The sequence below is a fragment of the Butyrivibrio sp. INlla16 genome (genome assembly GCF_900104155.1).
GTDB lineage: Bacteria > Bacillota > Clostridia > Lachnospirales > Lachnospiraceae > Butyrivibrio.
The window spans coordinates 57,672-115,342 of sequence record NZ_FMYB01000007.1 but is presented as its reverse complement, the minus strand read 5'-3'; the positions used below and the strand labels follow the sequence as shown (position 1 = coordinate 115,342).

The window sequence follows — 57,671 nt, the reverse complement described above, 5'->3', positions numbered from 1 at the left end:
GCGGAACTATTTTCAAGTTCAATGATCAGAATAAATGGTGCATGCTACTTGATGACTATGGTCACGGCGGATATTATCCGAGCGTAACTGACGATATTGGAAGCGGCGAGTTTACAAAGCTTACAGAGGCCGAGTATTCCTTCCCTTCAACCATGAGACATGGAACAGTTATCGGCATTACTGATGCAGAATACAGAGCCGCTGTTGAAAAATGGGGAATCGATACAGTAGAGGAAGAGGATACCTTTGATACAACGCTTTCAGATGCTGCTATTGCACACTTCACCTTTGATGATGAAGAAAAAGGCTTTGCAGGAAAAGGTGCTGTAGCCACAGTGAATAATGGCTATGATGTGGTAGAGCACGGTGATGGAAAGGCTGTTAAGCTTAACAAGGCAGATAAACAGTATCTTACTCTTACAAAAGAGGATGGATCATCACTTCTTTCAGGCCTTAAGTCCTTTAGCGTAAACTATTGGAGTAATTCTGAGGTTAAGAAAGAGACACAATGGCTCTTCTATGCGGCAGAAACAGCGGATGAACCAAAGAATAATTATGAGAAATACATAGGTGTTATAGACCCGCTGTCGAATGATAGTAAGCTTCATGTTGAGAGATATAAAAACAGAGGTGTAAGAAGTGAGGCAAATATTGCTGATATCAGTGCATTTAACAACGAATGGAAGATGGTAACCATAGTATTCTACAAAAAATACACGGAACTCTATGTCAACGGTGAACTCGTAAGTACAGTAGCTGCAACGGCAAGAGCTGATCAGATTCTCGGAAAGAACGCTGTAACACAGATTGGTAAGGCCAACTGGGGAGGCGGAGAATACACAACTGCCATGGTTGATGATTTCAGCCTGTTTAACAGACCTGTTTCCGCAGAGGAAGTAAAGGCTTTATATGAAGGAACAGCAAACCTGGAAGGTTCAAATGAAAACGAGAATCCTTCAGGAGAAGAGGATCCTTCAGGCGAAGAAAAGCCTTCTGAAGAGAAGCCTTCCGAAGAAAAGCCTTCAGAGGGAACACCTGCTGATAGGCCGGAGACAAAAACTGAGTCAGAGCCTGAAACCAAGCCTGCAACCAAGCCCGAAACATCTGAGAGCGGACAGACAACTCAGACTGAAACAACAACTCCTAAGGTTGAGGGGACAGAAGATACTGCAATAGCAGATAATTCCTCAGAGGAGACAATCCCTTCAGTATCAGGAAAAATCAAAAAGATCAAGAAGGGCAAGAATAAGGGTAAGTACCAGCTTGTTCTTAAGGAAGGCGGTGTAGCAAAGGGACTTGTAACCTTCAAGGGCAAGAAATACTTCTTTGATAAGAAGGGACTTGCAAATAAAGGCTTCCACAAGGTTGATGGTAAGAAGTACTACACTGATGCAAAGGGTAAGGTTTATACCGGTTTTAAGAAGATTGGCGGTGCAAAGTACTACTTTGACAAGGATGGAGTGATGCAGACCGGAAAAGTCAAAATAGGAAAGAAAACCTATCATTTTGCCAAGAACGGTAAACTACAGAAGATTACTAAAGAAAAGAAATAATGTTTTAAGCACAAAGTGCCGGTTTCTCGTGAACCGGCACTTTCTTTGTTTATGAAATTTTATAAAATTTTATCAACTATACAAAAATGTCATGCTTATAGAAACGTGGGTTACTATATAATTTTATTATGGAGTAAGTATATGACCAAGACCTGAAAGTAGTATGAGATGATTTTTGGGCGGAGGGATATAAATGAGCAAGATGGAAAAGAGTGTTGTTTTTCTGATGGAAAAATCCAGCATTGTTATAAGCGGGCTGGAAAAGAAAATCAAAGCGGAACGTTTCGAAACAATTTCTATAGTTGAAGATTTTGATAAAATAGATAACTGCGTCAGGGATGCAGCTGTTTTTGTTGTGTATAATCCGCAGGATATTCTTGATGCCAAAAATGGTAAGAAAAACATGATTCTTGTTAAGGATCAGGTCAAGGATCACGATTGCAATATGATCTTTATAGCAGAAGCCGGCGATAAGGAGAAAATGCTTCGTGAGTTTCCTGATCTTATTTCATACAGATGGATGATTCGTCCTGTAGAACCGGAAGCTTTTGTTCTTGCAGTTGAAGAAGAGATGGCATCCTTTATGAAAAGGCTTGAAAAAAGAGTCGAGGAACAGCAGGCTGCCGAGGAAAGAGCGAAAAACGGTGAAGAGGAAGAGGCTGTACTGGGGGATGACAGAGACTCCGTTATGATGCTAAATGAGGCAGAACAGGATGCCAGAAAGAAAATCCTTATAGTTGATGATGACCCTTCCTATGCGGGGATGGTAAAGTCCTGGATTAAGGATAAATATAAAACAGATGTAGTGACTGCCGGAATGCAGGCAATCACATTCCTTTTGAAGAAACCCGTTGATCTTATTCTTCTGGATTATGAAATGCCGGTTGTGGATGGACCGCAGGTGCTTCAGATGCTGAGGCAGGTCTGACTGTAGTAGGTACTGATGATGCAACTTTGGTTGCACATGCTTTTAACCAGGTACTTGGTCGCCCCGGAGAAATATTTGTGGTTATTATAATAACGTTATTTGCATTTACAACTGTTATGGGATGGTCATATTACGGAGCGAAAGTTGTGGAATATCTGATCGGTGTTACGTGGGCGAAAATATACCGATTTATATTTATTATTCTTATGGTCTTTGGAGCTGTAATGGAATCATCTCTTGTCTGGGATATTTCCGATACCTTCAATGGACTTATGATGATACCTAATCTTATAGGCGTTCTTGTTTTATCACCGCTTGTCGTAAAGCTTACACGCAATTATGCGGACAGGAGAGTAAGGGGAAAAGATGTTGCACCTATGCTATCATATAATCGTGATATTCAGTCGGAAGCAATTCGTGCGATAAATAAGGGGGCGTATTAGTGATGATGTCGGTGGTACGATTATAAATATTTCAAAGTGACGAGTCGCCGGAATCCGCATATTTTCTGGTATGCGGATTATTTTTAAAAAATAATTAGCACTCACTTGACAAGAGTGCTAACAAGTGTTATAACAGTTATAGAACAAGGGAACAGAAATAAAGGGAGCAATAATAATTGTAATGACTCCGGTTCCGCTGCTCAAAGTTTATAATTTCATTCATATATAAGGAGGTAATTATTATGTTGATGCCTAGTATTTTTGAGGAGAATTTGTTTGATAACTGGTTCGATTTCCCGATGTTTAATGAGTTTGACAACACCGAGAGGAAGCTCTTTGGCAGGCATGCCGACAGGCTTATGAAGACAGATGTCCATGACAATGAGGATCATTATGAAGTAGATATTGATCTGCCCGGCTTTAAGAAGGAAGATATCAGCCTTGAACTCGACAATGGTTACCTTACCATAAGTGCCACCAAGGGACTTGATAAGGATGAGAAGAACCATAAGGGTAAGATCATCAGACAGGAGCGCTATCAGGGCTCAATGCAGAGAAGCTTCTATGTAGGAGATAACCTTACTGAGGAAGATATCAAGGCAACCTTCAGACATGGCGTACTTAGTCTCAATGTACCTAAGAAAGAACAGGCGAAGGTTCCTGAGAAGAAGACAATAATGATCGAAGGATAAGAGATTGTTATTGATTTATAAATTGTTTATGTATTCTTTAACAATATTTAAACATACATAAGGCTTAGTTAATAATGCACCGGCCCCTAAAGTGGTAGAATTATCTATATCACTAAGGGTCGGTGTTTTTATGACGAAACAGTCGGTACTGCAAAAAATACGTACGGTATTTATATTGCTTAGCGTCATTTGTCTGCTGGTTGCCATCATGTTCCTTCGGCAGTTTGTGACGACTGATGATAATACCTCGATGGATGGTCCTGTTTACAAAGGAGAGGTCCAGCATCGAGTTCTTTTGCTGTCTTCTTATACTTCCCAGTATTACACATTTGAGCCGCAGATAGAGGGACTTAAACAGAGCCTCGATCCTAACGGTATAGAATTTGATGTTATGTTCATGGATGCCAAGAAGCATGCATCCAATGAGGATGTCGAGACTTTTCACAATTACTTTATTCAAAGAGTTAATTTAAAAAATGATTATGATGGCGTTATTCTGGCAGACGATGAGGCTGTTAAATTTGCCATGAAATATAAGGAAGAACTCTTTACGGATATTCCGGTTGTGTTCTTTGGTGTCAACAACATGACACTGGCACAGATGGCTGTTGAGCGCTATGAAATGTATGGCTTTTATGAAAATGATTACCTTACAAATACAATAGAGCTTTCAATGAAGATGATGCCTGATAGAAAAGTATACTATGGCATACATGATAATTCACCTGCCGGCCTTGCAGACATGGTTCTTTATAACCGTGAGAAAAGTAAGCATCCAGACTATACCTTTAATGAGATAAACATAGCTAAAATTCCTTTTGAGAAATTGCATGAAGAATTAAAGGCAATTCCCAATGATGCTGTGCTCATTTATATGACCTGCTTTAAGGATTCATACGGAGTGGTTCATTCCACAAATGAGATGACCAATATTATAACTGCAACTACCAAGGTTCCGATTATGCGCAATTATTCAAGCGGCATGAGTGATGGTGTTCTTGGTAGTGTCGGCATGGATTTTACTGCCCAGGCAAGTTATGTGGGAGCATTGATGGCTGACCTTCTTGCTAACAGACATGCTGATGAGCAGTTCCTTTCAATTGAAACACCCTATACCTCAGAGTTCGACTATCAGCTCATGAAGAAATTCGGTATAGATGAAAAGCTTCTTCCCAAGGATGCTGAAGTATTCAACAGACCTCTGACCTTCTTCGATATGTATGGAAAGATATTCCCGGCTGTTGGAATGATTTTCCTGTCTATGGCATTCCTTCTCATGTCGGCATATGTTACTGTTCTTGTCGGCAGAGCCACCAATCTTGAACTCAGAGAGTCTAAGGAGGAACTTGAAAAAACACAGGAGAAGATCAAGTATCAGGCTGAGCACGATGATTTTCTTGATATTCTTAACAGAAGAAGTGCGGTTGACTATCTTAGAGAACATCTGACAATTAAGCATGTCTATTCGATTCTTATGATAGATATCGACAATTTTAAGGATGTCAATGAAACCTACGGTCACCAGCTCGCCGATGAGATACTTAAGTACCTATCGCTTTCTCTTGAGAAGATTGCTGAGGAGAGAAGTTGGATGATCTCCAGATACGGCGGCGATGAGTTCCTTATCATGGTACCCAAGGAACAGCTTGATGAGAATTCAGATGCAATAAATGAGATTCTTGAACTGTTCAGAACACCGATTCCTGTAGGAGATGAGACAATTATTCTATCCTGCAGTATCGGTATATCTGTTTCCGATGGTTCCACGCTTCCGGATCAGCATATTATAAATGCCGAGATAGCTATGTATGAAGCTAAGCAGCGCGGAAGAAACAAGGCCTTCAGATATTCCGAGGAGATGAAGAAAAAGATCCGTGAGGAAAACAAGATCAAGGCAAAGATCCTGGATGCCTTTGATAACGACGGATTTTACATGGTTTATCAGCCCCAGGTTAATTCCATGACTAAGGAAGTTACAGGATTTGAAGCCCTGGTAAGAATGAAGGAACCCGGCCTTTATCCCAATGTGTTTATACCGATAGTAGAGTCAAGCGGCTGGGTAGGAAGACTCGGAAGAGTAACTACGGAACTTGTTATCAAGCAGCTTGCAGCCTGGAAAGAGGATGGCTATAAACTTCATCCCGTCTCCATAAACTTTTCCAGTAATCAGATTGGCGATACCGGATATGTGGACTTTATCAGAGACCTCCTTTCGCGGTATAATATACCCGGAAAGTACGTTGAGATTGAAATAACTGAGGGGCTTTTCCTTGAGAGAACAGAACAGGCTGATAAATTGTTCCAGCAGTTTAGAGAACTGGGGATAAAACTTCTGATGGATGATTTTGGAACAGGCTATTCTTCTCTTGGATACCTTACATATATTCCGGTAGACTACGTAAAACTGGATAAATCACTTGTGGACAGTTATCTTGTAGAAGGTAAGGAAGCCTTCATAAAGGATGTCATTCAGCTTGTACATGATATCGATAAGCAGGTAATAGTTGAAGGTGTTGAGGAAAAGTGGCAGTTTGAGAAGCTTCGTCTTTTCAGCGCTGACATAATTCAGGGATATTATTTCTGCAGACCTGTTATGCCTGATGAAGCGATTCTGTATGAATTTAAAGAAGATTAAATAAACGGGAGATTGTTGTGGAAAAGGAAAAGTGGGAGGAGCTTAGGGAAAAGCTCTTTAAGATGGTATCCGTCGGATACCTTGGGGATACCATAAGTATTGCATATGATGTTATTGGGACGGTTGCACTGGTATTGAATCTTGGTGCAGCCTTCCTTTCTACGTTCGATAACATAAATGGTCCTCTCGGTGGTGTGTTTAACAGTATTGAAAAATGGACTGTTTTATTCTTTGCGATTGATTATATCTTACGCGCTATTTGTTCAAAGTGCATGTATCCGGACAGATCGGACTTCATGGCACTTATTCTGTATTTCTTCTCATTTTCCGGAATTATTGATCTTTTGAGTTTTCTTCCGTATTATATGCCCTTCTTCTTTCCTGCAGGAGCGGCAGCTTTCAGAATGTTCAGAGTTGCAAGGATATTCAGACTCTTCAGAATCAATGCTTATTATGATTCACTGAATGTAATTACAGAAGTTATAAAGAATAAGTCGCAGCAGCTTTTGTCCTCGGTTTTCATCATCGCTGTTATGATGCTGGCATCCAGTCTCTGCATGTATTCTCTGGAGCATGAAGCTCAGCCTGATGTTTTTGAGAATGCTTTTTCAGGTATCTGGTGGGCTGCATCTACTCTACTGACAGTCGGATACGGTGATATTTATCCTAAGACAATTCTGGGAAAAGTTTTCGGAATTCTGCTTGCATTCCTTGGTGTAGGTATTGTTGCCATTCCAACAGGTATTATTTCCGCAGGTTTCGTTGAACAGTACACAAAGTTAAAGCACATGGGAGACTATGCAAAGTCTATTGATATGCATTTTATTAAAGTGCAGCTTGGAATGAAGGATAAGTGGGTTGATAAGAAGATAAGAGATATTGACCTTCCTCACGGCGCGCTTATTGCCATGATACAGAGACATGGTAATACCATAATTCCAAACGGAAATGTAATACTGGAAGCAGGAGATAAAGTGGTAATCGGGGCAGAGGCTATAAAAAACGATGTACCGATGCATCTTAAAGAAGTCACACTGGGAGAAACTCACCCCTGGTGCGATCATTTTATCAGGGATCTTGATTTCCCCAGACAGACTATTCTTTTATCCATTAAACGCGGCTTCAGAACCGTCATTCCCAAGGGCGGCGTAAAACTTCAAAAGGGCGATACAATAATTGTAATTTCAAGAGTGCACCTCCCTGAAGAGGATGAAGTGGAAGTCTAAAAACCTTCCCCCTCTGGGGGAAGGTGTCAGCGAAGCTGACGGATGAGGGGGAATCTTAAAGCCCTCTCAATATTACATTTTTTATATATCTCTCCGCCGCCTGCCGATATGCCTCCATATCTTCCGCACTCGGCGAACTGAGCCTCTTATCCGGAACAGTATCACGCTCTGTAAACTGCTGTAAATAATACGCCTTTGCACCACAAATCCATTCGCCGATTTTGGCAAAATCTTCTGTAGTATGAAACTCTTTAATAGCTGTAGTTCTGAATTCATAATCTACACCGGAGTTCATAATAAGATTGATGCTCTCAGTGATCACTTCTGTATCGATTTTTACCCCACAGGTATCACTGTATTTTTCCGGTGAATTCTTAACATCCATAGCGATGTAATCAACCAGGTTTTCACTAAGTAAATCTTTAAGAACATCGGGATGATTCCCGTTAGTATCAAGTTTAACGAGATATCCCATATCTTTTATTCTTATAATCAGATCTTTTAATGATGAATTGAGGCAGGGTTCACCGCCTGTTATTACGACTCCGTCAAGGAGTCCTTTTCTTTTATCAAGAAAAGAAAACAATTCAGCATCATCCATTATCGGAGCGGCCGTTCCATCCACCAGTTCAAAATTATGACAAAAAGGACAGCGAAAATCGCAACTGCCTAAAAAGACGGTTGCGGCAACTTTTGACGGATAATCAAGTAATGTCATTTTTTGTAAGCCATGTATTTTCATAATGCTTAATTATACTAGCTTTTTAGCTGTTTTGGAATCTTGATTGACGTATGAAGAAGGGATGATATATCATCAAACTGATAGCATAAAAATAATCGAAACACAATATTTTAATATAACCAGATTCGCAACCGGAGAATATGAAAATGGATAAGCAAAAGAGGTATTTAAAGGTATACGAAGACGTTCGTGAAGACATAATAGGAGGCAGGTATGAGACAGGAAGTAAGCTCCCATCCAAGCGTGTTATGGCAGAGGCAATGGGAGTCAGTGTCATAACAATTGAGCATGCCTACGAACTCCTTGCGGAGGAGGGATATATCATTCCCAAAGAAAAGAGCGGATATTTTGTGTCCTTTGATGACAGTGAGATTTATATAGGAAAGGGCTCGGCAGAGAAAAAAACAGTAATGCGGGGTAATAAGATTAGTGTTGCAAAAAATATTGGAGAGGCTGCTTTTTCTTATTCGATCTATGCAAAGACCGTCAGGAGAGTTCTTAGCGAATATGACAGCCGTGTGATGGAAAAGTCACCCAAAACCGGTATGAACGAACTGAGAAGCGCAATTGCAAATTATCTCGGTCGCTCAAGAAGGCTGGAGGTGTCCCCGGAACAGATAATAATTGGCGCAGGCGCAGAGTATTTGTACGGACTTATAGTGCAGACCTTCGGACGAGACATTATATATGGCGTCGAGAGTCCGTCATATCAAAAAATCGCAAAGGTCTATGAGGCGGGAGGTGCGGAGCTTCTTATGCTAAAGCTCGGGAGCGACGGCGTTGAAAGTGATGAACTATGGAACGGAAAAATGAAGCTTCTTCATATAACTCCATACAGAAGCTTCCCGAGTGGCGTTACTGCTTCGGCGGCCAAGAAGAGAGAGTACCTCAAGTGGAGCAGAAAGAAGGACGGATATATCATCGAGGATGATTTTGAATCCGAGTTTACACCCAGCAGAAAACCTGAAGAGACGATTTTCTCTCTTGATGAAGAGGGGAGAGTTATATATGTAAATACGTTTACGAGAACAATCGGAAGCTATGCAAGATGCGCATATATGGTTCTTCCGATGAACCTCATAAGTGCGTTTTCAGAGAAAATCGGATTTTACGAATGCCCGGTTCCAACACTGGATCAGCTGGTAATCGCTGAGCTTATAGAAAGCGGCGATTTTGAGAGGCATATTAACAAAGTCAGAAGATATAACCGCAAAGGCGCTCAGTCCCAAAAGTGATTATTGCAATACAGCAAGAATTGCAATGTAAAGAACAAATGCAACAATGTGAAAAGTACATGGGAAAATCTAGTATTGTGTATGAGTTTTAATGACATACACAAGGAGCACTTAAAATGTACGAAGAATTAAAAGCAAAATTTGAAAAGATTGGAATCATTCCTGTCGTTGTTTTAGAAGATGCGAAGGATGCACATGCACTCGGAGAGGCGCTGATGAATGGCGGACTTCCGGCTGCGGAGGTGACATTCAGAACTGCTGCGGCAGAGGAAGTAATTAAAATTCTTTCAAAAGATTTCCCTGATATGCTTGTCGGAGCAGGCACAGTACTTACTCCCGAGCAGGCAGACAGAGCAATGGCTGCAGGCGCAAAATTTATTGTGGCACCGGGATTCAATCCCACTGTAGTTAAGCATTGCCTTGAAAAGGGATATCCTATAACGCCCGGAACTCAGACACCTTCCGAGATGGAACAGGCTATGGAACTTGGCCTTGATTTTGTTAAGTTTTTCCCGGCAGAACCGGCAGGTGGTCTTCCGATGATCAAGGCAGTTGCTGCACCCTATACTAATCTGACCTTTATGCCCACAGGCGGTATCAACAAGGATAACGTAAGAGATTATCTGGCATTTAAGAAGATAGTAGCCTGCGGTGGCACCTGGATGGTGAAAAATGATTTGATTAAAGCAGGAGACTTTGCAAAAGTTGAAGAGCTTACAAGGCAGGCCGCTGAGATTGTAAAAGAGGTTAGAGGCTAATAAATCGGAAGGAATGAATACGATGAAGAAATTCATGGATGAGAATTTTTTGCTGGGAAATGAGACTGCGGTAACCCTTTTTCATGAAGCGGCAAAAGATGAACCCATAATAGATTATCACAACCATTTAAGTCCCAAGGAGATATACGGGGATAAGTGTTTTGACAACATAGGCGAGGCCTGGCTTGCAGGAGATCACTATAAGTGGCGCGCTATGAGAGCAAATGGCATACCGGAGAAGCTTATAACCGGGAACGGCGATTACTATGATAAATTTGTTGCCTGGGCTGACACAGTGCAGAGACTTATAGGTAATCCTTTATATCAATGGACACATATGGAACTTCAGAGATATTTCGGAATTGCAAAGACGCTCTCGGCAGATACTGCCAAAGAGATTTGGGATGCCTGCAATGAGAAGCTTCGCACTAAGGAGTACTCTGTTCGAAATCTCCTTAGGATGCAGAAAGTATCAGTTCTGTGCACTACTGATGATCCGGCTGATACTCTCGAGTGGCATACAAAGCTACGAGAAGACAACTTTGAAATACAGGTACTTCCGTCCTTCAGACCTGATAAGGCTCTGGGAATTGAGAAGGCTGATTTTCAGGAATATCTTGGGAGACTATGCAAATCAGCGGGAGTTATACTCAGAGATGTAGATTCTGTACTCGAAGCTCTGGAAAAGCGACTTGATTTCTTTTTGGAAAATGGCTGCAGAGTTTCGGATCACAGTCTTGAGAGTACTTTCTTTGTTGATACGACGAAGGAAGAAGTTGAATGGATTTTTGATAAGAAGTTTGCAGGATCCGAACTTACCGAAGAGGAGTGTGGTAAGTACAAGGGATATATGCTCACAAAGCTCGGGAAGATGTATGCCCGTAAAGATGTGGTGATGCAGCTTCACATAGGAGCTTTCAGGAGTAACTCCAAGAGGTGTTTGAAACTTATAGGTGCAGACACCGGTTTTGATTCACTAAATGATTTTAATTATGCTCCGCAGCTTTCTGCACTTTTTAATGCTATGGATTTAACGGAAGAACTTCCGAAGGCAGTTGTGTATTGCCTTAATCCTAAGGATACAGAAATGCTTGCTTCAATGGCCGGCAATTTCTGCGGCAATGAAAGCGGCATCAAAGGAAAGGTGCAACTCGGAGCAGCCTGGTGGTTCTGCGACCACAAAAATGGAATGGAAAGACAGATTGATGCGATGGCGGACGTTTCTCTTATATCTACCTCCATCGGAATGCTTACTGATTCCAGAAGCTTCTTATCATTCCCAAGGCACGAACTCTATAGAAGAATTCTCTGCAACAAAATCGGAACATGGGTAGAGAACGGCGAATACCCGTGGGACAAAGAATACCTTTGCGAGATGGTAAAGGATATCTGTGGCAGAAATGCAAAAAAATATTTGAACTTATAAACCTCTGGCTTCCCCTTGAGGGGAAGCTGTCAGCGTAGCTGACTGATGAGGTGGTTTTGGAGGAAGCCATGAACTTAAACTTAAAATCAAAAAACGACTGCAAATACGACGCTGTTTCACTCGGAGAAATCATGCTCCGTTTTGATCCCGGCGAAGGAAGAATCCGTACCGCCAGGGAATTTAAAGTATGGGAAGGAGGCGGAGAGTACAATGTAATCCGCGGACTTCGCAGATGCTTTGGTATGACTACAGGTGTTATCACCGCTTTTGCTGATAATGAAGTAGGCCATCTGGTAGAGGATTTTATTCTTCAGGGCGGTGTTGATACTTCACTTATTAATTGGAAAAAGACAGACGGAATCGGACGTGAATGCAGAAATGGACTCAACTTTGTTGAGCGAGGCTTCGGCATAAGAGGAGCACTTTCCTGCTCAGACAGAGCTAATACAGCGATTTCTCAGGCTACAGATAAAGACTTCGATTTTGACTATATCTTTGGCGAGCTGGGAGTAAGATGGTTCCACACAGGCGGTATCTATGCTGCACTTTCTGAGCAGTCTGCTGATACAGTTGTTAAAGCAATAAAGACAGCAAAAAAATATGGAACTGTTGTTTCTTACGACCTTAACTACAGAGCTTCGATGTGGTCAGCAATCGGTGGCCAGAAGAAGGCGCAGGAGGTTAACAAGGAAATCGCTAAGTATGTTGATGTCATGATCGGCAACGAGGAAGACTTTACAGCCTGCCTTGGCTTTGAGATTGAAGGCAATGATGCAAATCTTAAGGAATTAAATCTTGATGGCTATAAGAAGATGATAGATGAAGCAGCCAAGGTTTATCCGAACTTCAAGGTGGTTGCGACTACCCTAAGAACAGTAAGGACAGCAACAGTAAATGACTGGTCTGCATTATGCTGGGCAGATGGGCAGATTTATAAGGCTAAGGATTATAACGGCCTTGAGATTTTGGACAGAGTTGGTGGTGGTGACTCCTTTGCTTCAGGACTAATTTACGGCTTGATGACTACCGGGGATGCTGAGAAAGCTGTAAACTACGGTACTGCTCATGGCGCACTTGCAATGACAACACCCGGAGATACAACAATGGCAACCGTTTCAGAAGTTGAAGCTATTATGGGTGGTGCCGGTGCTCGAGTAAAAAGATAATTATTGACGCAATTTCATTTTTTTGAAAATAATCACAAACTGATATGTTGTTGTCAAAAATAATTGAAAGTTAATGAAATAACTGTTAAAAGCGCTGGGAAAATCCGGCGCTTTTTTAGTAAAAAATTGCATTGAGATTTCTTTTTATTTGAAGTATTCTATCAAGTGCTTTGAGGGGAGCTATATATTGAAAAAAGTTTTTGTTGGAGGAAGTCAGAAATGAAGAAGGTAGTACGTAGTATGGGTAACATGCTAATTGCGCTTTCCGTTGCAGTTAGCATGTTTTCTAATGCCTGCATTGGGGCGCAGGCAGCTGAGGATGAGTCAGGAGCTTTATATGAAAATGAAGCAAATAGCGAGTCCGGGGCTAATGATGAGAATGGTCAGGCTGGACAGGGTGGTTTTTCCGAAAAATTAGCAAAATTAATGACTAGTATCGACTGGAGTAATCGAGTTGATACAGTCGTTATTGATTTCTCACAGAATAAGATTCAGAGGTATGATGGAAAACCTTTATATACAAATGATCTTGATAATATTACAGATCTAGACCTTACAGACGAAGCAAAGAACGTTGTGTATATAAATTCACTTCATAATTATAACCATTTATTCAAAGAAGAGTTGGATTTTTATGATGGAGCAGCAACTGCTGAGGGACGTCTTATTATTGATGAGGCTGCTGGCCAGTATATAAAATTTAAGGCAAGCACTGAAGGAACAGTGTTTGATGCTTCCGAAAGCTCAGGTACTTATGAGACGGTTATTAAATATAAAGATTTGTTGGAAACATCCGGAAGTGCAACCGGTTCTGCTGAAGATGATGCACAGATGGCTTTGTTTGGTGCTTGTGTTTTTTATGGTGTTAATTCATTTTTCTTTAATGATAATTATAACCCTGATGCAATAAACGAATTCAATCCTGAATTCAATCTTATAATCAATTTCGGTGATGCGCAGAAAGCAGAAGATGATTCTACAGAAGATAACAAGAACGAAGAGCCTTCATTAGAAACACCTACGGAGGATCCGGCACCTGTCGAGGAAGAAAAGAAGGATGAGCCTAAGACAGAGGAGGATGCTCCTGCTGTAGAAGAAGAAAAGAAAGACGAGCCTAAGACTGAGGAAGAGACTCCTGTAGTTGAGGAAGAGAAGAAGGAAGAGGAAAAGCCTTCAGAAGAGGTTCCTGTAGTTGAGGATGAGAAGAAAGAAGTTAACAACACTGTAGTAATTGATTTCTCTAAGGATAAGACACAGTGTCTCAACCAGCCTATAACAAGTGGTGATTTCAATGAGATTGCACAACTTGCTAAGACAGATGAAGAAAAGAATGTTGTGTTTATGTCAGCAATGCTTTTCTACTACAATCTATTTACTGCTGAGTATGACTCAACAGATAGCATGAGTACAGGAGTTGGTCGTTTAGTACTTGACCGTAATGCTAATCAGATCATCAACATCAAATCTGACGAGAACGGTACAACCTATTATGCAGGCGCTGCATCGGGAACATATGAAATTGTTATTACAGAGAGTCTTCTGAAAAATAATGTAGCCGGAAATGATCCTGAAGGTGCTTTCATGGCAGCAAAGGGCTATTACGGAGTGGATACAATAGAAGATGAAAACGGCGAGAAGAGCTTCAAGCTTCAGATAGTATTTGGTGAGCCCGATCCTAAGGCTTTGGAAGAGAAGAAAGATGAGCCTAAGACTGAGGAAGATACTCCTGCTGTAGAGGAAGAGAAGAAGGAAGAGCCTGCAACAGAGGAGAAACCTTCAGAGGAGAAAAACTCAGAAGTTCCTACACCTGTTAAAGAGGAACCTCTTAATAATGAAGAGAACCAGGCTGCAGAAAATAAAGCAGAGGAGAAGACACCTGCTACAGCGACAGAGCCTGCAAAAGAAAAGAAGAATGAGACAGTAGAAACACCTGCTGTTGATACAGAGTTTGAGGACAATGGTTATTCATATAAGGTAACATCAGCTGATGAGGTTGCATTTGTTGGAATCACGGATAAGACAGCTAAGTCAGTAACTATTCCGGATACAGTTGTTTATCAGAACAATACCTTTAAAGTAACTGCTGTTGCTGATAAGGCACTTTGCGGTTGCAAGAAGCTTACAAGCGTAACTGTTGGTGAAAATATTACTTCAATCGGTGCTTCCGCTTTCGCTAAATGCAAAAAGCTTAAGAACGTAACAATTAAATCTGCTTCAGTTAAGACAATCGGCAAGAAAGCATTCTTCAAGAATTCTAAGAAGCTTGTAGTTAAAGTTCCTAAAACAAGTTACAAATCATATAAGAAGATGCTTAAGAAGGTAAAAATTTCTGTAAAGCTTAAGAAGATAAAGTAATACAAAAGCGTCGGATAATACCGGCGCTTTTTTAGTAAAAAAATGCATTGCTTAGAAAAACGTAATATCGTATTATGTTTAAGGCTAGAGGGGACAACTATAAATATTCAATGGAGGGAATAATGAAAAAAGTAGTTAAGAGAATTTGCAACACGCTTATGGCGTTTGCAGTAGCAACAAGTATGCTCTCATTCGTGGGGACACAGGCTAGCGCAGCCGAAGAATCTATTGATACAGTCAAGGAATCTATTGATACAGTCGTAATCGATTTTTCCAAAGAAAAAGTTCAAGTATTTAAGGGCACACAACCTTCTTCCGAAGATCTTGATAAGGGTGAAACTATGAGCCAGCTTTCTCAGGAAGCAAAAAATATTGCTTTTATTAGTGTGCTGAATTATTACAATGAGCTTTTTGGTAAGAACACTATTTTTACCGTAAATCCTGAATGGAAGGATGGTAAAGTTGTTAGAGCAGCAGGTAATATTATTATTGATAAAGAAGCCGGACAGACCATTCATTTTGAAATGGATGAGAATAAAACAATTTTCGATGTAGGTTCATCTACAGGTGTTTATGAGAGACGTATTACACGTGAATTACTTGACCAGACAACTCCACAGGGAAAAGACCATGCTTCTGACGTTTTGATGCCTTTTTACGGCGCAGAGGCAATGTTCGGTATTGATGCCGGAATAAATAGTGGTAAGTATTGCTTTAACCTTAAAATTGATTTTGGTAAAGCAGAGGAAAAGCCTGCTGACGAGGAAGAGACACCTGCTCCCACACCTGTAAAAGAGGAAGAGAAGACAACTAAGGAAGAAACAACTACTCCTTCAACAGAGAAGAAGGAAGATCAGCAGAAGACGACTGAGACAGAGCAGAAGGCTCCTGAGACCGAGAAGAAGGCTGAAACAGTAGAGACAGTTGCTCTTGATACAGAATTTGAAGAGGATGGCTATTCATATAAGGTAACTGCTGATGGTGAGGTTTCATTTGTAACAGTTACAGATAAGAAGGTTAAGTCAGTAAATATTCCTGACAGCGTAACACACCAGAATGTTGAGTATAAGGTAACTTCAGTAGCTGATAAGGCTCTTTATAACTGCTCTAAGCTTAAGAGCGTTACAGTTGGTGCAAACGTGAAGACTATCGGAGCATCAGCATTTGCAAAGAGCAAAAAGCTTAAGACCGTTACAATTAAGTCTGCTTCACTTACTTCAATCGGTAAGAAAGCATTCAGCAAGAATGATAAGAAGATTGTAGTAAAGGTTTACAAGGCTAACTATAAGAAGTATAAGAAGCTTATGAAGAAGTCTGGAATGTCTTCAGTAAAGCTTAAGAAGATTGGTAAATAATTATTTGAAATAAGTGATTATGACAGAATGCGTCGGAAAAAATTTTCGGCGCATTTTTTATTATAAAAAACTTATTTTCAAATTCTTAAAACATTATTAAACCGCACAATATGGGCTTACATAATATTGTATAAATTTGTACGCTATTATAATATTTAATAAGAGAATTTTCTTTTGGTTTTTCGTTTGTCTGGAGAGGGGGATTTTTTCTATGTCAAATGCAAATCAAGCACCCGTTACCCGTAAAAAGAAATTAATCTATAAGCTTATTTATATTGCTGTCGGTTCATTTATTGGCATTGGTCTTTTACTGAACCTTATCAGTGGTTTTGAGATAAATAAAGCTTATAAAACACTTGCAGAAGAAGAATTAAAGGCAACTACTGCGCATCTTGCAAGTGAGATGAACAGTGTTTGGGACGGCGATTGGGCCTATGATAATGAAGTTTTGACAAAAGGCGGGACAGAGGTGTTTGATGAATACCAGGATTTGATGGATGAACTTCATGGAATAACAGGTATAGACTATACCATTTTCTATGGTGATACCCGTGTAATAACTACAATAATGAAGTCCGGAACCAGTGAACGTCTTGTAGGCACGAAGGCTTCGGATGCTGTTATTAGTACTACGCTTAAAGGTGGGAGTGACTACTATGCTGATAACCTCACTATTGAGGGTAAGAAATATATGGGCTATTACGTAGCCATGAAAAATACTGATGGTTCTATTATCGGTATGGTCTTTTCCGGGAGAGAAAGTGATGATATTACATCTGCTATAACAAATGTAATACTTCTTCTTTCTATCATTACTGTTCTTATAGTATTAATTCTTGCAATTACAGGATTTGTTATTGCAAACAAAATATCTGCAAAGATGCAGGGGATTGCGGCAGAACTTGATAAACTCTCACAGGGACAAATTAATCTTGATATTGACAAGGAATCTATTGCCAGGAAGGATGAACTTGGTATTCTTGCAGATGGAGCTCAGACACTCAGTACTAAGCTCGGAGACGTCATCAGAACTACTGTGAAAATGTCTAATGAGCTGAAACGTGAAGGAAGCGAGCTTTCAACTTCAGCAGGTCAGGCTACCGAAGCTTCAGGACTTGTAAGTACAGCGGTTGACGAGATTGCGAAGGGCGCTGTAAGCCAGGCAGACAGCATTGAAAATGCAGCAAACAATACTCAGCATATCGGAAACGATATTGAGAATATTGCAAATAACGTTGAGCAGCTTGACGGCTATGCAACCGAGATGAAGGGTGCCTGCGACCAGGCGATGGAGGCTCTCGATAATCTGATCAGATCAAGCTCAGAGGTGCAGACATCAGTTAAGGAGATCGGTGAGACAATCGATTCCACAAATGAATCGGCTAAATCAATATCTACTTTCTCCGAAGCTATTACAAGTATTGCTTCACAGACCAACCTTCTTTCACTTAATGCTTCAATTGAAGCAGCTAGAGCGGGTGAGGCAGGAAAAGGCTTCGCGGTTGTTGCAACAGAGATCGGACAGCTTGCTGAGCAGTCCAGTAAGAGTGCTGATGAGATCAAGAAGATTGTTGATCAGCTCGTTGCGGATTCAGAAGCATCAGTTCTTGTAATGCAGAAGCTGAATGAGAATTTCGGACAACAGTCTGAGCAGCTTGAAACAACCAAGGAAAACATGCAGACCATGGCTTCCAATGTTGTTAATGTTTCAACCAGCGCAGACAACATAGCAGAACTTGCTAAGCAGCTTACTTCTGCAAAGGATCAGCTGATTGAGATAATTGCGGATCTGTCAGCTATATCAGAAGAAAATGCAGCATCAACGCAGGAAACCAATGCTTCCATGCAGGAACTGAATGCTACATTTACGGTTATTAATGAATCAGCTGAACAGCTTCAGTCTCTTGCAGATGATCTTACAAAGACAATAAGCTACTTCAAGGAAAACTGATAGTCTGTGACAAGATGTAAGAGAAAGCTAATAAAAATAGCAGAATAGAGGGATTTATTATAAACGGGGGGACCTGGCACAAATTTTGGCGGTCCCCCATTTTATTAGAGTTTGAGCAGATCATATAAGTGTGCTATTATATGTGAATGTAAATTGAATAAGACGGAAGGTGCTTGCGGGCGTTAGGCTGCGCAAGTGAAAAGGGAAGCGGGTGTGAATCCCGCACGATCTCGTCACCGTGTTTTGAGAGCTTTTTCTAATATGTCACTGGAGTGATCCGGGAAGGCAGAAAAAGCGCAGCAGCGAAAATCTTATCAGTTAATAGATAACAACTGCGGAATCAATCAGCCGGGAGACCTGCCTGTCGTCGTACAAGGATATGAAAGATATTATTTCATATCAGGTCACGAGGAATTGACCGTACGAAGCCTGTAGGTAAATGCAATGCATTTGCTTATATTTTGTGCGCAAATTAGTCCTCGCTTCGGTGAGGACTTTTTAATTGTAAAGGAGAACAATTATGAAAAAAAGAACACTCGCAGTCATTCTGGCTGCAATGATGGTCGCATCTGCTATGGCAGGCTGCGATTCCAAGGAAACGGAGGAAGCAGTAAACGAAGTTGCAAGTGCAGGTGAGGAAGCTGTAAATGAGGCAGCTGCAGAAGCTTCAGATGAAGTACAGGAAGCGGCTACAGAAGCTGCTGAAGAAGTGCAGGAAGCAGCAGAGGAAGTACTTGAAGAAGTAAAAGAGGAAGTAGGAGAGTCTTCTGACAGTGCTCTTGAAGATGGAACTTACAGCGCTAAGTTTACAACGGACGGTTCTATGTTCCATATTAATGAAGCACTTGATGATAGAGGGACACTCAAGGTAGAAAACGGTGAGATGACAATTCATATTACACTTCCTTCTCAGAACATTGTTAATCTGTTCCCCGGAACAGCTGAGGATGCACAAAAGGATGGAGCAGTTCTTCTTGAGCCCACAACAGACAGCGTTACCTACGAAGATGGAACAACAGAAGAGGTTTACGGTTTTGACGTACCCGTTCCTGCAATTGATGAGCCCTTCCAGCTTGCACTCATCGGAACAAAGGGTAAGTGGTATGACCATGAGGTAACAGTATCTGATGTTCAGAGTGAAGATGCAGAAGCAGGAGACGACAAAGTGGCGGCAGACAAAGTAGCAGAGCTTATTGATTCAATATATGTACAGACTTGGAGTGAGGAGACAGACTCTCTTTGCGAGGAAGCTAAGAAAGCGTGGGATGCCCTTACTGATGAGCAGAAGGAAATGGTAGAGGGTGAAGACGCTGATCCCGATTACTTCGGAAGAGATACAGGCGATGCTTCCAAGGACGATCCACTCAATGGTGATGATATCGGCGATAATGAGCTCTTGGTAGTCAGCTTTGGTACCTCCTTCAATGACAGCAGAGCCGAGGATATCGGTGGTATAGAAAAAGCACTGGCAAAGGCATATCCCGACTGGTCAGTAAGACGTGCCTTCACAGCACAGATCATCATCAACCACGTTAACGCAAGGGACGGCGAAAAGATTGATAACATGGAACAGGCTATGCAGAGAGCTGTAGACAACGGAGTTAAAAATCTCGTAGTACAGCCTACACATCTTATGCATGGCGCCGAGTATGATGAGCTCACCGAGGTGGTTGAATCCTATAAGGATAAATTCGAATCGGCTGCTATTGCTGAGCCTCTTCTTGGCGAAGTAGGAAAAGATGCAACCGAGATAAATGAAGATAAAGAAGCCGTAGCTAAGGCTATTACTTCAGAAGCTGTGAAGACAGCCGGCTTTGACAGCCTTGATGCAGCAAAAGAAGATGGCACAGCCTTTGTATTTATGGGACATGGCACATCACATACAGCTAAGGTTACCTATAGCCAGATGCAGACACAGATGGATAAACTTGGCTATGAGAACGTTTTCATCGGAACTGTTGAAGGTGAGCCTGAAGAGACTGCATTAACAGAAGTTATTAATAAGGTTAAGGAAAATGGTTACAAGAAGGTAATTCTTCGTCCTCTTATGGTTGTTGCAGGTGATCATGCAAATAATGACATGGCAGGTGACGACGAGGATTCATGGAAGAGCGGCTTCGAAGCAGACGGCTCTTTTGAGAGCATTGATTGTCAGATTGCAGGACTTGGTGGTATTGCAGATGTTCAGAGTATTTACGTCGAGCATACAGGAGCGGTGATTAAATAATCTTTTATGAAAAAGCAGCGGGAATTTATTTCATTAGTTAAATATACAATGCTGTTCCTGCTGATCGCGGTAATTATGGCAGGATGCGGTAGTATTTCCGATGGGGAATATACCGCATCCGTTACTTTATCGGGAGGCAGCGGAAAGGCGCACATTGATAGTCCGTGTAGGATTACAGTTAACGGAGGAAAAGCGACCGCGGATATCACCTGGAGTAGTAGCAATTATGATTACATGATAGTGAATGGCAAGACTTATTATCCGGTTAATACTGAAGGGAATTCTGAGTTTATAATTCCCGTGGTTCTTGAAAAGGACATGCAGATTCAGGCGGATACCGTGGCAATGAGCAAGCCCCATCTTATAGATTATATAATCAGATTCTCTATTACGAAGCAGAATGAGTCATTGTATAATGCTTCAGATGTGAAGAACGAAATCGAAGCATCAAACGGGAGCGTTGGTGGCAATAATATCAGTAAGGCTCCTGAATTGAACGGACCGGATTACATATCTACTGATGAAAACAGCTTTGCGAAGAATTTTACAATTCACAGATACAGTGATGACTTCGCTGTAATAAGTGTCGATGATGGCAGGAACTATCTTATAGTTCCGGAGAATAAGGAATATTCAGATGATTCAGGTGATGATGTAATCATCTTAAAAAAACCGATGGACAGAATATATCTTGCGGCATCAGGAGTTATGTGCCAGTTTGATGCAATATCATCCGTGCAGGATATCTACCTTTCCGGTATAGATAAGGATGACTGGTACATTGAATCTGCCAGGAAAGCCATGGACGAAGGAACGCTTATCTATGGCGGCAAATACAGCGCACCGGATTATGAACGAATGGTTGCGGATGACATTAATCTTGCTATTGAGAATACAATGATACTTCATGTTCCAAAGGTTCAGGAAAAGATAGAACAGCTTGGCATACCGGTTTTCATAGACAGGTCGAGCTATGAGAATGATCCTCTCGGACGGTGCGAGTGGGTGAAGGTTTACGGACTAATCGCGGGAAAAGAGAAGGAAGCATTGGATGCTTTTGAAGAGCAGAAAAAACTTGTAGAGGCCTTAAACGAATTTGAGAACACCGAAAAAACGGTGGTAATCTTTTCGGTTAATTCCAACCATCAGATTGTCACAAGGAAAAAGAATGACTATTTTTCAAAAATGGTAGAGATAGCCGGAGGAAAGTACCTGGCTCCAAGTACCGAGGATGACGAAAAGGCAAATTCCCAGGTGACAATAAGTACTGAAAGCTTTTATGCTTATGCTGAAAACGCTGACATTCTTATTTATAACACCTCCATAGAAGAGGTTCCGCAGTCACTGCAAAGCCTCATGGATACAGATCCAACCTTTGCAAGTTTCAAAGCTTTTAATGATGGAACTGTATTCTACACAGATAAATCCTTGTACCAATATGCCGACAAAACCGGCACTATAATCGACAACTTAAATAAAATTATAACGAATCAAGAAACCGACACGGAATTCTTCCATAAACTAAACTAAACGAGGGGTAGCATGGCCAAGAACCTAATGATCCAGGGCACTATGTCCGGAGCAGGAAAAAGCATACTTACAGCAGGAATCCTGAGAGTTTTATATCAGGACGGCTTTAGTGTTGCGCCTTTTAAATCCCAGAATATGGCGCTAAATTCCTTCGTCACAATAGATGGTAAGGAAATTGGAAGAGCCCAGGCTCTTCAGGCTGCTGCGTCTTGCAAAAGTCCTTCTGCGGATATGAATCCCATATTACTTAAACCCATGGGGGATACAACCTCTCAGATAATTGTGAACGGAGTTCCCTATGGGAACATGAAGGCCGCTGAGTATTTTCGGAAAAAGACGCAGTTTATTCCTGATATAAAGGCGGCATACGAGAAACTATCCTCTGAAAATGACATAATAGTTATTGAAGGAGCGGGAAGTCCTGTTGAGATAAATCTTAGAGAAAACGACATCGTTAATATGGGACTTGCGCAGATTCTTGATGCTCCGGTTTTACTTGCGGGAAATATTGATCCCGGAGGCGTTTTTGCACAGCTCCTTGGCACAGTTCAGCTTATGCCGCCCGAGGAACAGAGCAGAATTAAAGGGCTGATAATAAACAAATTCAGAGGGGATGTTTCATTACTGGAGCCGGGGTTAACCATGTTTTCTAAATACTGCGACATTCCGTTTGCAGGAATAGTTCCGTTTGTCCCGCTTGACCTCGATGAGGAAGACAGCGTCTCGGAGAGACTTAAGATTTCGAAAAGAAAGAGTGATGATGAGAGCAAGATATGTATCTACGTGATAAGGCTTCCTTTTATAAGTAATTACACAGATTTCTCAGTGTTTGAAGACCTGCCGGAAGTAAGTCTTATATATGCAAATTCTCCGGAGGATATTGATGACTGTGACCTTGTGATCATACCCGGAACGAAAAATACATTGGCTGATCTTAGATGGTTAAAAGAGTCAGGTCTTGCAAATAAGATTATTGAAAAGCATAACGATGGCGCTCCGATAATCGGAATTTGCGGTGGATTTCAGATGCTTGGAAAATGCGTCAGGGACATCTCAGGTGAAGAAGGAGGAGGCGATGAGGAAGGACTTGGACTTCTTCCGATTTTCACTGAATTCAAAAAAGACAAAACTTTAAGGCAGACTAAATCTAAAATAGGAAAACTAAGCGGAATATTTGAAAGACTTTCAGGAACAGATATTTCCGGATATGAGATTCACATGGGTGAAAGTTTTATAGATGATTTATCTCCAAATTCCGCGGATGAAAATAAAGCCGTCATAGATGAGCATACTCCGGTTACAACAGGTAAAAATGCGCTTGGAACCTACATCCACGGTATTTTTGATACTCCTGAATTTGGTGAAAAAATACTTGAAATTCTATATGAGAAAAAAGGAATTACTGCTAAAGTTCCGAATATTGAACCCGCTGATGTCAGACAGAATAGGGAACTAAACAGGCTTGCTGATGCTTTGAGAGAAAGCCTTGACTGGAAGCTTATATATAATGCAATCGGGATAAACAGATAATGAATATTAAACATATACTTCCTTCTGACATTGAGAAGGAGAGTTTTAGAATAATAAAAAGTGAACTGGAAGAAACAGGGAGAAAACTTCCCGAAGAGCTGGAACCTACAATAATTCGGGTGATTCATACTACCGCAGATTTTGAGTATGCTGAAACCCTTATGTTTTCATATAATGTTATTGAAAAAGCAAAGGACGCCATAAGGAGAGGTGCGCATATTGTCACAGATACAAACATGGCGCTGTCCGGAATAAGTAAGAAGACTCTTGCAAAGTATGGCGGTGAATTACACTGTTTTATGGCTGACGAAGAGGTGGCTATTGAAGCAAAACAAAGACAGGTTACCAGAGCCTATGTAAGTATGGAAAAGGCAGCGAAGATAGACGCGCCTTTGATATTTGCGATTGGCAACGCTCCAACGGCCCTTGTTAAGCTGTGGGAGCTAATGAATGCTGAAACAGCAAATTTCAGACCGGAACTGATAATAGGCGTTCCCGTAGGCTTTGTTAATGTTGTTGAAGCCAAGGAACTTATTATAAACTCCAATGTTCCATTTATTGTTAACAGAGGAAGGAAGGGCGGCAGCGGCGTCGCCGCCGCAATCTGCAACTCTATCTTATATAACATAAATTAAAGCCTTTCCCTTTGGGGGCGCTCGACGTCCGGGGGACGTCGGTTCAGCGCGGACCGAAGCGGAGCGTAGACAAGGTGGCACGAAGTGCCGGATGAGGGGACCATGCCTGACCTATATATTGAAAAAGCCGGAAAAAATTTAAGATGCGGATTCACCACCGGAAGCTGCGCTGCCGCGGCCTCTAAGGCAGCCCTCATTATGCTTCTCACAAACAAAGAAATAAATAATGTAAGTATAAGGACACCTAAGGGCCCGGTCTATACCGCAGAAATACTTGATATAGAAAGATCTGAAAAAAGCGTATCCTGCGCCGTTGTAAAGGATGGTGGCGATGACCCTGATGTTACAACGGGAGCGCTTATTTATTCAAAAGTGACTCTTACAGGCGAAGCAGGAATAACTATCGACGGCGGCGAAGGAGTAGGAAGAGTTACAAAACCAGGGCTTGATCAAAAAATCGGCGAGGCTGCAATAAATTCCGTACCAAGGAAAATGATTAGAGAAAATCTGGAAAGTACCCTGGAAGAATACGGACTTAAAGATACAGGACTATCTGTAATAATAAGGGTTCCTAAAGGTGCTGAGCTCGCTCAGAAAACCTTCAATCCTAAACTGGGAATAACCGGCGGAATATCAATTCTTGGCACCACGGGAATAGTGGAGCCTATGAGTGATGATGCAATTATAGAAACCATCAAGGTTGAAACCAGAGTAAGAAAAGCAGAAGGATATCCTATACTGCTTGCAGCCCCGGGAAATTACGGACTATCGTTTCTTGAAGAAAAGTACGGAATTGATAAGTCTCTTCCCGTAATGAGTTCCAACTTTGTTTATGATACAGTTCGCATCGTTCTTGATGAAGGCTTTGAAAAGCTTATATTTGCAGGCCATATCGGTAAACTTGTAAAGGTCGCAGGAGGAATTAAAAATACTCATTCCAAGTACGGCGACCACAGGATGGAGATACTTGCTGATATTTCAAGGAAATACATGAACCTCGATAAAGAACTTTCAGAGTGTGTCATGACCGATGAAGCAGTAAGGATCATTACTCAGGCCGGTATAGCAGACAAAGTATTTCCCGAGATGGCTGGAAGAATAAAAGAGAACATGGAAGCCTGGGCTGATAACAGAATCCAGGTCGAGGTGATCGTTTTTTCAAACAAAAACACGGAGCTTGTCCAAACAGACAATTTTAAAGATTTATTAAACGCCTTCCCCTTTGGGAATATATAATGCCTTCCCCCTCTGGGGGCGCTCGACGTCCGGGGGACGTCGGTTCAGCGCGGACCGAAGCGGAGCGAAGACAGGTGGCACGAAGTGCCGGATGAGTGGATTTATAAATAAGCATGGAGGTAACATGGTTCATTTTGTAGGCGCAGGCCCGGGAGCACCGGATCTTATAACCCTACGGGGTAAAAAATTTATAGAGGAAGCCGATGTAATTATTTATGCCGGATCACTTGTAAACCCGCAGCTTTTAAACTATGCGAAGAAAGGCTGCGAGATACATGACAGCAGCAAATTGAATCTCGAAGAAGTAATAGATATTTTCAAGAATGCTGAAAATAATTCGCTGGATGTCGTTAGGCTACATACCGGCGACCCATCAATTTACGGCGCAATCAGAGAACAGATGGATGAACTTGAAAAGCTTCATATTGATTATGATGTTACTCCGGGTGTCAGCTCTTTTTGCGGTGCTGCAGCAGCCCTTAATATGGAATACACACTTCCCGGAATTACCCAGAGTGTGATCATAACGAGGATGGATGGCAGGACACCGGTACCTGAGAAGGAATCTATTGAGGAACTCTCAAAGCACGGTGCAACAATGGTATTTTTCCTATCCTCAGGTGATGCAGGAAGACTGCAGGAAAGACTTATAAAAAGCGGAGTTTCAAATGACACTCCCTGCGGCGTCGTCTATAAGGCAACCTGGGAGGATGAAGATAAATTCACATGTTCGCTTAAGGAACTGCCGGATAAGATGAACGAACATGGAATAAGAAAGACAGCACTTATTATTGTAGGAAAATCAGTTGCGCAGTCGGGCTACGAAAAGTCCAGATTATATGCTGCGGATTTTTCGACAGAGTATCGAAAGGGTATAGATGCATAAAAGGACAAACAGCCGTATTGCTGCAGTATTTGTGATTTTATTTATTCTTGTACTTGCAGCTTTTCTGGTAAATCTTTGTGTGGGAAATGTTCACGTAGACTTACGAACTATCGCACAAATTATTTTTACCGGAGGCGGTGATGAAAAAAGCAAAAACATAATAATGGATATCAGACTTCCAAGAGCACTTATGACGATGATTCTGGGAGGCGGTCTGGCTGTTTCGGGTTTCCTTTTGCAGACTTATTTTTCAAATCCGATTGCGGGCCCTTATATTCTCGGAATCTCCTCAGGCGCCAAGATGACGGTTGCACTGTTTCTTATTTTTGTAGTAGGAAACACAGGAAAGACATCCTCACTGCTTCTTGTAATTGCGGCATTTGCCGGGGCTCTCATAGCTACCGGTTTTATTATTCTGATATCGAGAAATGTAAAGAACATGGCATCGCTACTTGCTGCCGGCATAATGATCGGATATATCTGCAGCGCGATTACAGATTTTCTCATTGCCTTTGCGGATGATTCGGATATCGTAAATCTTCACAGCTGGTCGCAGGGAAGCTTTTCCGGAGCAAACATGAATGGTGCAATATACTGCCTTGTAATAGTTGGTATATCCATGTTTTTTGTAATGCTGCTTTCGAAAAGTCTTGATGCCTTCAGGCTTGGCGAGAATTATGCAAGAAGTGTGGGAGTCAATGTAAGACTTTGCAGGGTGGTGATAATCCTCTTATCAAGCATATTGTCGGCATGCGTTACAGCTTTTGCGGGGCCCGTTTCGTTTATCGGAATCGCTGTTCCGTTTTTGATGAGAGAGTCCTTGAAGTCGTCAAAACCAATAGTTCTGATACCTGCATCGTTCTTGTCGGGATCGATCTTTTGCCTATTAAGTGACTTATTGGCAAGAAGAATATTCGCGCCAACAGAGCTCAACATTTCTGCGGTTACTTCACTTTTCGGAGCGCCAATAGTTATTTTTATGATAATCAGGAGACATAGAAATCATGAAAATTGAAAACCTGAAAGCGGGATATCATAAAAATATAATAGTGAAAGACCTTAATATCGGGGTTGAAAAAGGAGAGATCATTTCGCTGATAGGTCCTAACGGAGGCGGAAAGTCAACTCTGTTAAAGAGTATCTCGGGCCAGATAAAGCTCCTCGGTGGAAGTGTTTTTATTGGTGAGGATGCAATTGACAGGATTCCTTTAAAAGAACTTTCGAGGAAAATGTCTATTGTAACCACCGATAGAATAAAGCCGGAACATATGACCTGCAGAGATGTGGTTTTATCCGGAAGACTTCCCTACAGCGACAGTTTCGGTCTATATAGTGATACGGATTATTCGGCTGCTGATAAATCAATGACGTTAATGAAAATTGATGGCCTTAAAGAAAAGTATTACAACGCATTAAGCGACGGTCAGAAACAAAGGGCACTTATAGCAAGAGCAATATGTCAGGAGCCGGAGTATCTCATCATGGATGAACCGACTTCTTATCTTGATATAAAGCATAAGATGGAGCTGATGAATGTACTTGAAGGACTTTCGGATCAAGGCACAACAATAATAATGTCACTCCATGAACCGCAGCTTGCACTGCAGATATCAGACAGAATCCTTATGGTTAAAAGCGATGGGCGTGGGGAGTGTTCTTCGCCGACAGAGGTGCTTGAAAGAGGGGCTTTAAAGGAGCTTTACGGACTTACGGATGAGATGTATAAGTCAGTAAAAATGCAGCTCGAATGTACATTGCCGGGCAATGAGACTGAAGATAATACTGTACGTCATTCGAGTTATTTCATAAACAAAGAGTGCGAGTATTATCCATGTCATGATCTTGATGAAAAAGATTTCAACTGTATGTTTTGCTATTGCCCTTTATATGACATGGAGGATTGCGGCGGAGAATTCACCTATACCGATAAGGGCGCTAAGAACTGTAAAAATTGTACGTTTCCTCATAAGAGAGAAAACTACGGCGCTGTAATAAAAAAACTCAAGGAAAAAATGTATGGAAAGCATTGAGGTTTCTGAATATAAATTCATATGTTTTACCGATGCCGGAAAAAGAATCATGCAGGAAATTGCAGAAAAGCTTTCGGGCGCTGAAACAAGAGAAAGGCAGATTAACAAGGAATTAAGCCTTGGTGAATGGACAGAGAGTGTTTTTCAAAAGGGTAATATTCTGATATACATCGGGGCAGTCGGCATTGCTGTGAGAGCTATTGCGCCATTCGTAGATGATAAAACTAAGGACCCAGGAGTCATCGTGATTGATGAACAGGGCAAGTATGTAATTCCGATATTATCAGGACATATCGGAGGGGCAGTTGATGCGTCAAGAAGGCTTGCGGAGCTTATCGGAGCGAAGGCGGTTATAACCACAGCCTCTGACCTTAGGGGAGAATTTTCCGTGGACGTCTTTGCTACTAAGAACGGCATGGCCATAAGTGATATAAAGATGGCAAAGGAGTTTACAGCAGATTTTCTTAGATTAGGAAAAGCTTTTTACAGCATTGATGAAAGGTTCGAAGATGAAATACATGTGAACGGAATTCCTGAGAATATCAAATTTACAAGGAAAACAGAAAGCCCACAGTTTTTCATATCTCCTCAAAAAGCATCAGAAAATTCCGGTGATAATAAAGAACCACTCATATTGATTCCCAAATGCATCGCTGCGGGGATTGGATGCAGGAAAGGAAAATCTTCCGATGAACTTAGCGCGTTTTTAATGAGCATGCTTGAAACGGAAAACATAGATATCAGAGCTATAAAAGCGATATGTTCAATAGATATAAAGAAGGATGAACCGGGGCTGGTGGAACTATCGAAAAATCTTGCGATACCTTTCATAACGTATTCTTCGACTGAATTGATGGAACAACAAGGAGATTTTTCATCATCTGAGTTTGCACTTGAAGTGACCGGGGCTGATAATGTCTGCGAGCGCGCGGTTATGGCCTACGGATGTAAGAGGCTGATTCTTAAAAAGACTGCCAGAGACGGTATGACACTTGCCCTCGGCATAATGGATACATTTTTGAATTATACGAATTAGTGAATTTGAATTTTATGGGAGAATTACCTGAATGACTAAGGAATTAAAGATTGTCGGGATTGGCCCCGGAAGTTATGAAGATATGACGATAAGGGCTACGCGGGCTTTGACGGAGTGTGACTGCATAATCGGCTATACGGTATATTGCGATCTCGTGCAACCTCATTTCCCTGACAAAGAATACATAAGCACGCCAATGATGACTGAAGAAAAGCGCGTGAGGATGGCTATTGAAAAGGCGAATGAGGGTGGCAAGGTTGCACTTATATGCAGCGGAGATGCAGGCGTCTACGGTATGGCAGGACTTGCGGTTTCCATGGCTTTGGAGTTTAGCGATGTATCACTTGAGGTTATTCCCGGAGTAACGGCAGCTCTTAGCGGTGCTGCGCTCCTTGGAGCACCGCTTATCCACGACTTTTGCCTTATCAGTTTAAGTGATAGGCTAACACCTATGGAACTTATAGAAAAAAGGCTAAGATCTGCTGCTCAGGCCGATATGGTAATTGTTTTATACAATCCGGAGAGTAAGAGCCGGAGCGGATATTTATCTCATGCCTGCGATATTTTGCTTGAGACTGTGGCCCATGACAGGATTTGCGGCATAGTGAAAAATATTGGCCGTGATGGTGAAGTGAAAAAAGTAATGACGATATCAGAACTTAAATCTGCAGATGCGGATATGTTTTCAACAGTTTTTATCGGCAACTCAACGACGAAGAAGATTGAAGATTTGATGGTAACTTCAAGAGGATATAAGAGTGAAGGATAAGATACTTTTATTTGGCGGAACTACAGAAGGAAGAGAGCTGTCGAATTATTTGCGAAGCGAGGATATCCCTCATGCCGTCAGCGTTGCAACCCAGTATGGAGAAGAGATACTGCGTGAAAACGGTGAGGACAGTCTTATTGTGGGAAGGAAAAATGCAGAGGATATTGAGAAGCTCATTGCGAAAGATTCCTATAATATTGTTGTGGATGCGACACATCCCTTTGCTACGATTGCTTCAGGAGAGATTAAAAAAGCCTGCGAAAATGCAGGGGTTACATATTTGAGACTTTCGAGAAATACCGGAACAAATGCATCCGGATCGGCATATATTTTATATGTGGATTCTCTTGATAAAGCACTTGAAGTACTGCGAGAGGAAAATGGCAATATACTTCTTTTGACCGGTAGTAAGGAATTAAATAAGATCTGCGAAAGCATAGACGATATTTCACGAATATATGCGAGAGTCCTTCCAAATGAGGATAGTATCTCCAAGTGTACGGCAGCCGGACTTTCGGGCAAACAGATAATTGCGATGCAGGGACCTTTTTCAAAAACTATGAACAAAGCTCTTTTTGAAGAAGTACATGCCTCGGTAATACTTACGAAGGAAAGTGGGAAGACAGGCGGCCTTGACGAAAAGCTTGAAGCTGCAGTGGAGTGCAATATAAAAGCTGTTGTAATAAAGAATCCTGAAAGTAAGAATGAAGCGGAAGATTGCTACGATCTTGAGGGTATTATCGGTGAAATAAGCCGGATTATAGGGATAGAAAATCCTGATTTAAAAGCTCAGTATGCTTTGACTGAAAGTAGTTCGTTAAATAAAAATACAATAGTTCTTGCCGGAGTAGGACCCGGTGATCCTGAGTATTTTACGCTTGAATTAAATGATGCACTTGAAAGGGCAGACATCATTTTTGGCGCAAAGACAGTAATTTCAAGGCTTGAGAAAAATGATTGCCCTAAAGTCCCTGTTTACAGAGGGGAGGAAATACACGAATATCTTAAGGCTCATCCTGAATTCAAATGTCCGGTCGTGGCTTATTCAGGTGACATAAGTCTTTGCAGCGGAGCTTCTTCATCGACTGAATTTTTTGCTGAACATGGCTATGATCTTCATCGCATAGTGGGAATATCTTCTGTAACTCTTTTTGCTAAGAAGCTTGGACTGCACCTTGAGAATGTCAGAATAGTCAGCGCTCATGGCCGCGAGTGCAATGTCCTTGGAACAATTCGAGGGGAAGAGGAACTTATTATTTTGCCTTCCGGAGTAGAACATGCAGCTGAAATATGCAGAGGAATCCTTAATGAGGCTTTTCTTTGGGGAGATAATAGCCGGAACAGATATGTCATAAAGATAGGCTATAAGCTTGGGTCAGAGAACGAGCAGATAATTGAGATTTTAGATGAGGCTGATTTGGACTCTTTGGAAGGACTTGAAAAGGGTAAGTGCCTCCTCTATATACGAGATAAAAAAGCAGCCGATTCTTCGGTCATAAAAGGACTTTCCGATGATGAGATTATTCGGGGGAAAGTACCGATGACGAAGGAAGAGATAAGAGCTCTTTCGATGAGAAAGCTGGCACTTACAAAAAAAGCAATCCTTTATGATGTCGGGGCAGGGACAGGTTCGATATCGCTTGAAGCAGCTTTGACAGCACCGGGGATAAAAGTTTATTCCATAGAGAAAAAGGATGAGGCGGTTTCTCTTTTAAAAGAAAATAAAGAGAAATTTGCGCTTTCAAATATGGAAATAGTAAAGGGTGAAGCGCCTTTGGCATTAACAGAGCTTCATGCTCCGACGCATGCATTTATAGGCGGAAGCAGCGGCAACATGAGGGAGATTCTGGATGCTGTTTTTGAGAAAAATGAGTATGCCAGAATTGTAATAAACTGTGTAACTCTGGAAACCTTTTCGGAAGTAATTCAAATACTTGAGGAGTTAAAGGGGCGTGTCCGGGATATAAGTGCGGACATTATTCAGGTACAAGTTACAAGGTTTAAGAAGGCAGGGAACTATCATCTGTCTGATGCACTTAATCCTGTGTATATTATTACGCTCCAAAAGGAGAGAAGCTGATGAGCCATGACTTAGATCTTCCAAGAATTCTTATAAGTGCGCCTAAAAGCGGAAGCGGTAAGACTCTGATTACCTGTGCGATTTTAAGGCTGCTTGAAAGAAAAGGTTATAAACCCGCATCCTTTAAATGTGGTCCGGACTATATCGATCCCATGTTTCATAAAACCGTGCTTGGTATTCCTTCCAGAAATATAGATCTTTTTCTCATGGAGGAAGAAGGGATAATCAGAGCACTTTGCAAAGGTTCGGAAGGACATGACATCAGTATTATCGAAGGGGTAATGGGCTATTTTGATGGAATGAGTGCAACCTCGGCGAAGGGATCATCTTACGACATCAGCAGAATTACCGATACTCCTGCGATTCTGGTGGTAGACTGCAAGGGTATGAGCAGATCGATTCTTCCGATGGTTAAGGGATTTTGTGATTATTGTTTAAATGATGTAGCCGGAGATAGCAATATTGGAATTAGCTCAAATAATATAAAAGGCTTTTTTCTTAACAATATTTCTGATCATTTATGCGATGAGATTTCCGAGTTGATTCTGCGGGAAACCGGTGTACCTGTTATAGGACACCTTCCGGATCTTAAGGATATAGAAATAGGAAGCAGATATCTTGGACTTGTGATGCCTTCAGAGATTCCTGGAATACTCTCTCAGATATATCGTGTATGTGATGCGCTTGAAGAGCGGTTTGATTTTGATGCTTTTATGAAAATAGCGCGGGAAGCTGAAGCTTTGAAAATTAGTCCTGAGGAGAATTATGGGACTAAACCAAATACACCTATCAGAGTCGGCGTCGCAATGGATGAAGCCTTCTGTTTTTACTATGAAGACAACTTTGATCTCCTCCGCGAGATGGGAGCTGAGATTGTGTCCTTTTCACCTATTCATGGTAAGGAACTCCCTGAGGTTTCAAGATTGATCCTTGGAGGAGGCTATCCTGAATTGTATGCAAAGGAACTCTCAGAAAACAGAACCATTAAAGAGAGTATAAAAAAAGCTGCAATTTCCGGAATGCCTATACTTGCTGAATGCGGCGGGTTTTTGTACCTGAAAAGCAGTCTAAGAGACCTTGATGGTAACAATTTTGAAATGGCAGATGTCCTTCCCGGAGAAGCATACATGACAGGTAAGCTAACGCATTTTGGATATGTGAACGTATCTGCTGTAAGCGCCAATCCCTATCTTGAAGTGGGAAGTACAGTTCGCGGCCATGAATATCATTATTATGATACGACTGATAACGGAGATATCTGCGACATCGTAAAGCCTTCCGGAACCCGTTCATGGAAAGGCTACCAGACAATGAACAACGTTTTTGCAGGATTCGCACACCTTTACTATCCTTCCTGCAAAGACTTTATAAGGAAATTCCTATATTAAAAACTATCCCCCTTGGAGGACATATAGCCTTCCCCCACTGGGGGAAGGTGTCTGCGCAGCAGACGGATGAGGGGATCTTAATGAGAATGCAAGAAGATATTATAAATATAAAAATAAATAAGCCATCCGCCACAATCTACAACTCTGTCAAGTCCTCCTGGGACCACATTTCAAAACCTCTTGATGGCCTGGGTGACTTCGAAGAACTGATATGCCGCATTGCTGCGATACAGGCGACGGAAACACCTGTGATATCAAAGCGGGCTGCAGTAATTTTCTGTGCAGATAACGGTATAGTTGAGGAAGGAATATCCCAGAGTTCAAAGGATATAACATTATCTGTAGCAAAGGCGCTTGGAAGCGGAATCAGTTCCGCATGTACACTTGCGGGACACGCGGGTGTAGATATCATCCCTGTGGATATCGGAATTGACTGTGAAGAAAAGATATCCGGAGTCCGGGACATGAAGATTTCAAAAGGTACTCGTAATTTTTTTAAAGAACCTGCGATGACTTTGGATGAGACTTTAAGGGCGATAGACTGCGGAATCAACCTTGTGAAGGAACTTTCGGAGCAGGGTTATGGGATTATCTCCACCGGAGAAATGGGAATCGGAAATACTACAACCTCAGCTGCAGTTTTGGCATGCCTTTTAAATATTGATAGTGACATCATTACCGGCAGAGGAGCAGGGCTTGATGATGATGGACTCTCCAGAAAAAGGCAGGTAATAAAAACAGCTATAGATAAATATTTCAATGGGATTATTTTGAATAATGATTTGGAATATTCGAATGATCACAAAAGTATTAGTAATATAGATTCGAAGAACTATAAAGATAAGAATAGAACTTTGGAAATATTGAGAAATCTTGGGGGGCTTGATATAGCGGCTTTGACAGGAACTTTTATCGGAGGCGCTATCTACCATATACCTATTGTTATTGATGGACTAATCAGTGCGACCGCAGCTCTTATTGCCAAGAGACTGATTCCCGGTGTGAAAGATTACATGATTGCATCACATGCCGGAAGAGAATCAGGATGCTTACTGGCTCTTCAGGAACTTGGACTAAGGCCCTACATCGAAGGAAATATGGCCCTCGGTGAAGGCACCGGTGCACTTATGCTGTTTCCGCTTATCGATATGGTTTTTGATTTTTATAAATACGCTGCCAAATTCAGCGATTATGAGATAGACGAATATAAAAGGTTTTGAATATGATTGTATTTGTTTTAGGAATTCCCGACAGCGGCAAATCTGCTAAAGCTGAAGAAATTACTGTCAGACTAGCCGGTGATGGGCGAAAAATTTATATAGCGACCATGATTCCATTTGGAGAAGAAGGGAAAAAGCGTGTTGAAAAGCACAGAAAACTCCGTGCAGGAAAGGGCTTTGAAACCATTGAATGCCCGGTGAAAATTCAAAGCCTGATAGAGGATTTTTCTGTGTATTCTGATAACAGCACCAAAACTGAAAACATGAGTGGCATCCATCCTCAATCGCAGGACACCTGCCTGCTTGAATGCATGTCAAACCTTGTTGGAAATGAGATGCACTCAGATGATAATAGTAAGCTTTCAGATGATGAGTTTGTAAAATACATAACGCAGTCCGTAAAAGCTTTTGGGAAAAGTGTAAAGAATCTGGTCATCGTATCCAACAGTTTTCCTCTTGAAGGCGAAGGCTATGATGAAGATACAAAGAGGTATACGCGCCTAATATATTTGGTTAACAATGACCTGAAAAAATATGCGGATGAAGTCTACGAATTTGTAGACGAAAGGTGGACACATAATTGAGCATTTTAAAAAGTATAATAATTGCATTTTCAATGTATTCCAGAATTCCTATGCCTATGTTTACCTGGAATGAAAAGGACATGGAGCATGTGATAACATTTCTGCCGCTTGTCGGAGCGGTGATTGGTGGAATATGCTACGCAGCTGTAAGACTCAGCATATTATTTGAATTGCCATGTATGGTCATTACTCTTATTTTGACTTTGATCCCAATTTTTGTTACCGGCGGTTTTCACCTGGACGGATTCATGGATGTCCAGGATGCAATAAAGTCATATCAGTCGAAGGAAAAGAAACTTGAGATAATGAAGGACCCTCATATTGGAGCCTTCGCTGTTATCAGTCTTGTAGGACTTGGACTCATCTGGATATGTTCACTTTATTATGTTGTTTACAGAGCTCTGCAGACAGATAACTTCAAAATGATTTATATTTATGCGATAGTTTTTTCGCTGGTTCGCGGTATTTGCGGAATTACCTGTGTAAAAATTCAAAATGCAAAAAAGGATAGTATGTTAAACATGGAATCAGGGAGAGCAGGAAATGGAGATTTCATCTTCCTTATATTTGAGACTTTGGCAGCAATTCTCTTGATGGGGGTCAAAAAGACAATAGCAGCACCGATTTGTGCTGCAATAATTTTACTCTATACTTTTTATTACAAAAGATTTTGCGATAAAACTTTTGGAGGAATCACCGGTGATACTTCCGGATATTTTGTAGTAACAGGGGAGTGTCTGCTTACAGTAGCACTGGCAATTTTTTCGATTTGGAGCTGATTGATTAATGAATTTTTCATTGGATATAAAAAGCATAATACTTGCGCACATCATCGCTTTTGGCCTTGGTGTAATACTCGATAGGATAATCGGTGATCCCATGAATTTTCCTCATCCGATCAGACTAATTGGTAGTTTTATAAGCTTTCTTGATCGAAAACTTAATCTTGCGCAAAGAAATCAAGAACATAGCAGTTTAGAAAGCAAAGCTCAACTTAGAAATGTTGAGAAGAGAAAGCATAGTGCGGAATTTAGGGGAGGTATACTTCTTGTAATATGCGTTACGGCAACTACAGTTCTGACTACAGGAATAATTATATTTGCGTCTTATTTTATCAGCATATATCTTGGCTTGATAATAGAAGCCATACTCACCTGTTATATTCTTGCGGCAAAAAGCCTTAAGGTCGAAAGCCTCAAGGTAGCTGAAGCATTACAGGACGGAACCATAGAGGATGCGCGATATGCAGTTTCAATGATAGTTGGAAGAGATACCAAGAACCTTGATGAACCCGGAATTATCAGAGCTGCCGTTGAGACTGTTGCAGAGAATGCTTCGGATGGAGTCATTGCGCCGCTAATCTATACCTTTATTGGCGGACCTGTCCTTGGTTTTTTCTATAAAGCTGTTAACACAATGGACTCAATGGTGGGTTACCATAACGACAAATATGAGTACTTTGGGAAAGCAGCAGCCAAAACAGATGATGTTTTGAATTTCATTCCTGCAAGAATTTGCGCTGTTCTAATGATAGCTTCAACATTTATTGCTTCGGTTTTCATCGAGCCCGGTATCTATTCAGGAAAGCGAGCATTTAGAATTTTCAGAAGAGACAGATACAATCACAAGAGTCCCAATTCAGCTCAGGCAGAAAGTGTCTGCGCCGGTGCACTGGGAGTACAGCTCGCCGGTGATGCCTATTATTTTGGGAAGCTTGTAAAAAAGCCTTTCATTGGTGATCCCATTCGTGAAATTGAACGAAGGGATATCAGACGCGCATGTAAACTGATGTATATTACTGAAGTTTTGTGTGCAGTCATGCTGATTTTATTTATGGCCGTTATATATAGTTGAAAAATGAAACAGGAGAAATAAGTGCTTCACGGCGGAGAAATATACGACAAAGAAATAGAATATGACTTCTCGGTAAATTTGAATCCCAATCCATGCCCGGATTCTGTTAGACAGGCATTGCAAGATGCTATAAGAGAGGTGGATCAATACCCTGATATAACGCAAAGAGAATTTAGGGAGAAGGTGGCAGAAGCAGAGAATAAATATCTTGCAGAGGAAGCCAGCCTAACCCGCACAAAGAATAATGCAAATAATGAATCGAAGAACTTGAATATTTCTCCTGATATGATCATTGGTGGTAACGGGGCATCAGAACTTATACTTGCAATTATTAAGATGCTGCAGCCTAAGAAAGTTCTTCTTCCTATTCCAAGCTTTTACGGATACAGACATGCCTTGAAGGCACTTAATAGCACAGAGAATAATTCAGAGAATATCGTGAATAGCAAAGATGATAATACTGGACAGGCTACGGGTAGGATAATTGTAGACGAATATCTTTTAAAGCCGGAAGAACAATTTGAGCTCAAGGATGATTTTATAAAGAATATTACAAATGATACAGATGCTGTAATTCTGGCAAATCCGAATAATCCAACAGGCAGATGCATTAGAGATGACGTACTGGAAGGCATTATCAACAAATGTAATGAAACTCACACAAGCATTATAGTTGATGAATGTTTTTTGCACCTTTCAACAGGAGCGGCGAGCGCTGTAAAATATCTTGATAGATCACATGACCTATATATTATTAGCGCTTATACCAAGCTGTTCTCAATTCCCGGAGTGCGTATCGGATATGCTATTTCGAGCGAACAAAACATTTCAAGACTAAAACAGTGTTTGCCTGAGTGGAATATGTCTATACTCGCACAGAAGGCAGGGATAGCCTGCGCAAACAGTTTGCTTGATACAAACTTCGAAGAAGAATCCAAAGCGCTGATTAAAGAAGAGAGAGAAAAACTCATAAAGTTTTTTTCTGAAAAAGGAATTAGAGTATATCCTTCCGATACAAATTATCTTCTTATCAAAAGTAATAACAATTTATATGAAAAATTATTATCAAAAGGTCTCCTTATTAGAGATTGTTCAAACTTCAAAGGCCTTGAGGAAGGATTTTACAGAATTGCCATAAAGGATTCTTTATCAAACAGTGAACTGATGCAAAATTGCAATAACTGCTTTTTCTCATAGAAATAATGTGCTTTTACTGCTATAATGTAGAAAGTTTTGAGTAAGTGTCGAACGTGATTATTGTTCGACGTTCTGCCGGGAATATACACGCTTGGCGTAACATAGTTTTAGGAGGTAATACAATGAGAATTGCAGTAACTTATGACAATGGTGAAGTGTTTCAGCACTTTGGACATACAGAAGAGTTCAAAATCTATGAAGTAGAGGATGGAAAAATTAAGTCCTCAGAAGTAATCGGTTCAAACGGACAGGGACATGGTGCCCTTGCTGGACTTCTTGGCAACAACGACATTGACGTACTCATCTGTGGAGGTATCGGTGGTGGCGCTAAGGCTGCTCTTGATGAATGCGGAATTGAGCTTTGCGCAGGGGCACAGGGAAATGCTGATGAAGCGGTAGAGGCTTATCTTAGAGGAGAACTTGAAAGCACAGGTGTAAACTGTGACCATCACGGCGAAGGACATACTTGCGGAGATCATCACGGTGAGGAACACTCCTGTGGTTCTCACGAAGAAGGTGGCCACTGCGGTAGCCATGACTGCGGCGAAGAAGAGGAGTCTATGTGCGGACACGAAGGCGGCTGCGGCGGCTGCAGCGGATGCAGCTCTCAGCCTCCGATAGAGGGTAAAAATGTCGGTAAGATTTGCCGCACACATTACAAGGGCACATTTAATGACGGCACACAGTTTGATTCTTCCTATGACAGAGGTGAGCCGCTCCAGTTTATCTGTGGTTCAGGCATGATGATCCGTGGCTTTGACGAAGCTGTTGCAAATATGGAAGTAGGCGAGACTGTTGATGTACATCTTATGCCTGAAGAAGCTTATGGCGAGTTTGACCCTGAGGCTGTTTTCACTGTGGAAATCGCAGAGATGCCGGGCTCAGAGGAACTTACCGTAGATCAGCAGGTTTACCTACAGGATATGTATGGAAGGCCGATCCCGGTTAAGGTAACAGCTAAGGATGAGAAGACTGTCACTTTTGATGCCAACCATGAGATGGCGGGAAAAGAACTCAATTTCAAGATAGAGCTTATTGAAGTAGTATAATTTCGGGTGTGAAAATATGCTGGATAAATTCATTATAATCGGGGCTACAACTCTGACACTGAGTGGTATTCTCGGTGCGATTCTTGTAATTTCCTGGCCGGATAATCAGGAGATTAAAATAAAAGAGTTAAAACTTAAGTGGAAGATCCCGCTTCTTATTGAGGCGCTTCTTGTTGTGGCTACATTGGTTCTTGCTATTCTTTCCATAATTTTCTGGTTTAAGGGCGGCAGAACACTTTGATATGTGAATAAATGAATTTTATACATAAGGAGGAGTTATGAAAAATTACAAGTTAAACACTAAATGTGTTCAGGGAGGATATACTCCGACTAACGGAGAGCCCAGACAGATTCCGATTGTTCAGTCTACTACTTTTAAGTATGACACCAGCAGTGATATGGGAAAACTGTTTGATCTCGAGGCTTCCGGCTATTTTTACACAAGACTTCAGAACCCTACAAATGATTATGTAGCAGCAAAAATTGCTGAGCTTGAGGGCGGAACAGCAGCAATGCTCACTTCCTCCGGACAGGCAGCAAACTTTTTCGCACTGTTCAACATCTGTGAAGCGGGAGATCACATTGTATCCTCTGCTTCAATTTACGGCGGCACTTTTAATCTCATCGCTGTAACAATGGCAAAGATGGGAATCACGGTTACCTTTGTTGACCCTGATTGTACTGAGGAAGAGCTGAACGCTGCTTTTCAGGACAATACCAAGGTTGTATTCGGTGAGACAATAGCTAATCCTGCGCTCACCGTTTTGGATATTGAGAAATTCGCGAAGGCAGCACATGAGCATGGCGTTCCGCTTATTGTAGACAATACATTCCCTACACCTGTTAACTGCAGACCTATTGAGTGGGGTGCTGATATCGTTACACATTCCACAACCAAGTATATGGATGGTCATGGAGCTGCGGTCGGCGGAGCTATTATTGATTCCGGAAAATTTGATTGGATGGCACATGCAGACAAGTTCCCCGGACTTACAACTCCCGACGAATCTTATCACGGTATTATTTATGCAGAGAAGTTTGGTAAAGAAGGTGCTTTCATTACTAAAGCTACAACACAGCTTATGAGAGATCTCGGAAGTATCCAGTCTCCTCAGCATGCATTCTACTTGAATCTCGGACTCGAGTCACTTCATGTTCGTATGCCTCGTCACGTTGAGAATGGAACAGCTGTTGCAGAGTTCCTTGAAAAACACCCCAAGGTAGTTAAAGTAAACTACCCCGGACTTAAATCTGATCCTTATTATGACAGAGCTATGAAGTACATGGGTAACGGCGGATGCGGAGTTGTATCCTTCGAAATTGAAGGCGGAAGAACTGCAGCCGAAGCATTCATGGGCAAATTAAAGCTTTGTGCTATTGAGACGCATGTTGCAGATGCGAGAACCTGCTGTCTCAATCCGGCAACTTCAACACACAGACAGCTTACAGATGAGCAGCTCGAAGCAGCCGGAATCCCTGCAGGACTTATTAGAATCAGCTGCGGACTTGAAGATAAGGAAGACCTTATCGCAGACATCGAGCAGGCACTTCAATAAAAAGCCTTCCCCTCATCCGCCCTTTGGGCACCTTCCCCCCAAGGGGAAGGCATAAAAACAAAAAAGCCTTCCCCCTTTGGGGGAAGGTGTCAGCGAAGCTGACGGATGAGGGGCTACGCATTCGCAATTATATGCCCCAGCACATGCACCGCATATAAGCTCATAGCGGCGCGGCTCTGTTTTAGTGCATCGGTCAATTCGAAATACATGGTCTTATCATTGTAGTCCCATTTGAATACAGGCGAGAAAATGGCATCCCATTCCTTCAGATACTGCCCGGGTTTTCTGGTATAGCAGTTAGCTGCGGTTGCCTGAACCCTGTGAGTCTTATCAACAAACTGTGCGACAGACTTATGCAGTGCCTGATCTTCAGCGGGAAGATAATAATAATCCTTGTAATTGTTGTAGAAGAATTTTAGCTCAGCTTCAAGGAGCGGAATACGAAGAGTGGCAGTGTCGCCTTCAGCCTTGAAGTAGCAGCCTTTATAGGATGCTCCTACAGAAGAAGGAAGAGTATCGGGAAGAGATATTTTCATAAGTATCTCTTCCTTTTTTGTTCCGTCAATGTCCTTATAATAGTTTGCCTGGACTTTCATTGCGCGAATAGGCAGGTCTATCACAGCATCGGGATTTTCATTCTCCGAACCTTCATCAACCAGGAACCCTGTGCGTACCTCAGGAAATACCGGAGCATCTGTATTGAACAGAATAACCTTCTGGTTTATCAGCTTTTGGAAAAGATCGTGATAGTAAAGAGCAGGCAGTAGCGCAAACATACCGCGGACATCATCTGCGTTATGAAGCAGCAAAAGTTCATAGGAGCGCTCGCTCTGTGAAATAAGATAATCCTTGTATACACTTATAAGTTCGCCGCCGGTATAGACATCGGTTCTGTCGATACCCAGGAATAACTCGATTGTTTTCTGCTTGCAGTCAGGTACTCCGAGAATGTTTTTATATGGAGCAACTCTCTTATAAATATCAATGGATTTTGCGGTTTCGAGAGTGTCCTCGAGATGGAACCTTTCGCATTTGAACTTGATAAAACGCAGATCAAATCTGTCACCGTTGAAATGTAACAGAACCTTAAAGCCCTTTGCAAATGCGAGAAACGCTTTTAAAAGTTCGTCTTCCTCACCGCGCTTATCGGCGAAGAACTGACGGAGCTGCCAGGTTCCTTCTTTGTAGTAAGCACAACCTATGAGATAAATGACACTGTTTTTCGGAGAAAGACCTGTGGTCTCTATATCTAAAAAAAGAATATCTGCAGGATTATCACAAATCCTGCCAAGCGGGTATCTATCTGCAGTATTTTCTATTTTTTCATTAACTATTTTCATACCAATACTCCGTAAATTTTAGAAAAACTATAAACATTTTCATTGTAGCACACAAATAGTGAAAATAAATGAGTATATTTCTTATTAAAATCTGACTAATTCCAAATAATTGTAGTATAATAAATTCAGTATTTTATTCGTTCAGAATAACATTATTTGGGGTGGGGGCGTTTTTCTATTTATTTTTCCATTTTTAAGTAATATTTTTCTGGGCAAAAATTAGCCTTATATGGCAATAAAAGAAAGGGTAGGAAATGGCTAAATTAACTTTTGTGGGGGGAGTTCATCCTTACGAAGGCAAAGAGCTTTCTAAGGATAAGCCCATCAAGGAAGTCCTGCCAAAGGGTGATCTTGTCTATCCGGTATCTCAGCATATCGGGGCACCTGCTAAGCCTATCGTTGAGAAGGGCGATCATGTACTGGTGGGACAGAAGATTGCTGAAGCAGGAGGCTTCGTCTCAGCACCAATCTATGCAACTGTATCAGGAACAGTCAAGGGAATTGAGAAGAGAAGACTGGCTACCGGCGGTATGTGCGACAGCATTATCGTTGAAAATGACGGTCTCTACGAGGAAGGCGAGATGCTTCCTACCAAACCCTTGGAGGAACTTACCACGCAGGAAAAGATTGACCTCATAAGAGAGGCCGGTGTTGTCGGAATGGGTGGTGCCGGATTCCCTACTGCTGTCAAATTATCTCCAAAAGAACCTGAAAAAATCGAGTATGTAATTGCAAACTGCTCTGAATGTGAGCCGTACCTTACCAGTGACTATCGTCGTATGGTTGAGGAACCCGAGCTCCTTCTCAGCGGTCTTAGAATTGCGGTTTCGCTTTTCCCGAATGCGCGAGGTATTCTTGCAATCGAGGATAACAAGCCGGATTGTATAGCAAAATTCCGTGAGCTTACCAAAGATGACGATAAGATCATGGTAAAAGCCCTTCAGACAAAATACCCTGAAGGTGCTGAACGTATGCTCATATATGCTTGCACAAAGAGAGAAATCAATTCTTCAATGCTTCCCGCAGATGCCGGATGTATTGTAGATAATGTTGATACTCTGTGTGCGGTAAGCAGAGCTGTTACCGAGGGACGACCTCTGATGGAGAGAATAGTTACCATCACGGGAGATGCAGTAGCTGATCCCCGCAACTATAAGGTCAGAATCGGAACAAACTACAGAGAACTTCTGGATGATGCAGGCGGATTTGTAAGAACTCCGGCTAAGATCATTTCAGGCGGACCCATGATGGGATTTGCACTGTTTGACCTTGATGTTCCCACAACCAAGACTGCTTCAGCGCTTACCTGTCTTACTGAGGATGCTGTTTCCGCAATTGAGCCCAGTGCCTGCATTAACTGTGCTAAATGTGTGGATGTATGTCCCGAGAGACTCATCCCCAAGAATCTTGCGGATGATGTTGAGAATGGTCAGGAAGAAAAATTCCTTGCCGAGTATGGCATGGAATGCTGCGAATGCGGATGCTGCAGTTATATCTGCCCCGCAAGAAGACAGCTCACACAGCTGATCAAGGGTATGCGTAAGATTCAACTTGGAAAGAGGAAGAAGTAACAGAAAGGAAAAAACAATGAGCGATATGATGAAAGTTTCGTCAAATCCGCATGTTCGGTCCGGTGTGACAACTTCAAACATAATGATGTGGGTTGTCATCGCACTTCTTCCGGCTGCCGGTTTTGGCATTTATAATTTCGGTATCGACGCCCTGATAATACTTTTGATTTCGGTATTCTCCACTGTCGCTACCGAGTTCTGCTATGAAAAGATAATGAATAAGAAAATCACTATAGGTGATTTTTCTGCAGTTGTTACAGGTCTGCTCCTTGGAATGAACCTGCCTTGCACAGCTCCCTGGTGGCTTCCCATCGTCGGTGGCGTGTTTGCGATTCTTGTTGTAAAGATGCTCTTTGGAGGTCTTGGACAGAACTTCATGAATCCTGCCCTTGCTGCAAGATGCTTTTTGCTTATATCATTCCCGGCACTTATGACCAATTTTGCAACGGATACTTATACATCACCCACACCTCTTGCTGCTCTTAAGGCAGGAGAAGAGGTTACCGTTATCGATATGATCATTGGTAAAATCCCCGGTACAATCGGTGAGACATCAATGATTGCGATAGTGATAGGTGCATGTATTCTTATTATGCTTGGAATCATTGATTTAAAGATTCCCGGAACATACATTGCTTCCTTTGTACTGTTCGTTATCATTTTCGGAGGACATGGATTAAACGGCACATATATTTCCGCACAGCTTGCAGGTGGCGGACTTATGCTTGGTGCGTTTTTCATGGCTACCGACTATGTAACGAGTCCCATAACTACAAAAGGAAAATATATTTATGGAGTGTTCCTCGGAGTACTTACCGGAATTTTCCGTGTATTCGGAGCTTCCGCAGAGGGTGTTTCATATGCAATCATCATCGGTAATCTGATCGTTCCGCTCATCGAGAAGTACACAATTCCGAGAGCCTTCGGTATCAGACCCGTAGAAAAGAAGGAGGAGAAAAAAGCATGACAGATGTAAAAACTATGCTGAAAAATGCACTCATTCTTTTCATAATCACTCTTGTTGCAGGTGTTTCTCTCGGATTTGTTTATCAGATTACGAAGGATCCGATAGCATATCAGAATGAGCTTGCACAGATTAAAGCTAATCAGGCAGTTTTCCCTGATGCAGCTAATTTCGAGGATGTTGATCTTGATGAAGCTACAGCTACTTCGGTACTCAGCGGTCCCGATTACAGCAAGATAGAGATCAACAGTGTAAAAAAAGCAGTTGACGGTTCCGGTAACGGTCTTGGATATGTCGTTCAGGTTACAAGCGGTGGATACGGAGATAAGATTGTCTTCACGGTTGGTATAACAAATGAATCCGTGGTTAACGGCATTTCACTTATTTCCATAAATGAGACTCCGGGTCTTGGAATGAATGCTGAGAAGGTACTTGTACCTCAGTTCCCGGGAAAACCGGCAACTCAGTTTTCTGTTACTAAAAATGCAGCTTCTTCAGATAGTGAGATAGCAGCTATTTCAGGTGCAACAATCACATCTAAAGCGGTTACTTACGGCGTAAATGCAGCTGTTGCATATTTCCAGGCTGCTCTTAACGGTTAAGGAGGTTCGTATGAGTGAAGAGAAAAAAGGAGCCTTGGGCTTTACACAGGACACTCCTATCGAGCGCTTCCTGAATGGACTTATAGTTGAGAATCCTACACTGGTTCTCATGATCGGAATGTGTCCCACGCTTGCAGTTACGACTTCCGCTATAAACGGCGTAACCATGGGACTTGCAACAACATTCGTTTTAGCACTCAGTAATGCGGTTATATCACTCCTTAGAAAAGTGATTCCGGATACCGTTCGTATCCCTGCATTCATCGTTGTAATTGCTTCGTTCGTTACTCTGGTTCAGCTTGTTATGCAGGCTTATGTTCCGGTTATGTATCAGGCACTGGGCGTATACATTCCGCTTATCGTTGTTAACTGTATTATTTTCGGTAGAGCAGAGGCTTATGCTTCCAAACACAATGTTGTTCCTTCGTTTTTCGATGGAATAGGAATGGGACTTGGCTTTACCTGCGCTATCACAGTTATCGGTCTTTTCCGTGAGTTTATCGGTGGCGGCACAATGTTTGATGTACAGGTATTTGGTGAGGGCAGTGTTGTTCCCGGACCTGTAGGATATTTCTTCAGTCAGTATCAGCCGATTCGTATTTTTATTCAGCAGGCAGGTGCATTCATTGTTCTTGCAGTTCTGATTGCAATAATGAATCAGGTTAAGTTCAATCTGGAGAAGAAGGGCAAGGATACTTCCAAGTTTGGTGTCGGCGGTTGCTGCAGTGATGTGGAGATCAAGGATCCCAAGAAGGTTAAGGAAGAGCTTCTTGCAAAAGAAAAGGCAGAGGCAAAGGCTGAGGTTGTTAAGCCAATAGAAGCTAAGGCAGATGTGGTAAAGCCTTCCGATATCAAGGTTCCCGAGAAAGAGCCTGTAGTAGTTGGTAATGTATCGGAGCCACAGATCAAAGAAGTAATTGTTCCGGGAGAGGAGGATAAGAAATGACAGATACGATTATAGGACTTTTGTCCATTATGATTACAGCCTCTCTTGTTAACAACGTAGTACTTAGTCAGTTCCTCGGACTTTGTCCTTTCCTTGGAGTTTCAAGAAAAACAGAGACGGCTTTCGGTATGGGTATGGCGTGCGTTTTCGTTATTTCGCTTGCATCCCTTGTTACCAATGCGATTTACAAATTTATACTTTCACCACTCGATTTATCATTCCTGCAGACCATCGTTTTCATCATGGTTATAGCGATGCTGGTTCAGTTTGTTGAGATGTTCCTCAAAAAGTTTGTGGTATCTCTTTATCAGTCACTGGGTGTATACCTTCCACTTATTACTACAAACTGTGCGGTTCTCGGTGTTGCGCTCAACAATGTAACAGACGGCTATAGCCTTCTTGAGAGTACAATCTGCGGCTTTGCTACAGCAGTTGGTTTTACAATTGCCATCGTAATTCTTGCAGGCATTCGTGAGAAGATTCAGTTTAATGACATTCCGAAGCCTTTCAGAGGAATGCCCACTGTACTTCTTGCATCTGCACTTATGGCGATAGCGTTTACAGGATTCTCAGCATTGAGATGAGATAGCGATTCTGAATAAATCCTCTGCCTTCCCCTTGGGGGGAAGGTGTCAGACGAAGTCTGACGGATGAGGGGAAAAAGGAGAAAATTATGATTAGTGGTGTACTCATTGCTACTGCAGTGGTTGCCGGTGTTGGTATTCTTATCGGAATAATCCTTGGCGTTGCCGACATGAAGCTGCATGTAGATGTAGATGAGAAAGAACAGGCTATTTTGGAAGCACTTCCCGGAAATAACTGTGGTGGATGCGGATTCCCCGGATGTTCGGGATGCGCTGCAGCTATCGCCAAAGGTGAAGCTCCGGCTTCACAGTGTCCGGTTGGAGGACCTCCGGTAGCTGCTGTTATATCAGGAATTATGGGAGTTGATGCGGGCGAAGCAAAGCGTATGGTGGCTTATGTCCACTGCGGCGGTGACTGCGAGCAGGCAACTCAGAGATATGAATATTACGGAGCAGAAGACTGCCGAGTTATCAATCAGGTTCCCGGTGCCGGTCCCAAGACTTGTACCTTCGGATGTTTAGGCGGCGGAAGCTGTGTGAATGTGTGTCAGTTTGATGCTATTCATGTGGTAAACGGAATAGCAGTAGTAGATAAGGAAGCTTGTAAGGCTTGTGGCCAGTGTATCAACATCTGTCCCAGACACCTTATTGACCTTGTTCCCTACGATGCAACAGAGTCGGTTCGTTGTAAGTCAAATGATCCCGGTCAGGCAGTTAACAAGTACTGTAAGGTCGGGTGTATCGCTTGCCATATCTGCGAGAAAAACTGTCCCGCAGGTGCAATTACCGTAGAGAACAACGTTGCCTCCATCGATCAGGACAAGTGTACACATTGCGGCCTCTGCGCACAGAAGTGCCCGAAGAAGGCAATAGAGGTTATTTCCTGAATAAATTCTTAGAAGAATATCTTGCTGTATTGGTACTTTTTAGATTATTTTTTTATTACATATGGGCATGCCATTAAAGGCATGCCCAGTTTTTATGGCTATTTTTCTATCTATTCATTTTGGTACAAGAAATTGGATATAAGATAGTTCAAGATAATACAGTCTATACCAAGATAACTGATGTTTCCGAAATATATAGGTGCGCTTAAATGGGACCATTACCAATATATCGAGTGATTCACTGATATATTGGTATGATGAAATTGATGTATTACCAAGAAAAAGCTAGATATACCAATATATTGGTATAAACATAATTGTTAATTGCCAATATATTTCACAAATCTCAAATATTTTGGTTTGGTAACGAAATATTATTACCAAGATATCTTAAGAATTCGCATAATCTTGGTTTGATACTGATTTTTAATAACCAAGATTTTCTGAAAAACCTATATATCTTGGTACGATAACCCATTTTCACGACCAAGAAACAATAAATATAAAAAATATATAGGTACAAGTGTAATTTACGACAACCAAGATAATACGAAACAATGAATCAGGAAAAGTGAACCTTTATGAAGTTTTCAACTATCATTGAGTTTAATGGTGATTTGGAAGTCTCATATGTTACCAATAGGTTTTTGCCTAAATTAATTCCGGATTTCTCATAATCTCTGAATTTTAGAATGTTGTCTTCAACATATTGAGGTTTATCCAACATGCCCAAATGCTCCCAATACACAACATTTCCGGTATGAGGATGCAGTATTGTAAAATCGGGATGCCGGATCTCGCCATTAAATAACGAAACGGGACACTCATATTTATAGGGAATTCCATGCCTGAATAAAGCATTTGCTATAAGTTCCTCGGATTTAGATCTAACATGTTCACCTCTTCTTGTCAGATGTAATGTTATATTTTCATGATTTTTCTTTGCAGTAAAAGGCAAGGCTTGCCAGGTTTCATAATAGTCCTTTACAGTCATTTCAGCATAATCCAATGTATCTCTTAATTCACCAGGAAAAGAAGAGACAATTGTGGCTGTTTTGCCGGGATTGCTATTGATGAATTTCTGAATGCCTTTAAGTTCTGCTTCTGCGGCGCTTACATATTTCTTGTCGTATTTTTTCTGAGCCAACGCCCTAATTAATGGCATCTCTGACTTAGAAATATAGGTTCCTTTTATGTTATTCTTACCGCCAAGATAATATTGGCTATAGTTCTTTTTCTTTACTATTCGAAGACTACCGGCGGGAGCACTTTTCAGACGTTTCTTACGAGTTGCAATTTCCTTTTTCAAAAATTCAGCTCTTTTTTTAAGAAATGGTATGAATTCATACTCCGGTACTATATTATTACTTTTTTTCATTTTTTATATTGCAAAAAATAAAATAATTTTGCTTGATTTATTCCTTTCTCCCATGGCCTATGGGTGTATTTAGTTTCACATATCAACATGTCATAGTTGTGAAAAAAATATGCTGAACGCATATCAATTATCGGATTGATAATGAATCATATATAATCATATTTTTGCCAGCATGTCAAGAAAAATGATAATGGTTAGTGCTAAAGCAGAATTTTGCATGCATATTATGATAGATGCAAATAAAATAAGCACAAGCTTATACTTTATAGTAAAAGCTGTGCTTATTCTCACTTTTAACCATGCCTAAAATAATTATCATTTTTTACCATTAAATGGTTTGTTCGCGGCTATATAGCCGTTGCCGGATACACATTTTTGTATATCTTCAAATTTCTTATTATCCTTTACATAAACCTCATAGTTTCGTTCTCCTGTAAGAACAAGTTTTAACTTATTATCACCGGCTCTTGCAATGGACAGATTCCAGTCTTCACCGTCGTGAGTTATTTTAAGATTGATTTCTTCACTCGTCTCGGGCTTATCAAAAGTAAAATAGCCTCTAGTTGATTGGAGAATAGCGCTTAGTGCTGTAAGGTTGTCGCGACTTATCCTGTACTGTCCGTCAACGCCTTCACCAACGCATATATCTGCCTCATTGAAAAGGACAAACATATCTACTTTGAATTTGCGGAGCTTGTTTGACATTATAAGAATAACTGCGATCAATGCAATAGCTCCCACAAAAGCAACGGTAAAACCTATCGCAAACCCCATACCTTTAGTTTTTTCTTTCTTCATACCTTATGTCTCCTCCTAATGATGCAATAATCCCCTCTAAAAAATATATGCTTATTCTATCATAATAGCATCGTAATTCCATATAAAATTGGCTGATGTATCATATATATTAAAAGTGAATGTTTTCCAATCCAGGAAAAAGGCTGTATTTTTATCTGGAAATAGCTCTTGCTAAACCTCTTTTCAAGGATCCCATAGAGGAAATATCCTGTAAGGAAAAGGAAAAACCAGGGCATAATTGAAAAATAATCGGATGAAATAAACCCTTCTTGCATAAATCCGAGATATGTCAGGTGCATATTGGACATTCCGTCGTTAAGTCCTCTTCCGTATAATGCATCAGGAAGAGCCAGTTTAAATATACCAAAATTCAACAATCCGACGTTGATTTTCTTTGTGATTGCAAATAATATGGCAGAAATAAGGAATCCCCATAGCGGATCAAGCGGATACTTTTTTTCTTTTGCATTATCAGTATTATCGAGAATTCCAAGCTTTTTTAACAGAAAAATAACCAGTCCAAGAATAAGCATGGATGAGCCAAGGAGAGTAAGCACACCAATATAAACCGGATCCTCCGGCAGTACTATCAGGGTAACTCCTGTAACGATGAACCCGCATAATGATACGATCAGCCCATTTCTGATTGGCTGTCTTGCAAAGTGCAGACAAAAGCCTGATATCAATATAAAACTCCAGCATATGCTCTGTTGCCACATATATGTTCCAATGGTTCCGTACCATGGCATGCTGAATCCTTTTATAAACTTAAGGTCCCAGCAAAAATGATACAGAATCATACTGATTACTGTTATGCCTCTTATCGTATCTATTGATTCAAGCCGATTTTTGGTCTGCATTTTTTTATTTCCCCCATCGTTTTTCTATTCATCTATGATAACACAGCTTTGGATAACTATGATTAGTTGAATATCAATATTTTGATTATTATTTATCAGATAAGAGGAGTAGTGTATCTTGGGGACAATTGTCTGAAGTATATCATTGGACTCAGGTACATTATTGATCTCAAGTCTTCTGGGATAAGGACCGCTTTATGAGCCTGAATATTTTATAAATTAGCATTATCTTGGTAATGCTTAATTGCACCTGTACCCATAAAAATTAAATATTAAAATATCTTGGTATTGAAAATGGGTTACAGTACCAAGAAATACATGGAATTCGTGAAATTTGGGTGATGAAAAATCGATATCGTACCAAGAAATATGGAATTATATAAAAATCTTGGTATAAAAAAGTTATTACCGAACCAAGATATTTGAAATATATGAAAAATATTGGCTATTATCAATCCTGTTTATACCCAGAAAATGGGTAAATATGATATTTCTTGGTAATACAACGATTTCATCATACCAATAAAATTGTGAATTACTCGATATATTGGCATTGGCCAAGCGCATGTATACCAAGATAACCCTATTTAATAAATAATCTTGGTAGGCAGTAATAAAATTGACGTTAGGGAAAATCTCATAAAAAATAAGAAGTTTTGTAATTTAATTTCTTTATTATAATGGGTAGATAAAAAATATAAGATGTATTATATTTAGGGCATGCGTTTTGAAAATATATTTAATATAGGAGATTTTAATGAGAAAAACCAAAATTGTATGTACTATCGGTCCGGCAAGTGAATCAGAGGAGATGATTGCAGCTCTCTGCAGGGCAGGCATGAATGTTGCGCGTCTCAATTTTTCACACGGAGATCATAAAGAGCAGCTCACAAGAATAAAGAGAATCAAGAAAGTAAGACAGGAGCTTGGACTCCCCATCGCTATTCTTCTTGATACAAAGGGACCGGAGTACAGAATCGGAACCTTTAAGGATGGCAAGGTTAATCTTGAAGAAGGTAAAAAGTTCACCTTTACAACCGAGGATATAAAGGGAGACGACACCATCGTTTCAGTTAGCTATAAAAACCTTGCGAAGGAGCTTTACAAGGGCGACAGAATCCTTTTAAATAATGCACTTTTGGAGTTTAAGGTTCTTAGTACAGACGGCACAAGGATTGAGACAGAGGTTGTAACAGGCGGTGAGCTCTCGGATAAGAAGAGTATGAGCTTCCCCGGAAAACACATCAAGCAGGTTTACCTCTCAGAGCAGGATAAATCAGATATCCTTTTCGGTGTTGAGAATGATGTTGATTTCATCGCATGTTCTTTCGTTTCTGTAAAGCAGGATCTTGTGGATGTTCATAATTTCCTCAAGGCTAACGGCGGGGATGACAAGGTTCAGCTTATTGCGAAAATTGAGAACCAGTCAGGTTATGACAACATTGAAGATATCTGCAAGGAATGTGACGGTATCATGGTTGCGCGAGGCGACATGGGTGTTGAGGTTCCGTTTGAGCAGCTTCCTGCAATCCAGAAGGATCTTATCACTAAGTGCCGTATGCTCGGAAAGCGTGTAATTACTGCTACGGAAATGCTTGAGTCTATGATCCACAATCCGCGTCCCACAAGAGCTGAGACTTCTGACGTTGCAAATGCTGTATATGACGGAACAAGTGCAATCATGCTTTCAGGCGAGACAGCGGCAGGTGCTTATCCTGTTCAGGCGGTTGAAACCATGGCTAAGATTGCAGAGACAACCGAGCAGAATATACATTACAACAAGCGCTTCTACAACTATGATTTCATTATAAAAAGTGATGTGGATGCAATTTCTCATGCGACCTGCGGAATGGCTATAGACCTTGACGCCAAGGCAATCGTTGCCTGCACGCTTTCAGGCCGTACCGCAAGAATGGTTTCAAGATTCCGTTCACCTGTTGATATAATCGGCCTTACTACTAATGAGAAGACTTGGAGATGGCTCTCACTTTCCTGGGCAGTTACACCCAAGATGTGTGATGTGTTCCCGTCAACAGATGTACTTTTCTACAGCGCAAAGAAGGTTGCGATTGAAACCTTTGACCTTAAGGAAGGCGACAAGATAGTTATTACAGGTGGTGTTACAAACGGCGAATCAGGTAACACGAACCTTATCAAGATAGAGGATGTTTAATGAGTAAGAAAGCAAAAAGAGCAATTCCCTTTATAGCTTTAGGGGTAAGCTTTGTGGTGTTATTAACTGTAGTCGTTGCGGTTTTGCTTCGGGATCCCGTAGAGGTAAGAGAAAACTCAGGTGATGGGGCCGATCAGGTTGTAGCACAGACAGAGACTGTAGATGCCGCTGAAAATGCAGCGGAGGATCCCGAGAGTTCAACTGATAATCAGACAGTAACAGAGGAATCTGCCGAAGTGCAGGGTGAAGGCGTAAATACAGAAAATTCTGAGGCAGACAAGGCGCAGGAGCAGACAAGCGCAGAAGAAGTTCAGAGCGAAACAGAAGATCAGGCAACAGCTGAAGAACCTCAAAATGTAAATGAGGAACAGACGAATGAAGCAGATGCTCAAAATTCAGATGATGCTAAGGATGCAGCTCAGGTAGAGTCATCTTCCGAAGATGCTCAGGTTGCAGGCGAGGAGCAGGCAAATGCCGAGGAAGTACAGACTGAAACTGTGGCAGCTCCTGCTGAAACACCTCACACAGGTGGTCACATCGTATGTATCGATCCCGGACATCAGAATGGTGCAATGACGGATAAGGAGCCCAACGGACCCGGTTCAAGCACAATGAAAATGAAGGTTACCGGCGGTACGGCAGGAAAAACCACAGGCCTTGCAGAATATCAGCTAGCTCTTACTATCGGACTTATGCTTAAGGATGAGCTCACAAGACGCGGTTATACTGTTATTATGACAAGAGAATCCAATGATGTAAGGATAACCAATATTGAAAGAGCACAGATAGCAAATAATGCTGGCGCAGAAGCATTTGTAAGAATACATGCAAACGGTTCCGACGATACTTCTGTAAACGGAGCAATGACTATCTGCCAAACTCCTTCAAATCCGTATAATGCGAATATGTATTCTCAGTCAAGAAAGCTTTCGGATTGTGTACTGGATGCATATATTGCTGCGACAGGATTTAAGAAGCAGTATGTTTGGGAGACGGATACCATGACAGGTATCAACTGGGCGACTGTTCCATCAACCATTATCGAGATGGGCTATATGTCCAATCCTACAGACGATACCAATATGGCATCACCTGAGTATCAGCAGAAGATGATGCTTGGTATTGCAAACGGTATAGATAATTATTTTGCACAATAAATAAAAAGTACTGTCAGACTCGATTTACGAGAAGACAGTACTTTTTTTATACATTTTTTCGTAGTGCCCCGACAATATTGAAGAGTGCCGAATATATCAGTCCGAAGGAATATACAATTACAACTATATGAGTATCCTTTATGAAAACAATACAGCAGATTGCAAGGATCATATCAAATATTCCGTGTGCCAGTTTAAGCTTAAAAGATCCGCCATGGCTTCTGTTTTCAAGGGCACGAAGTATTTCCACGAGACCGGTAAAGCTGTGCAATATAACAAGATACAGAATAACATAGATGCGTGGAATATTGTTCAGCGTACAAGTCAGATATCCGAAATCAGTGAAAATTACACCCTTGTACAGCATATACTTGCCGCCTATCATATGACGTGCCATGGTAAAAAAATATATTAGGGTATTTATTCCGTAAATCAAAAGACCGACGCCAAGAATAAGGATAATGTAAGAATATGCATGCTCGGGATATAAAATAAGTGCTACCGCAGCAATGATCATGAATATGGAAAATATGAAGCTTTTGATTTTTTGAATTCTTGTCATATATTATTTCCTTTTAGTTTCTTAGAGGGAAAACCCACCAGGATATTTCCTGATTTTTGAATCTCACTTTTTACCATTATTTTTTGATCTAAAGCAGCGTTCAGAAATTTTCCGAGAAATGTATGTTTCTTTTGCTCAATAAGAGCGCCCCGGTATTCATCCAGATATTTATTTATGTTGAAGTCCTCAATCTCCATGCCTGAGAGTTCCTCTCCGAAAGCTTTCCAGTCCGCGTTGGCGTTAAGCTGGCGCTTTTCGAGAATACCGCGAATCCTTTCTTTGTAATCGGCGATGGCTTCCGTATCATATTTTTCAAGCTCGAAAACATCATTACTTCCGCGGAGATACTTCATTGCATATATCATCTGGCAAAAAGCATTCATATAATCGGAAGGATTGTCTTTAAGTATTTCCGAATAATTTCCCCACATTGGCGTATATTTGTAACGCGCAAAGCTGTAATCCGGAAAATGACCGGCCCTTCCGTGTCCTAGATTCATTATGGAGTTTTCGTTTCCCTGATAAAGGGAATTGGTGTATAGACCTTTTTCAATATCGTCAGGGAGAGTAGCATTGTGCCTGAAACTGATCTGACGCTCAGTAAAACCGTTTCCATCAGGAATAAGCTCATAAAAATCATAGTTTGTATTGTTTATTACAAGGGAAGGAGTGCCTGCAAAATATCTGTGAGCCCAGGTATCGGCAAGGATGTGCATGGCAATGCCCACCGCCTGGAGAGGTTTGTCCTTTGCAAGGTCTATAGTCTTGGAAACCAGTTCTCCGTTGGGGCCGCAGATTAGTCTGTATTTGTTTTTATACCTTTTTGAAGCCCACTTTTTTTCTGCATACAGATCATAGGGCAAAAAATGAAAAGCGGTCCAAATGCCTGTGATTTTCTGTAACCCCAGTATATCGGTGGGCATATCCATGAGCTCAAGATTAAGCTGGGTGGTGGCATACTTATCAGGCACCATTATCCTTGATAGGAAAGCTGCCGTGCATTCATCTACAAACTGGGCACTGTAACAGATATCCATACATTCTTCATGGGTGTAACCCGCAAGAAATGCGGCACAGTAGGTTGCGTAATAATGAAAATCAAGCTGCATATCACATCCTCCCCAGTTGTTTTTTTGTTTTTGCCGAAAGGAAATATGATACGAACATATCGAGAATAGCGAAGCAAAAAGCAACATCAGTTAAGAATGAAGCAATGGTAGTATCATTCGGGTCTGAGCTGGTTTCGATAAAAAATCTATTAAAACCGGAAAAGGTCAGAATCAGTGCAAAAAAAGCCCAAAAAAGGAAAGCTTTCTTGTCCTTTTTTCCACGACCTACAAGAATGGCACAGCCTCCAACATAAAGGTGCCATAAAAGAATCAGGATAATAACAAGGACTAAGATACCTGTTACTATTCCTTTCATAAAAGGAATTTCAGTATTACCGCCGGTAACAAATTCAAAGAAATCAATGTCTCCGAAAGCAATTTCTTCAATAGCCTTTATAATAGTCCAGATACCGAAAATAATAATGCCTACACCACTTACAACAAGACCATTGTTATATTTTCGAAGGCGTCTTTCCAATTCTGTTTTGTCCATTTTTATACCCCTGGTAAGAAAAGTGTAAAATTTAAAATAGGTATTTACCTACTTAATATAATTTTAACTTAGCAATATTCTTTTTACAACGCTCAGAATAATTGTAACTTTTGAATATGTGACAATGGAAGATGATTAAATGATGAAAAAATAATACTAAACAATTTTCATATTGATAAAGGCAGTCAGGAATTGGTAAAATAAAGAACTAAGGAGTGCCTTCTGTTGGCATGAAGAAAGTTAAAAGGGGACATTTTAAATGAAGAGGAAATTGGGGAATCTGTTATTCGTCATCACAGCTCTGCTGTGTTTTTTTGTATTATCCGGAAATTCTTCCATACTATCAAAAGCAGCTGAAACGAAAACTGCAACAGTGAACGGAACTCTTTTGGAAGGAGAGTCTTTCTGTGCTGCAGTTAAGAATCTTGCTAACGGCACAACCTGGATGAAATATGATACTGCAGATAAGAAGGTTACGAAGATAGTTTTTGTATCAAAAACACCTACCGGTCAAAAGAGCAACAAATCTGTCGGTACCGGTGTTACTGCATATTATGATGGGAAAGGCATAATTTCCATTTATAGTTCGGCAGACAAAATCATCTTCCCTGAAGATGCATCAAGGATGTTCTATGATTTTGAGAAACTAATTCAGGTTGATTTTGGAAATGGCAGAGTTAATACTTCAAAGACTCAGAATATGAATTCTATGTTTTGCTATTGCAATAGCCTGGAGAAAGTGAATTTCAACAGTTTTAATACAGCAAATACATCGAATATGAGTCGCATGTTCGGTGTATGTACAAGTCTTAAAGATCTGGATTTAAGCAGTTTTACATCAGATAAATTATATACAACAGAAGCCATGTTTAGTGGCTGCGAGAAGCTTACCAAGGTGACTTTAAAAAATTTCAGCGTTAAGAGTGTATCAACTATGGATTTTATGTTCAGCAATTGTAAAAGCCTTGAGTCCAT

General features: G+C 41.2%; 50 protein-coding genes and 1 riboswitch (2 of these 51 cut by a window edge). Of the genes, 42 read left to right on the top strand and 8 right to left on the bottom strand.

The genetic code is table 11. From position 1 onward, the window contains the following. The 6 genes from BLR42_RS23495 to BLR42_RS05380 form a co-directional block, all read left to right on the top strand. Window positions 1-1,553: the 3' portion of a family 43 glycosylhydrolase gene (locus tag BLR42_RS23495; protein ID WP_242879209.1), read on the top strand. 6,658 nt of this gene lie to the left of the window's left edge; the window shows 1,553 of its 8,211 coding nt (coding positions 6,659-8,211); the start codon falls outside the window, past its left edge; it ends in the stop codon at window positions 1,551-1,553. 193 nt (window positions 1,554-1,746) lie between these two features. Beyond that, window positions 1,747-2,481, top strand: a complete 735-nt coding sequence (locus tag BLR42_RS05400) for a response regulator (RefSeq protein ID WP_091867253.1) — start codon at window positions 1,747-1,749, stop codon at window positions 2,479-2,481. A 26-nt stretch (window positions 2,482-2,507) separates the two neighbouring features. Beyond that, window positions 2,508-2,924: an alanine:cation symporter family protein gene (locus tag BLR42_RS05395; protein ID WP_242879207.1), complete on the top strand. Its 417-nt coding sequence runs from the start codon at window positions 2,508-2,510 to the stop codon at window positions 2,922-2,924. A gap of 242 nt (window positions 2,925-3,166) precedes the next feature. Next, window positions 3,167-3,616 (top strand): Hsp20/alpha crystallin family protein, encoded by a 450-nt coding sequence (locus BLR42_RS05390; protein WP_091867248.1) that lies wholly within the window; start codon window positions 3,167-3,169, stop codon window positions 3,614-3,616. Window positions 3,617-3,746: 130 nt separating this feature from the next. Beyond that, the gene (locus BLR42_RS05385; protein ID WP_091867246.1) at window positions 3,747-6,251 is read left to right on the top strand and encodes an EAL domain-containing protein; all 2,505 of its coding nucleotides are present in this window, start codon (window positions 3,747-3,749) and stop codon (window positions 6,249-6,251) included. 17 nt (window positions 6,252-6,268) lie between these two features. After that, complete coding sequence (locus BLR42_RS05380) at window positions 6,269-7,477, top strand: ion transporter (protein WP_242879205.1); 1,209 nt, start codon at window positions 6,269-6,271, stop codon at window positions 7,475-7,477. 55 nt (window positions 7,478-7,532) lie between these two features. Here the strand turns inward: BLR42_RS05380 and BLR42_RS05375 are convergent, their stop codons facing one another. Then, complete coding sequence (locus BLR42_RS05375) at window positions 7,533-8,219, bottom strand: anaerobic ribonucleoside-triphosphate reductase activating protein (protein ID WP_026497644.1); 687 nt, start codon at window positions 8,217-8,219, stop codon at window positions 7,533-7,535. Between the two features lie 146 nt (window positions 8,220-8,365). Here BLR42_RS05375 and BLR42_RS05370 point away from each other — a divergent pair, with 146 nt between their 5' ends. From BLR42_RS05370 to BLR42_RS05240, 27 genes are all read left to right on the top strand, one after another. Next, window positions 8,366-9,454 carry a MocR-like pyridoxine biosynthesis transcription factor PdxR gene (locus BLR42_RS05370; RefSeq protein WP_242879204.1) on the top strand — a complete coding sequence of 363 codons (1,089 nt, stop codon included), beginning with the start codon at window positions 8,366-8,368 and terminating at the stop codon, window positions 9,452-9,454. Window positions 9,455-9,570: 116 nt separating this feature from the next. Continuing rightward, complete coding sequence (locus BLR42_RS05365; RefSeq protein WP_091867242.1) at window positions 9,571-10,212, top strand: bifunctional 4-hydroxy-2-oxoglutarate aldolase/2-dehydro-3-deoxy-phosphogluconate aldolase; 642 nt, start codon at window positions 9,571-9,573, stop codon at window positions 10,210-10,212. A gap of 22 nt (window positions 10,213-10,234) precedes the next feature. Next, window positions 10,235-11,638 carry a glucuronate isomerase gene (gene uxaC, locus BLR42_RS05360; RefSeq protein ID WP_091867240.1) on the top strand — a complete coding sequence of 468 codons (1,404 nt, stop codon included), beginning with the start codon at window positions 10,235-10,237 and terminating at the stop codon, window positions 11,636-11,638. A 68-nt stretch (window positions 11,639-11,706) separates the two neighbouring features. Continuing rightward, window positions 11,707-12,804, top strand: a complete 1,098-nt coding sequence (locus tag BLR42_RS05355) for a sugar kinase (RefSeq protein WP_091867238.1) — start codon at window positions 11,707-11,709, stop codon at window positions 12,802-12,804. A 219-nt stretch (window positions 12,805-13,023) separates the two neighbouring features. Beyond that, a complete protein-coding gene (locus tag BLR42_RS05350; RefSeq protein WP_091867236.1) occupies window positions 13,024-15,159 on the top strand; it encodes a leucine-rich repeat protein in 2,136 nt (711 codons plus the stop codon). Window positions 15,160-15,281: 122 nt separating this feature from the next. Continuing rightward, window positions 15,282-16,514, top strand: a complete 1,233-nt coding sequence (locus BLR42_RS05345; RefSeq protein WP_170832641.1) for a leucine-rich repeat protein — start codon at window positions 15,282-15,284, stop codon at window positions 16,512-16,514. Between the two features lie 211 nt (window positions 16,515-16,725). Further along, window positions 16,726-18,465, top strand: coding sequence for a methyl-accepting chemotaxis protein (locus BLR42_RS05340; protein WP_091867232.1), 1,740 nt, complete (start codon window positions 16,726-16,728; stop codon window positions 18,463-18,465). Between the two features lie 150 nt (window positions 18,466-18,615). Next, window positions 18,616-18,845, top strand: a riboswitch (cobalamin riboswitch). A 701-nt stretch (window positions 18,846-19,546) separates the two neighbouring features. Next, on the top strand, window positions 19,547-20,692 hold the full coding sequence (locus BLR42_RS05335) for a sirohydrochlorin cobaltochelatase (protein ID WP_242879212.1): 1,146 nt from the start codon (window positions 19,547-19,549) through the stop codon (window positions 20,690-20,692). A gap of 6 nt (window positions 20,693-20,698) precedes the next feature. Next, window positions 20,699-22,222 carry an ABC transporter substrate-binding protein gene (locus BLR42_RS05330; protein ID WP_091867230.1) on the top strand — a complete coding sequence of 508 codons (1,524 nt, stop codon included), beginning with the start codon at window positions 20,699-20,701 and terminating at the stop codon, window positions 22,220-22,222. A gap of 12 nt (window positions 22,223-22,234) precedes the next feature. Then, window positions 22,235-23,752, top strand: coding sequence for a cobyric acid synthase (locus BLR42_RS05325; protein WP_091867228.1), 1,518 nt, complete (start codon window positions 22,235-22,237; stop codon window positions 23,750-23,752). Beyond that, on the top strand, window positions 23,752-24,387 hold the full coding sequence (locus BLR42_RS05320; RefSeq protein ID WP_091867226.1) for a precorrin-8X methylmutase: 636 nt from the start codon (window positions 23,752-23,754) through the stop codon (window positions 24,385-24,387). The genes BLR42_RS05325 and BLR42_RS05320 overlap by 1 nt, the downstream gene beginning before the upstream one ends. Window positions 24,388-24,471: 84 nt before the next feature. Next, window positions 24,472-25,623, top strand: coding sequence for a cobalt-precorrin-5B (C(1))-methyltransferase CbiD (gene cbiD / locus BLR42_RS05315; RefSeq protein WP_242879203.1), 1,152 nt, complete (start codon window positions 24,472-24,474; stop codon window positions 25,621-25,623). Between the two features lie 124 nt (window positions 25,624-25,747). Then, window positions 25,748-26,509 carry a precorrin-4 C(11)-methyltransferase gene (gene cobM, locus BLR42_RS05310; protein WP_091867222.1) on the top strand — a complete coding sequence of 254 codons (762 nt, stop codon included), beginning with the start codon at window positions 25,748-25,750 and terminating at the stop codon, window positions 26,507-26,509. After that, the gene (locus tag BLR42_RS05305; protein WP_091867220.1) at window positions 26,502-27,524 is read left to right on the top strand and encodes a FecCD family ABC transporter permease; all 1,023 of its coding nucleotides are present in this window, start codon (window positions 26,502-26,504) and stop codon (window positions 27,522-27,524) included. Before cobM ends, BLR42_RS05305 begins: the two co-directional genes overlap by 8 nt. Further along, the gene (locus BLR42_RS05300; RefSeq protein WP_091867218.1) at window positions 27,514-28,539 is read left to right on the top strand and encodes an ATP-binding cassette domain-containing protein; all 1,026 of its coding nucleotides are present in this window, start codon (window positions 27,514-27,516) and stop codon (window positions 28,537-28,539) included. Before BLR42_RS05305 ends, BLR42_RS05300 begins: the two co-directional genes overlap by 11 nt. After that, window positions 28,526-29,575 carry a cobalt-precorrin 5A hydrolase gene (locus BLR42_RS05295; RefSeq protein WP_091867216.1) on the top strand — a complete coding sequence of 350 codons (1,050 nt, stop codon included), beginning with the start codon at window positions 28,526-28,528 and terminating at the stop codon, window positions 29,573-29,575. Before BLR42_RS05300 ends, BLR42_RS05295 begins: the two co-directional genes overlap by 14 nt. Before the next feature lie 31 nt (window positions 29,576-29,606). Further along, window positions 29,607-30,344, top strand: a complete 738-nt coding sequence (cobJ, locus tag BLR42_RS05290) for a precorrin-3B C(17)-methyltransferase (RefSeq protein ID WP_091867214.1) — start codon at window positions 29,607-29,609, stop codon at window positions 30,342-30,344. After that, window positions 30,334-32,424, top strand: coding sequence for a precorrin-6A reductase (gene cobK, locus BLR42_RS05285; RefSeq protein WP_091867212.1), 2,091 nt, complete (start codon window positions 30,334-30,336; stop codon window positions 32,422-32,424). Before cobJ ends, cobK begins: the two co-directional genes overlap by 11 nt. After that, entirely contained in the window at window positions 32,424-33,812 is a 1,389-nt protein-coding gene (locus BLR42_RS05280) for a cobyrinate a,c-diamide synthase (RefSeq protein WP_091867210.1), read from the top strand. The genes cobK and BLR42_RS05280 overlap by 1 nt, the downstream gene beginning before the upstream one ends. An 80-nt stretch (window positions 33,813-33,892) precedes the next feature. After that, entirely contained in the window at window positions 33,893-35,032 is a 1,140-nt protein-coding gene (locus BLR42_RS05275; RefSeq protein ID WP_170832640.1) for a nicotinate-nucleotide--dimethylbenzimidazole phosphoribosyltransferase, read from the top strand. 2 nt (window positions 35,033-35,034) lie between these two features. After that, window positions 35,035-35,616 carry a bifunctional adenosylcobinamide kinase/adenosylcobinamide-phosphate guanylyltransferase gene (locus BLR42_RS05270; RefSeq protein WP_091867206.1) on the top strand — a complete coding sequence of 194 codons (582 nt, stop codon included), beginning with the start codon at window positions 35,035-35,037 and terminating at the stop codon, window positions 35,614-35,616. Continuing rightward, the gene (locus BLR42_RS05265) at window positions 35,613-36,395 is read left to right on the top strand and encodes an adenosylcobinamide-GDP ribazoletransferase (RefSeq protein WP_091867204.1); all 783 of its coding nucleotides are present in this window, start codon (window positions 35,613-35,615) and stop codon (window positions 36,393-36,395) included. The genes BLR42_RS05270 and BLR42_RS05265 overlap by 4 nt, the downstream gene beginning before the upstream one ends. Window positions 36,396-36,402: 7 nt before the next feature. Then, on the top strand, window positions 36,403-37,470 hold the full coding sequence (cbiB, locus tag BLR42_RS05260) for an adenosylcobinamide-phosphate synthase CbiB (RefSeq protein WP_242879202.1): 1,068 nt from the start codon (window positions 36,403-36,405) through the stop codon (window positions 37,468-37,470). Between the two features lie 21 nt (window positions 37,471-37,491). Next, window positions 37,492-38,667: a pyridoxal phosphate-dependent aminotransferase gene (locus BLR42_RS05255; protein ID WP_091867201.1), complete on the top strand. Its 1,176-nt coding sequence runs from the start codon at window positions 37,492-37,494 to the stop codon at window positions 38,665-38,667. 122 nt (window positions 38,668-38,789) lie between these two features. Then, window positions 38,790-39,716 (top strand): FKBP-type peptidyl-prolyl cis-trans isomerase, encoded by a 927-nt coding sequence (locus tag BLR42_RS05250; RefSeq protein WP_091867199.1) that lies wholly within the window; start codon window positions 38,790-38,792, stop codon window positions 39,714-39,716. Window positions 39,717-39,732: 16 nt separating this feature from the next. Continuing rightward, window positions 39,733-39,957 carry a hypothetical protein gene (locus BLR42_RS05245; RefSeq protein ID WP_026497622.1) on the top strand — a complete coding sequence of 75 codons (225 nt, stop codon included), beginning with the start codon at window positions 39,733-39,735 and terminating at the stop codon, window positions 39,955-39,957. 37 nt (window positions 39,958-39,994) lie between these two features. After that, window positions 39,995-41,272: an O-acetylhomoserine aminocarboxypropyltransferase/cysteine synthase family protein gene (locus BLR42_RS05240; protein ID WP_091867197.1), complete on the top strand. Its 1,278-nt coding sequence runs from the start codon at window positions 39,995-39,997 to the stop codon at window positions 41,270-41,272. A 113-nt stretch (window positions 41,273-41,385) separates the two neighbouring features. Here the strand turns inward: BLR42_RS05240 and BLR42_RS05235 are convergent, their stop codons facing one another. Then, on the bottom strand, window positions 41,386-42,612 hold the full coding sequence (locus BLR42_RS05235) for a ribonuclease H-like domain-containing protein (protein ID WP_091867195.1): 1,227 nt from the start codon (window positions 42,610-42,612) through the stop codon (window positions 41,386-41,388). 254 nt (window positions 42,613-42,866) lie between these two features. Here BLR42_RS05235 and rsxC point away from each other — a divergent pair, with 254 nt between their 5' ends. From rsxC to BLR42_RS05205, 6 genes are all read left to right on the top strand, one after another. Then, window positions 42,867-44,183: an electron transport complex subunit RsxC gene (gene rsxC / locus BLR42_RS05230; RefSeq protein WP_091867193.1), complete on the top strand. Its 1,317-nt coding sequence runs from the start codon at window positions 42,867-42,869 to the stop codon at window positions 44,181-44,183. Window positions 44,184-44,199: 16 nt separating this feature from the next. Then, window positions 44,200-45,150 (top strand): RnfABCDGE type electron transport complex subunit D, encoded by a 951-nt coding sequence (locus BLR42_RS05225; protein WP_026497619.1) that lies wholly within the window; start codon window positions 44,200-44,202, stop codon window positions 45,148-45,150. Then, entirely contained in the window at window positions 45,147-45,749 is a 603-nt protein-coding gene (locus tag BLR42_RS05220) for an FMN-binding protein (protein WP_091867191.1), read from the top strand. The genes BLR42_RS05225 and BLR42_RS05220 overlap by 4 nt, the downstream gene beginning before the upstream one ends. A 10-nt stretch (window positions 45,750-45,759) precedes the next feature. After that, a complete protein-coding gene (gene rsxE / locus BLR42_RS05215) occupies window positions 45,760-46,695 on the top strand; it encodes an electron transport complex subunit RsxE (RefSeq protein ID WP_091867189.1) in 936 nt (311 codons plus the stop codon). An 8-nt stretch (window positions 46,696-46,703) separates the two neighbouring features. Continuing rightward, window positions 46,704-47,279, top strand: a complete 576-nt coding sequence (locus BLR42_RS05210) for an electron transport complex protein RnfA (RefSeq protein WP_091819612.1) — start codon at window positions 46,704-46,706, stop codon at window positions 47,277-47,279. An 89-nt stretch (window positions 47,280-47,368) separates the two neighbouring features. After that, complete coding sequence (locus BLR42_RS05205; protein WP_330387285.1) at window positions 47,369-48,166, top strand: RnfABCDGE type electron transport complex subunit B; 798 nt, start codon at window positions 47,369-47,371, stop codon at window positions 48,164-48,166. Between the two features lie 562 nt (window positions 48,167-48,728). Here the strand turns inward: BLR42_RS05205 and BLR42_RS05200 are convergent. The 3 genes from BLR42_RS05200 to BLR42_RS05190 all read right to left on the bottom strand — a co-directional run bounded on the left by BLR42_RS05200 (window position 48,729) and on the right by BLR42_RS05190 (window position 51,202). Beyond that, window positions 48,729-49,475 carry a hypothetical protein gene (locus BLR42_RS05200; RefSeq protein ID WP_139165109.1) on the bottom strand — a complete coding sequence of 249 codons (747 nt, stop codon included), beginning with the start codon at window positions 49,473-49,475 and terminating at the stop codon, window positions 48,729-48,731. 384 nt (window positions 49,476-49,859) lie between these two features. After that, a complete protein-coding gene (locus tag BLR42_RS05195) occupies window positions 49,860-50,342 on the bottom strand; it encodes a hypothetical protein (protein WP_091867183.1) in 483 nt (160 codons plus the stop codon). A 59-nt stretch (window positions 50,343-50,401) separates the two neighbouring features. Then, window positions 50,402-51,202 carry a heparan-alpha-glucosaminide N-acetyltransferase gene (locus BLR42_RS05190; protein ID WP_091867181.1) on the bottom strand — a complete coding sequence of 267 codons (801 nt, stop codon included), beginning with the start codon at window positions 51,200-51,202 and terminating at the stop codon, window positions 50,402-50,404. A 757-nt stretch (window positions 51,203-51,959) separates the two neighbouring features. Here BLR42_RS05190 and pyk point away from each other — a divergent pair. Both pyk and BLR42_RS05180 read left to right on the top strand, forming a co-directional pair. Then, entirely contained in the window at window positions 51,960-53,375 is a 1,416-nt protein-coding gene (gene pyk, locus BLR42_RS05185; protein ID WP_091867179.1) for a pyruvate kinase, read from the top strand. Next, window positions 53,375-54,532: an N-acetylmuramoyl-L-alanine amidase family protein gene (locus BLR42_RS05180; protein ID WP_091867177.1), complete on the top strand. Its 1,158-nt coding sequence runs from the start codon at window positions 53,375-53,377 to the stop codon at window positions 54,530-54,532. The genes pyk and BLR42_RS05180 overlap by 1 nt, the downstream gene beginning before the upstream one ends. A gap of 46 nt (window positions 54,533-54,578) precedes the next feature. Here BLR42_RS05180 and BLR42_RS05175 read toward each other — a convergent pair whose 3' ends face one another. Genes BLR42_RS05175 through BLR42_RS05165 form a run of 3 tightly spaced genes read right to left on the bottom strand, consistent with a single transcriptional unit; the run spans window position 54,579 to window position 56,696 of the window. Then, complete coding sequence (locus tag BLR42_RS05175; RefSeq protein WP_091867174.1) at window positions 54,579-55,094, bottom strand: DUF308 domain-containing protein; 516 nt, start codon at window positions 55,092-55,094, stop codon at window positions 54,579-54,581. Beyond that, on the bottom strand, window positions 55,091-56,203 hold the full coding sequence (locus BLR42_RS05170) for a DUF6765 family protein (protein WP_091867172.1): 1,113 nt from the start codon (window positions 56,201-56,203) through the stop codon (window positions 55,091-55,093). Before BLR42_RS05170 ends, BLR42_RS05175 begins: the two co-directional genes overlap by 4 nt. 1 nt (window position 56,204) lies before the next feature. Continuing rightward, complete coding sequence (locus BLR42_RS05165; RefSeq protein WP_091867170.1) at window positions 56,205-56,696, bottom strand: hypothetical protein; 492 nt, start codon at window positions 56,694-56,696, stop codon at window positions 56,205-56,207. Window positions 56,697-56,955: 259 nt separating this feature from the next. On the opposite strand from BLR42_RS05165, the gene BLR42_RS05160 reads away from it, so the two are divergent. Then, a protein-coding gene (locus tag BLR42_RS05160; protein ID WP_091867168.1) for a BspA family leucine-rich repeat surface protein crosses the window boundary here: on the top strand, window positions 56,956-57,671 show its 5' portion. It continues 847 nt past the right edge of the window; 716 of the gene's 1,563 nt are visible here — the first part of the coding sequence; it begins with the start codon at window positions 56,956-56,958; the stop codon falls past the right edge of the window.

Coding starts and splice junctions, on each gene's coding strand:
- BLR42_RS05400 (WP_091867253.1), top strand. CDS start 1,747: ATGAGCAAGATGGAAAAGAGTGTTGTTTTTCTGATGGAAAAATCCAGC.
- BLR42_RS05390 (WP_091867248.1), top strand. CDS start 3,167: ATGTTGATGCCTAGTATTTTTGAGGAGAATTTGTTTGATAACTGGTTC.
- BLR42_RS05385 (WP_091867246.1), top strand. CDS start 3,747: ATGACGAAACAGTCGGTACTGCAAAAAATACGTACGGTATTTATATTG.
- BLR42_RS05375 (WP_026497644.1), bottom strand. CDS start 8,219: ATGAAAATACATGGCTTACAAAAAATGACATTACTTGATTATCCGTCA.
- BLR42_RS05370 (WP_242879204.1), top strand. CDS start 8,366: ATGGATAAGCAAAAGAGGTATTTAAAGGTATACGAAGACGTTCGTGAA.
- BLR42_RS05365 (WP_091867242.1), top strand. CDS start 9,571: ATGTACGAAGAATTAAAAGCAAAATTTGAAAAGATTGGAATCATTCCT.
- uxaC (WP_091867240.1), top strand. CDS start 10,235: ATGAAGAAATTCATGGATGAGAATTTTTTGCTGGGAAATGAGACTGCG.
- BLR42_RS05355 (WP_091867238.1), top strand. CDS start 11,707: ATGAACTTAAACTTAAAATCAAAAAACGACTGCAAATACGACGCTGTT.
- BLR42_RS05350 (WP_091867236.1), top strand. CDS start 13,024: ATGAAGAAGGTAGTACGTAGTATGGGTAACATGCTAATTGCGCTTTCC.
- BLR42_RS05345 (WP_170832641.1), top strand. CDS start 15,282: ATGAAAAAAGTAGTTAAGAGAATTTGCAACACGCTTATGGCGTTTGCA.
- BLR42_RS05340 (WP_091867232.1), top strand. CDS start 16,726: ATGTCAAATGCAAATCAAGCACCCGTTACCCGTAAAAAGAAATTAATC.
- BLR42_RS05330 (WP_091867230.1), top strand. CDS start 20,699: ATGAAAAAGCAGCGGGAATTTATTTCATTAGTTAAATATACAATGCTG.
- BLR42_RS05325 (WP_091867228.1), top strand. CDS start 22,235: ATGGCCAAGAACCTAATGATCCAGGGCACTATGTCCGGAGCAGGAAAA.
- BLR42_RS05320 (WP_091867226.1), top strand. CDS start 23,752: ATGAATATTAAACATATACTTCCTTCTGACATTGAGAAGGAGAGTTTT.
- cobM (WP_091867222.1), top strand. CDS start 25,748: ATGGTTCATTTTGTAGGCGCAGGCCCGGGAGCACCGGATCTTATAACC.
- BLR42_RS05305 (WP_091867220.1), top strand. CDS start 26,502: ATGCATAAAAGGACAAACAGCCGTATTGCTGCAGTATTTGTGATTTTA.
- BLR42_RS05300 (WP_091867218.1), top strand. CDS start 27,514: ATGAAAATTGAAAACCTGAAAGCGGGATATCATAAAAATATAATAGTG.
- BLR42_RS05295 (WP_091867216.1), top strand. CDS start 28,526: ATGGAAAGCATTGAGGTTTCTGAATATAAATTCATATGTTTTACCGAT.
- cobJ (WP_091867214.1), top strand. CDS start 29,607: ATGACTAAGGAATTAAAGATTGTCGGGATTGGCCCCGGAAGTTATGAA.
- BLR42_RS05280 (WP_091867210.1), top strand. CDS start 32,424: ATGAGCCATGACTTAGATCTTCCAAGAATTCTTATAAGTGCGCCTAAA.
- BLR42_RS05275 (WP_170832640.1), top strand. CDS start 33,893: ATGAGAATGCAAGAAGATATTATAAATATAAAAATAAATAAGCCATCC.
- BLR42_RS05270 (WP_091867206.1), top strand. CDS start 35,035: ATGATTGTATTTGTTTTAGGAATTCCCGACAGCGGCAAATCTGCTAAA.
- cbiB (WP_242879202.1), top strand. CDS start 36,403: ATGAATTTTTCATTGGATATAAAAAGCATAATACTTGCGCACATCATC.
- BLR42_RS05250 (WP_091867199.1), top strand. CDS start 38,790: ATGAGAATTGCAGTAACTTATGACAATGGTGAAGTGTTTCAGCACTTT.
- BLR42_RS05245 (WP_026497622.1), top strand. CDS start 39,733: ATGCTGGATAAATTCATTATAATCGGGGCTACAACTCTGACACTGAGT.
- BLR42_RS05240 (WP_091867197.1), top strand. CDS start 39,995: ATGAAAAATTACAAGTTAAACACTAAATGTGTTCAGGGAGGATATACT.
- BLR42_RS05235 (WP_091867195.1), bottom strand. CDS start 42,612: ATGAAAATAGTTAATGAAAAAATAGAAAATACTGCAGATAGATACCCG.
- rsxC (WP_091867193.1), top strand. CDS start 42,867: ATGGCTAAATTAACTTTTGTGGGGGGAGTTCATCCTTACGAAGGCAAA.
- BLR42_RS05225 (WP_026497619.1), top strand. CDS start 44,200: ATGAGCGATATGATGAAAGTTTCGTCAAATCCGCATGTTCGGTCCGGT.
- BLR42_RS05220 (WP_091867191.1), top strand. CDS start 45,147: ATGACAGATGTAAAAACTATGCTGAAAAATGCACTCATTCTTTTCATA.
- rsxE (WP_091867189.1), top strand. CDS start 45,760: ATGAGTGAAGAGAAAAAAGGAGCCTTGGGCTTTACACAGGACACTCCT.
- BLR42_RS05205 (WP_330387285.1), top strand. CDS start 47,369: ATGATTAGTGGTGTACTCATTGCTACTGCAGTGGTTGCCGGTGTTGGT.
- BLR42_RS05195 (WP_091867183.1), bottom strand. CDS start 50,342: ATGAAGAAAGAAAAAACTAAAGGTATGGGGTTTGCGATAGGTTTTACC.
- BLR42_RS05190 (WP_091867181.1), bottom strand. CDS start 51,202: ATGCAGACCAAAAATCGGCTTGAATCAATAGATACGATAAGAGGCATA.
- pyk (WP_091867179.1), top strand. CDS start 51,960: ATGAGAAAAACCAAAATTGTATGTACTATCGGTCCGGCAAGTGAATCA.
- BLR42_RS05180 (WP_091867177.1), top strand. CDS start 53,375: ATGAGTAAGAAAGCAAAAAGAGCAATTCCCTTTATAGCTTTAGGGGTA.
- BLR42_RS05175 (WP_091867174.1), bottom strand. CDS start 55,094: ATGACAAGAATTCAAAAAATCAAAAGCTTCATATTTTCCATATTCATG.
- BLR42_RS05170 (WP_091867172.1), bottom strand. CDS start 56,203: ATGCAGCTTGATTTTCATTATTACGCAACCTACTGTGCCGCATTTCTT.
- BLR42_RS05165 (WP_091867170.1), bottom strand. CDS start 56,696: ATGGACAAAACAGAATTGGAAAGACGCCTTCGAAAATATAACAATGGT.